This is a genomic window from Microvirga sp. CF3016, from assembly GCF_036314085.1.
In the GTDB taxonomy this organism is placed as follows: Bacteria; Pseudomonadota; Alphaproteobacteria; order Rhizobiales; family Beijerinckiaceae; genus Microvirga.
Genome location: NZ_JAYGGM010000011.1, coordinates 54708 through 111516, shown reverse-complemented (window position 1 = coordinate 111516; position 56809 = coordinate 54708). Strand labels below are relative to the sequence as shown.

51 protein-coding genes (2 of these 51 only partly in view) are annotated in these 56809 nt (G+C 65.3%); 29 read left to right on the top strand and 22 right to left on the bottom strand.

All coding sequences use genetic code 11. The annotated features are described in order from the left end of the window. From VB672_RS17130 to hemP, 6 genes are all read right to left on the bottom strand, one after another. A protein-coding gene (locus tag VB672_RS17130; RefSeq protein ID WP_329785412.1) for an ABC transporter substrate-binding protein crosses the window boundary here: on the bottom strand, positions 1 to 493 show its start. 791 nt of this gene lie to the left of the window's left edge; only the first 493 of its 1284 coding nucleotides appear in the window; it begins with the start codon at positions 491 to 493; its stop codon lies off the left edge, out of view. Between the two features lie 67 nt (positions 494 to 560). Then, the gene (locus VB672_RS17125) at positions 561 to 1568 is read right to left on the bottom strand and encodes a LacI family DNA-binding transcriptional regulator (RefSeq protein WP_329785411.1); all 1008 of its coding nucleotides are present in this window, start codon (positions 1566 to 1568) and stop codon (positions 561 to 563) included. Positions 1569 to 1696: 128 nt separating this feature from the next. Next, a complete protein-coding gene (locus tag VB672_RS17120; RefSeq protein WP_329785410.1) occupies positions 1697 to 2509 on the bottom strand; it encodes a heme ABC transporter ATP-binding protein in 813 nt (270 codons plus the stop codon). Further along, positions 2506 to 3585 (bottom strand): FecCD family ABC transporter permease, encoded by a 1080-nt coding sequence (locus VB672_RS17115; protein WP_329785409.1) that lies wholly within the window; start codon positions 3583 to 3585, stop codon positions 2506 to 2508. Before VB672_RS17115 ends, VB672_RS17120 begins: the two co-directional genes overlap by 4 nt. After that, positions 3582 to 4451: a heme/hemin ABC transporter substrate-binding protein gene (locus tag VB672_RS17110; RefSeq protein WP_329785408.1), complete on the bottom strand. Its 870-nt coding sequence runs from the start codon at positions 4449 to 4451 to the stop codon at positions 3582 to 3584. The genes VB672_RS17115 and VB672_RS17110 overlap by 4 nt, the downstream gene beginning before the upstream one ends. 12 nt (positions 4452 to 4463) lie before the next feature. Beyond that, positions 4464 to 4634, bottom strand: coding sequence for a hemin uptake protein HemP (gene hemP / locus VB672_RS17105; protein ID WP_329785407.1), 171 nt, complete (start codon positions 4632 to 4634; stop codon positions 4464 to 4466). A gap of 398 nt (positions 4635 to 5032) precedes the next feature. On the opposite strand from hemP, the gene VB672_RS17100 reads away from it, so the two are divergent. The 4 genes from VB672_RS17100 to VB672_RS17085 all read left to right on the top strand — a co-directional run bounded on the left by VB672_RS17100 (position 5033) and on the right by VB672_RS17085 (position 7902). Further along, positions 5033 to 5371 carry an antibiotic biosynthesis monooxygenase family protein gene (locus tag VB672_RS17100; protein WP_329785406.1) on the top strand — a complete coding sequence of 113 codons (339 nt, stop codon included), beginning with the start codon at positions 5033 to 5035 and terminating at the stop codon, positions 5369 to 5371. 5 nt (positions 5372 to 5376) lie between these two features. Further along, complete coding sequence (gene hutX, locus VB672_RS17095; RefSeq protein WP_329785405.1) at positions 5377 to 5874, top strand: heme utilization cystosolic carrier protein HutX; 498 nt, start codon at positions 5377 to 5379, stop codon at positions 5872 to 5874. Positions 5875 to 5989: 115 nt separating this feature from the next. Beyond that, positions 5990 to 6745 (top strand): HugZ family pyridoxamine 5'-phosphate oxidase, encoded by a 756-nt coding sequence (locus VB672_RS17090; protein ID WP_329785404.1) that lies wholly within the window; start codon positions 5990 to 5992, stop codon positions 6743 to 6745. A gap of 227 nt (positions 6746 to 6972) precedes the next feature. Beyond that, entirely contained in the window at positions 6973 to 7902 is a 930-nt protein-coding gene (locus VB672_RS17085; RefSeq protein WP_329785403.1) for a YihY/virulence factor BrkB family protein, read from the top strand. Here the strand turns inward: VB672_RS17085 and VB672_RS17080 are convergent. Beyond that, on the bottom strand, positions 7899 to 8063 hold the full coding sequence (locus VB672_RS17080; protein WP_329785402.1) for a hypothetical protein: 165 nt from the start codon (positions 8061 to 8063) through the stop codon (positions 7899 to 7901). The two genes, VB672_RS17085 and VB672_RS17080, sit on opposite strands and share 4 nt — an antisense overlap. 232 nt (positions 8064 to 8295) lie before the next feature. On the opposite strand from VB672_RS17080, the gene VB672_RS17075 reads away from it, so the two are divergent. From VB672_RS17075 to VB672_RS17065, 3 genes are all read left to right on the top strand, one after another. Beyond that, the gene (locus VB672_RS17075; protein WP_329785401.1) at positions 8296 to 8778 is read left to right on the top strand and encodes an Hsp20 family protein; all 483 of its coding nucleotides are present in this window, start codon (positions 8296 to 8298) and stop codon (positions 8776 to 8778) included. Positions 8779 to 8867: 89 nt separating this feature from the next. Beyond that, on the top strand, positions 8868 to 9383 hold the full coding sequence (locus tag VB672_RS17070; protein WP_329785400.1) for an Hsp20/alpha crystallin family protein: 516 nt from the start codon (positions 8868 to 8870) through the stop codon (positions 9381 to 9383). A 61-nt stretch (positions 9384 to 9444) separates the two neighbouring features. Next, positions 9445 to 9834, top strand: coding sequence for a hypothetical protein (locus VB672_RS17065; protein WP_329785399.1), 390 nt, complete (start codon positions 9445 to 9447; stop codon positions 9832 to 9834). Here VB672_RS17065 and VB672_RS17060 read toward each other — a convergent pair. Beyond that, the gene (locus tag VB672_RS17060; RefSeq protein ID WP_329785398.1) at positions 9815 to 10366 is read right to left on the bottom strand and encodes a sigma-70 family RNA polymerase sigma factor; all 552 of its coding nucleotides are present in this window, start codon (positions 10364 to 10366) and stop codon (positions 9815 to 9817) included. The two genes, VB672_RS17065 and VB672_RS17060, sit on opposite strands and share 20 nt — an antisense overlap. A gap of 388 nt (positions 10367 to 10754) precedes the next feature. Here VB672_RS17060 and VB672_RS17055 point away from each other — a divergent pair, with 388 nt between their 5' ends. The 10 genes from VB672_RS17055 (at position 10755) to VB672_RS17010 (ending at position 19789) form a co-directional block, all read left to right on the top strand. Next, positions 10755 to 11159, top strand: a complete 405-nt coding sequence (locus VB672_RS17055) for a response regulator (RefSeq protein ID WP_329785397.1) — start codon at positions 10755 to 10757, stop codon at positions 11157 to 11159. A gap of 105 nt (positions 11160 to 11264) precedes the next feature. Next, complete coding sequence (locus VB672_RS17050) at positions 11265 to 11723, top strand: hypothetical protein (protein WP_329785396.1); 459 nt, start codon at positions 11265 to 11267, stop codon at positions 11721 to 11723. A 221-nt stretch (positions 11724 to 11944) separates the two neighbouring features. Beyond that, the gene (locus VB672_RS17045; protein ID WP_329785395.1) at positions 11945 to 12559 is read left to right on the top strand and encodes a ribonuclease D; all 615 of its coding nucleotides are present in this window, start codon (positions 11945 to 11947) and stop codon (positions 12557 to 12559) included. 117 nt (positions 12560 to 12676) lie between these two features. Next, positions 12677 to 13429 carry an LPS export ABC transporter periplasmic protein LptC gene (gene lptC / locus VB672_RS17040; RefSeq protein ID WP_329785394.1) on the top strand — a complete coding sequence of 251 codons (753 nt, stop codon included), beginning with the start codon at positions 12677 to 12679 and terminating at the stop codon, positions 13427 to 13429. Continuing rightward, entirely contained in the window at positions 13426 to 14061 is a 636-nt protein-coding gene (locus VB672_RS17035) for an LptA/OstA family protein (protein WP_329785393.1), read from the top strand. Before lptC ends, VB672_RS17035 begins: the two co-directional genes overlap by 4 nt. 32 nt (positions 14062 to 14093) lie before the next feature. Next, the gene (gene lptB / locus VB672_RS17030; RefSeq protein WP_442932088.1) at positions 14094 to 14957 is read left to right on the top strand and encodes an LPS export ABC transporter ATP-binding protein; all 864 of its coding nucleotides are present in this window, start codon (positions 14094 to 14096) and stop codon (positions 14955 to 14957) included. 88 nt (positions 14958 to 15045) lie between these two features. Beyond that, entirely contained in the window at positions 15046 to 16470 is a 1425-nt protein-coding gene (gene rpoN, locus VB672_RS17025) for an RNA polymerase factor sigma-54 (protein WP_329785392.1), read from the top strand. A 117-nt stretch (positions 16471 to 16587) separates the two neighbouring features. Next, positions 16588 to 17163 carry a ribosome hibernation-promoting factor, HPF/YfiA family gene (gene hpf / locus VB672_RS17020; protein WP_329785391.1) on the top strand — a complete coding sequence of 192 codons (576 nt, stop codon included), beginning with the start codon at positions 16588 to 16590 and terminating at the stop codon, positions 17161 to 17163. An 84-nt stretch (positions 17164 to 17247) separates the two neighbouring features. Further along, positions 17248 to 17706 carry a PTS IIA-like nitrogen regulatory protein PtsN gene (ptsN, locus tag VB672_RS17015; protein ID WP_329785390.1) on the top strand — a complete coding sequence of 153 codons (459 nt, stop codon included), beginning with the start codon at positions 17248 to 17250 and terminating at the stop codon, positions 17704 to 17706. A gap of 94 nt (positions 17707 to 17800) precedes the next feature. Continuing rightward, a complete protein-coding gene (locus VB672_RS17010) occupies positions 17801 to 19789 on the top strand; it encodes a methyl-accepting chemotaxis protein (RefSeq protein ID WP_329785389.1) in 1989 nt (662 codons plus the stop codon). Positions 19790 to 19813: 24 nt separating this feature from the next. On the opposite strand, the gene VB672_RS17005 is transcribed toward VB672_RS17010, so the two are convergent. The 3 genes from VB672_RS17005 to VB672_RS16995 all read right to left on the bottom strand — a co-directional run bounded on the left by VB672_RS17005 (position 19814) and on the right by VB672_RS16995 (position 22967). Next, on the bottom strand, positions 19814 to 20536 hold the full coding sequence (locus VB672_RS17005; protein ID WP_329785388.1) for an SIMPL domain-containing protein: 723 nt from the start codon (positions 20534 to 20536) through the stop codon (positions 19814 to 19816). 89 nt (positions 20537 to 20625) lie between these two features. After that, the gene (locus tag VB672_RS17000; RefSeq protein WP_329785387.1) at positions 20626 to 21714 is read right to left on the bottom strand and encodes a polyamine ABC transporter substrate-binding protein; all 1089 of its coding nucleotides are present in this window, start codon (positions 21712 to 21714) and stop codon (positions 20626 to 20628) included. 98 nt (positions 21715 to 21812) lie between these two features. Then, on the bottom strand, positions 21813 to 22967 hold the full coding sequence (locus VB672_RS16995) for an aminotransferase (protein ID WP_329785386.1): 1155 nt from the start codon (positions 22965 to 22967) through the stop codon (positions 21813 to 21815). 663 nt (positions 22968 to 23630) lie between these two features. Between VB672_RS16995 and VB672_RS16990 the strand changes: the two genes are divergently transcribed. The 3 genes from VB672_RS16990 (at position 23631) to VB672_RS16980 (ending at position 27484) form a co-directional block, all read left to right on the top strand. Further along, positions 23631 to 24647, top strand: a complete 1017-nt coding sequence (locus VB672_RS16990) for a FecCD family ABC transporter permease (RefSeq protein WP_329785385.1) — start codon at positions 23631 to 23633, stop codon at positions 24645 to 24647. Then, the gene (locus VB672_RS16985) at positions 24644 to 25429 is read left to right on the top strand and encodes an ABC transporter ATP-binding protein (protein WP_329785384.1); all 786 of its coding nucleotides are present in this window, start codon (positions 24644 to 24646) and stop codon (positions 25427 to 25429) included. Before VB672_RS16990 ends, VB672_RS16985 begins: the two co-directional genes overlap by 4 nt. Positions 25430 to 25519: 90 nt before the next feature. Further along, complete coding sequence (locus VB672_RS16980; protein WP_329785383.1) at positions 25520 to 27484, top strand: nucleoside-diphosphate sugar epimerase/dehydratase; 1965 nt, start codon at positions 25520 to 25522, stop codon at positions 27482 to 27484. On the opposite strand, the gene VB672_RS16975 is transcribed toward VB672_RS16980, so the two are convergent. From VB672_RS16975 to VB672_RS16950, 6 genes are all read right to left on the bottom strand, one after another. After that, on the bottom strand, positions 27417 to 28358 hold the full coding sequence (locus tag VB672_RS16975; protein WP_329785382.1) for an NAD-dependent epimerase/dehydratase family protein: 942 nt from the start codon (positions 28356 to 28358) through the stop codon (positions 27417 to 27419). The genes VB672_RS16980 and VB672_RS16975 overlap by 68 nt on opposite strands. Then, positions 28355 to 29383 carry a glycosyl transferase gene (locus VB672_RS16970; protein ID WP_329785381.1) on the bottom strand — a complete coding sequence of 343 codons (1029 nt, stop codon included), beginning with the start codon at positions 29381 to 29383 and terminating at the stop codon, positions 28355 to 28357. The genes VB672_RS16975 and VB672_RS16970 overlap by 4 nt, the downstream gene beginning before the upstream one ends. Positions 29384 to 29408: 25 nt before the next feature. After that, positions 29409 to 30416, bottom strand: a complete 1008-nt coding sequence (locus VB672_RS16965) for an NAD-dependent epimerase (protein ID WP_329785380.1) — start codon at positions 30414 to 30416, stop codon at positions 29409 to 29411. A gap of 176 nt (positions 30417 to 30592) precedes the next feature. Next, positions 30593 to 34024 carry a hypothetical protein gene (locus VB672_RS16960; RefSeq protein WP_329785379.1) on the bottom strand — a complete coding sequence of 1144 codons (3432 nt, stop codon included), beginning with the start codon at positions 34022 to 34024 and terminating at the stop codon, positions 30593 to 30595. A gap of 319 nt (positions 34025 to 34343) precedes the next feature. Beyond that, a complete protein-coding gene (locus VB672_RS16955) occupies positions 34344 to 35255 on the bottom strand; it encodes an MBL fold metallo-hydrolase (RefSeq protein WP_329785378.1) in 912 nt (303 codons plus the stop codon). Between the two features lie 97 nt (positions 35256 to 35352). Beyond that, positions 35353 to 37899, bottom strand: a complete 2547-nt coding sequence (locus VB672_RS16950; RefSeq protein ID WP_329785377.1) for an ABC transporter ATP-binding protein — start codon at positions 37897 to 37899, stop codon at positions 35353 to 35355. A 260-nt stretch (positions 37900 to 38159) separates the two neighbouring features. Between VB672_RS16950 and VB672_RS16945 the strand changes: the two genes are divergently transcribed. Next, positions 38160 to 38714 (top strand): tetratricopeptide repeat protein, encoded by a 555-nt coding sequence (locus VB672_RS16945; protein WP_329785376.1) that lies wholly within the window; start codon positions 38160 to 38162, stop codon positions 38712 to 38714. 92 nt (positions 38715 to 38806) lie between these two features. Here VB672_RS16945 and VB672_RS16940 read toward each other — a convergent pair whose 3' ends face one another. Then, positions 38807 to 39664, bottom strand: coding sequence for a GNAT family N-acetyltransferase (locus VB672_RS16940; RefSeq protein WP_329785375.1), 858 nt, complete (start codon positions 39662 to 39664; stop codon positions 38807 to 38809). Between the two features lie 133 nt (positions 39665 to 39797). Between VB672_RS16940 and VB672_RS16935 the strand changes: the two genes are divergently transcribed. The 3 genes from VB672_RS16935 to VB672_RS16925 all read left to right on the top strand — a co-directional run bounded on the left by VB672_RS16935 (position 39798) and on the right by VB672_RS16925 (position 41464). After that, complete coding sequence (locus VB672_RS16935; protein ID WP_329785374.1) at positions 39798 to 40295, top strand: MmcB family DNA repair protein; 498 nt, start codon at positions 39798 to 39800, stop codon at positions 40293 to 40295. 140 nt (positions 40296 to 40435) lie between these two features. Then, positions 40436 to 40906 carry a methyltransferase family protein gene (locus tag VB672_RS16930; protein ID WP_329785373.1) on the top strand — a complete coding sequence of 157 codons (471 nt, stop codon included), beginning with the start codon at positions 40436 to 40438 and terminating at the stop codon, positions 40904 to 40906. Between the two features lie 15 nt (positions 40907 to 40921). Beyond that, positions 40922 to 41464 (top strand): DUF6790 family protein, encoded by a 543-nt coding sequence (locus tag VB672_RS16925; RefSeq protein ID WP_329785372.1) that lies wholly within the window; start codon positions 40922 to 40924, stop codon positions 41462 to 41464. 39 nt (positions 41465 to 41503) lie between these two features. Here VB672_RS16925 and VB672_RS16920 read toward each other — a convergent pair whose 3' ends face one another. Together VB672_RS16920 and VB672_RS16915 are read right to left on the bottom strand one after the other, a co-directional pair. Further along, a complete protein-coding gene (locus VB672_RS16920; protein WP_009490768.1) occupies positions 41504 to 42061 on the bottom strand; it encodes an ActR/PrrA/RegA family redox response regulator transcription factor in 558 nt (185 codons plus the stop codon). 83 nt (positions 42062 to 42144) lie between these two features. After that, positions 42145 to 43500, bottom strand: a complete 1356-nt coding sequence (locus VB672_RS16915; RefSeq protein WP_329785371.1) for an ActS/PrrB/RegB family redox-sensitive histidine kinase — start codon at positions 43498 to 43500, stop codon at positions 42145 to 42147. A gap of 229 nt (positions 43501 to 43729) precedes the next feature. Between VB672_RS16915 and VB672_RS16910 the strand changes: the two genes are divergently transcribed. From VB672_RS16910 to VB672_RS16895, 4 genes are all read left to right on the top strand, one after another. Then, complete coding sequence (locus VB672_RS16910; RefSeq protein ID WP_329785370.1) at positions 43730 to 44992, top strand: polyhydroxyalkanoate depolymerase; 1263 nt, start codon at positions 43730 to 43732, stop codon at positions 44990 to 44992. 76 nt (positions 44993 to 45068) lie between these two features. Next, entirely contained in the window at positions 45069 to 45812 is a 744-nt protein-coding gene (locus VB672_RS16905; protein ID WP_329785369.1) for a M48 family metallopeptidase, read from the top strand. 452 nt (positions 45813 to 46264) lie between these two features. After that, a complete protein-coding gene (locus tag VB672_RS16900) occupies positions 46265 to 47950 on the top strand; it encodes a methyl-accepting chemotaxis protein (protein ID WP_329785368.1) in 1686 nt (561 codons plus the stop codon). Between the two features lie 73 nt (positions 47951 to 48023). Next, positions 48024 to 49220 carry a multidrug effflux MFS transporter gene (locus tag VB672_RS16895; RefSeq protein ID WP_329785367.1) on the top strand — a complete coding sequence of 399 codons (1197 nt, stop codon included), beginning with the start codon at positions 48024 to 48026 and terminating at the stop codon, positions 49218 to 49220. 125 nt (positions 49221 to 49345) lie between these two features. On the opposite strand, the gene VB672_RS16890 is transcribed toward VB672_RS16895, so the two are convergent. Further along, complete coding sequence (locus VB672_RS16890) at positions 49346 to 53341, bottom strand: Ig-like domain-containing protein (protein ID WP_329785366.1); 3996 nt, start codon at positions 53339 to 53341, stop codon at positions 49346 to 49348. 224 nt (positions 53342 to 53565) lie between these two features. Next, the gene (locus VB672_RS16885) at positions 53566 to 55686 is read right to left on the bottom strand and encodes a transglycosylase domain-containing protein (protein ID WP_329785365.1); all 2121 of its coding nucleotides are present in this window, start codon (positions 55684 to 55686) and stop codon (positions 53566 to 53568) included. 149 nt (positions 55687 to 55835) lie between these two features. On the opposite strand from VB672_RS16885, the gene VB672_RS16880 reads away from it, so the two are divergent. Then, on the top strand, positions 55836 to 56809 hold the 5' portion of the coding sequence (locus tag VB672_RS16880; RefSeq protein WP_329785364.1) for a cation:proton antiporter. It continues 280 nt past the right edge of the window; the window shows 974 of its 1254 coding nt (coding positions 1-974); it begins with the start codon at positions 55836 to 55838; the stop codon falls past the right edge of the window.

Below are 56809 nucleotides of genomic sequence, written 5' to 3'. Positions count from 1 at the left end.
GCTGCGCATAGGTCAGGCTGTTCACGTCAGCGCCGGCCGGCAGGTACTGCAGGGCCTGCTTGTTGGCGACCATCACGTAGGTGGCCTGCATCCACGGGATGTATTGCTGCTGGCCCGTGCCGAGCTTGCCGAGATCCATCAGGCTCGCCGGAATGCCGCGATCGGTGAGCTTCGCGGCGACATCGTCGACGGGCTGGAGATCGGCCGGCACATGTGGCTGCAACTCGCCGTGCAGCGCGCCGACCACGCTCGCCGTGCGCTTGCCGGCCTGTGTCTCCGCCTTCATGCGCACCGCGAACGCGGGCGGCTCATCCACCACATAGGTGGTCTTGCCGGACAAGCCCTTCAGCAGAACCTCGCGGACTTTCGTCGCTTCCTCGATGGGACGAAGCTGGGTCGAGTAAAAGATCGTTTCCTGCGCCTGAGCGACGGTCAGCCCTCCGAACAGGGCGGCCGCGGCGGCAATGGCGCGAAGCGATACCGGATGCGTCATGTCCTTCCTCCATCGGTCCCTTCTTGGTGCCGCTCGACCCGGGGCCGGAAGGTCGAGGGCATCAGACTCAGTTCGCCGGTCCGTGGGTGGCCCTCGGAACCTGCCGAACCGGCAGAATGGTCTGCAGCTCGCGGGCCTCGCGCCCACCGAGCCGCGCGATCAGCATCTCGGCCAGTTGCCGGCCCACATCGGGCGCGGCGATCTCCATGCTCGAGAGCGGCGGATCCGTGAATGCGGCCGAGGGCAGATTGTCGTGCCCGATCACGGCAATCTCGCGCCCGGCGGTGAAGCCGCGCTCCTTGAGGGCGCTTAGGGCGCCGATCGCCATGCTGTCGGTGGCGCAGAGAAGGGCCGTGGGCGGCGCGCTCTGCTGCAGCAGCCACTGCGCGGCCTCGTAGCCGCCGGCTTCCGTCGGCGGGGCGGTGTATTCGAGCCGGTCTGAGGAGCCGACCTCGTCGAGAGCCGCCAGCCAACCCTTGCGGCGCAGATGGGCGAAGGTCAGATCCTGCGGGGCCGCGATATGGGCGATCCGCCGATGGCCGGCGGCCGCAAGCTGGCGGGCGGCGTCCTGGAAACCGGCTTCGCCGTCGCCGTCGATGAAGGCATGCTCGTCGCAGCGGGCCGTGCGGCCATGAGTGACGAAGGGGATGCCGCGCTCTTTCAGAAAGGCCACCCGTTCGTCCTCGAGCCTCGTGCGCACCACGATCACCGCATCGGCGCGCCTCCCGTCCAGAAGCCGCCGGTAGGTGTCCATCTCGCCCGAGCGCCCGGCCGTCGGCAGCAGCATCAGGTCGAGACCTTCCTCGGCGAGCCGCTGGCCGCAGGCTGACAGCATGTTGAGAAAAATGGGAGGTCCGAACCGGCCTGGCTCCGTCGGCAGGGTCACGGCCACCGCTTCGGCCTTGCGCCGCCGCAGGCTGCGGGCGGCCGGGTTCGGCCGGTAGTTCATGGCCCGGGCAGCCGCTTGGACGCGCTCGCGGGTGGCCGGCGCCACGTCGGAATAGCCGTCGAGCGCTCGCGATACCGTCGTGATCGACAGGCCGAGCGATTGCGCGAGAAGCTTCAGGTTCGACACAGGGGCTCTGCTCTCCTTGTGCCTTTAAGTAGATCTCCAAAACGTTTTGGGAAGTCAACGAGCGGTGACTAGATCATTGGTATAATGTTCGGATCAGCCACGTTCGCAGAACGGGTCGCTCTCGGAGCTTATCCTGCCCCAGCGGCACGTGAACGATCCGGCGCAAGCATCCAAGGGCTCGGCGGAAGAGCAGGGGGAATCAGGTCCACGCCGAAGACCCCGGCGAGCAGGGCGGGGGTCAGCACCGCCTCCGGGCGTCCCCGTGCAACGACCAAGCCTCCCTGCATGAGGACGAGATCGTCGGCCATGCCGGCAGCCAGCTGCAGGTCGTGCAGCACGGCCACGACCGCGAGCCCATCCCGTGCAAGGCTCTTCGCCGTCTCCAGCAGGGCGAGCTGATGCTTGAGGTCGAGGCTGGCGATAGGTTCGTCGAGAAACAGCACTTGGCGGGTTTCGACCGTCCGGCCCGCTTGTAGCTGCGCCAGCACGCGGGCGAAGTGAACCCGCTGCCGCTCACCGCCCGAGAGGGTCTGGTAGTTGCGGCGCGCAAGATGCGCCACATCGGCAAGGGCAAGGGCGTCGAGGGCGATGCGCTGCCGGTCGCTGCGCGACAAGCCGCGGCCGATCCCCTCGGCGCCGAGGCTGGCGACCTCGAAGACCGTGAAGGGAAAGCTGAGATCGGAGGCCTGCGGCATCACGGCCCGGCTGTGCGCGAGGCGCCAGGGCGGAATCGAGCGCAGAAGCTCGCCGTGAAGGCGAACTTCGCCCGCCGCCGGAGTGAGCTCGCCGGACAGGAGGCGCAGGAGCGTCGACTTGCCGGCGCCGTTGGGACCGATGACGATGGTAAAGGAGCCGCCGGCGATGGACAGATCGACGGCATCGACCAGCAGGCGTCCGCCGCCACGATAGGAGATGCCCTTCGCGTCGAGAAGCGCACTCACAGGGCGAGGCCTCCTTGGCGCCGGAGCAGGAGCCAGAGGAAGAACGGCGCGCCGATGGCGGCCGTGAGAATGCCGATTGGCAGTTCCGCCGGTGCTGCGATCGTGCGCGCCACGGTGTCGGCAGAAACGAGCAACGCAGCGCCGAGCAGAGCGGATGCCGGCAGCAGAACCTTGTGGTTGGCGCCAGCTATAAGGCGCAGCACATGCGGCACCACGATCCCGACAAATCCGATCATGCCGGCCGCGGCGACAGATGCGCCGACAGCCACCGCCACGAGCAGGATCGCGGCGGCCTTCACCCGCTGCACAGGGATGCCGAGATGAAAGGCTTCCGCCTCGCCGAGGGACAGAGCGTTCAGTCCACGCGCAAGAAAGGGCATCGTCAGGAGCGTGGGCAGGACGAACGGGGTGATGGCGACCACCTTCGTCCAGGTCGCGCCACTCAACGAGCCGAGCGTCCAGAACGTCAGGTCGCGCAGTTGTCGATCATCGCTGAGATACGAGAACAGGCCCATACCCGCGCCCGCAAGGGCATCGAAGGCCACGCCTGCCAGCAGCATGGTGGCAATCGATGTGCGTCCGCCGCGGGTGGCGATGAGATACAGGCCGAACATGGTGATCAGGCCGCCGGCAAAGGCGCCGACAGGCAGAGCACTGAAAGGCATCGCGCCGATAGAGGGCGCGAGCAGCCTGTCGCCGAGAACGATCGTTGCGGCTGCCGCGAGAGCGGCACCGGCCGAGACACCGATGAGACCGGGATCCGCCAGCGGGTTGCGAAACAATCCCTGCATCAATGCGCCTGACGAAGCGAGCGCCGCGCCGATCAGGAGCCCGAGCAGCAGGCGGGGCAGGCGGACCTGCAGGATGATGAGCGCGTCGCCTCCGGTCGTGACGTGGCCGGTCAACGCGTCTGCAATGACGGCGAAGACGCGTGACGCCGGCACGCCCGTCGCACCGAGGCCCAAGCCGAGAATGCTCACCAGAACGAGCAGCACCGCGAGCGCCGCGAACAGAATCATTCTGCGATCGGTGATGGCTGAACGACGGTCGTCCTGCTCCAGGGCCAGCACCGTCATGGTTTGGCTGCGATGACCTGATCGGGATGGAGCGCCGCCATCAGGTCGCGCGCCGCAGCAGGCGTGCGCGGACCGAAGCCCAGCAGATAGAGCGAATCCATGACGATGAGGCGACGCTGTGCAGCGGCCGGCGTCGCCGCGAAGGCAGGATAGGTGAAGGGATCCGATGCCGCACCGCCAGGGCCGTGGTTCATCATCACGATGGCTTCCGGCGCCGCCGCGATCAAGCCCTCGTCCGACAGGGGCTTCCAGCCGGTGAGGGACGACGCAACATTGGTCGCGCCGGCAAGCGCGAACATGGCATCGGCGGTCGTTCCCTGCCCACCGACCAGCGGCCGCCCGTTCTGCAGCGAGAGCACGAAGAGCGCCTTGGCCGGACGGGTCACCCGCGCCTTCGCCTCGGCCAATCGCGCGAAGCCCCTCTCGATCTCGGCCAAGAGAGCGGCTCCCTTCTCGGCTGCATTCACGGCCTTGGCGACGACCTCGACCCGCTTCGCGATGCCGGCCGGGCTCGGCTCGTCCGTGACGCGGACGATCGGAACACCGGCCTGCTCGATCAGGCGCAGGGCATCGGGCGGGCCCGCACCCTCCGAGGCGATGACAAGCGTCGGATTGAGGGACAGGATGCCCTCGGCTCCGAGCTGGCGGACATAGCCGACATTCTTCTTCGTCTTCAGCGCCTCCTCGGGATAGAGGCTCGTCGAATCCACCCCGACGATCTCATCGGCGCGGCCGAGACGATAGAGGATCTCGGTCGCCGCCCCGCCGACGCTGACGATGCGGGGCGCGGTCTCGGCGCGAAGCCGGGATGCCGTCAGAAGAATGGGCGGTGCCAGGAGCAGCGTGCGGCGTGACAGGAAGGGCATGAATGCGGCTCTCTATTTGGTGAGGATCAGCTTGCCGTTGGCCGTGATCCGCAGGCGGTAGCGCTCGCCCCGGTGAACCAGGATCACTTCACGCCCGCTCCCGACGAGGCTCGCGACGTCGATCTCCTTCGCGAGCGGCGGCCGGATGTTTTTGGCGTCCGGGGATGAAGACGGCTCGTGCACGGATGTCTCCAGTTTTTACTTCTTCTAAATTGCCGAATATTCGTCCGCGCTCAGTATTCGTAGTTTAGAATTATGTAAAACTACGCATATCAGAGTTCATGTTGACGCAGTTACTTGATTTGGCTATCGGATGTAAACCCTCCGATACGCAAAGAGGGTGAGATAGCCAGCCAGCGCAACCGCGATTTCTGCGCAAGCCAGCCAGTCCTCAAGAATTCCCATCTCAAGGACCGGGATTGTCGGGATGTCGACCTGCCCGCGCGAAGGGTCTCGCGCATCCGCCTTGTCCATCACCCTTCAGGTGGTTGCGCAGCCGGAACATGGCCGCTTCGGCGCTGGCCCGGACGGATCATGACATTCGCGCGCCTGATCCCGATCCGATACGGAGACTGTTTTCAATGTTCATCGCCATGAACCGCTTCAAAGTCCTGAAGGACACAACGCAAGAATTCGAGCAGCGCTGGCTGACCCGGGAGAGCTATCTGCACGAGCTCGACGGCTTCGTCGAATTCCACATGCTGCGCGGGCCTGAGCGCGAGGACCATGTGCTGTATTCCTCGTACACGCTTTGGATCTCGAAGGCGCATTTCGAAGCGTGGACGCGCTCCGAGCAGTTCCGCATCTCCCACATCCGCGCCAGCAGCGGCTCGGACAGGCCGATGACCCTCGCCCACCCCGAATTCGAGGGCTTCGAGATCATCCAGACCATCGGACGCATGCCCACGGCGGCGGAGTGAGCACGATGGCATCGGTGGAAGACCTGATCCGGCAGGATCTCGCGGCAAAACCGGACGGGATTCTCGAGACGGTCGCGGAAGAGCGCGGCGTTCCCATGCAGACTGTGTTGGATTGTCTAGATCCCAGGAATGCGCAGCGCGTTATGGGCACGCACTTCGAAGAGATCTGGCAGGACCTGACCGGCTGGGGCGAGATCACCTTCGTGGTCCATACCCGCGACGGCGTCTTTGAGTGCAAGGGCAGCATCCCGCCCGGCACGCTGGGCCGCGGCTATTTCAACATTCACGGCGACAGCCCCATCGGCGGCCATCTCAGGATGGATCGCTGCCGGTTCGTCTATTTCATCGACCGGCCGTTCTTCGGCAAGCGCTCCTGCTCGGTGCAGTTCGTCAACGAGGAGGGTGGCGTGATGTTCAAGATCTTCGTCGGCCGCAACGAGGACCGCAGCCTGAAAGAGGACCAGCTCGTCCGGTTCGAGGCGCTTCGCGAACGCTATCTCTAACGCATCGATTGCCATGCCCGCTCAGGAGCTGGACACCTGATCCAAATGCAGTGTTCACTTTTGGTTCCGATGCTCTAGGGTATCTAATCTTGATAGCGAAAGCGGAGGATGCGAGATGGCCAAAGATCCGACTTTGCCCGTCGACGACGAAGCGCGCGCCCTGGCGAAGAAGCTGATGCGCACCGCCCGCTCCGGTGCGCTCGCCACAAACGATGCGGAGAACGGCATGCCGTTTGCAAGCCTCGTCCAGGTGGGAACCGATCTCGACGGCTCTCCCGTCATCCTCACCTCGCAGCTGTCCGTGCACACGAGGCTGATGGAAGCCGATCCGCGCTGCTCCTTGCTCCTGTCCACCATCGGCAAGGGCGATCCCCTGGCGCACCCACGCCTGACCCTGCAGGCGACGGCGGAACGGCTCGACCGGGAGACGGACGAGGCGCAAAGCATCCGTCGCCGTTACCTGCTGCAGCATCCCAAAGCCGAGCTCTATGTGGACTTCCCGGATTTCAGCTTTTGGCGCCTCAGAATTGCATCCGGCAGCCTCAACGGGGGCTTCGGCCGGGCCTATCGCATGATGGCGGAGGATCTCCTCACCGACATGTCCGATTTCTTCGATTTCTACGACTTTGAGGCCGAAGCCGTCGAGCACATGAATGCGGAGCACGCCGACGCGGTCGCACTTTATGCCGCCCAGCTCTGCGGGGCTCGCGAGGGCGCCTGGCACCTGATCGGGATCGACCCCGAAGGCATCCAGATGGCCCTCGGCGACGAGATCCTGCGCCTGTCCTTCCCGAGAACCCTGACCGGACCGCACGAGGTCCGCCCCATGCTCATCCGCCTGGCAAACGAGGCCCGAAGCCGCATCTCCTAGAGCATCGGACCCAAAAGTGGATTTGCACTTTTAGGATTGATCCGGTGCTCCCTCCTATAAGCAGCGCATCGTTCATCGCGGAAAACCGGGTCCACTTTTCCGCACGATGCGCTAGAGCCGATCGATAAGCGCCTGGGTGGGACACCATGGGTCTTGCCATGCATCGCTCCTGACCGCATCAAGAGACCGGATCGCGCAATCTCGTACGCACGGTCTGCCGATCCACCATGCCCAAGCTGATGATGCGACCAGCCCTCCTCCCGGCCCGCGCCCGATCCGTCTTCGCCGCCATGGCCGACGCGGGATCAAGTTTTGCGCGCAACGACGGCCTGGCCATGGCGAGCCATGTGGCCCTCTCGCTGGTCGTCGCCCTGTTTCCGTTCCTGATCTGTGTCGCGGCTCTCGCGGCCTTCCTCGGGGCCGGACGCATCTCGACGCATATCGTCCACCTGCTCTTCGATTTCTGGCCCGAAGGGGTCGCCGGTCCCCTGGCCAGGGAGGCCGACAAGGTGTTGATCCCACGACGGAACGTGCTGACGGTCAGTATCGTCCTGACGCTTCTCGTCGCCACCAACGGCGTCGAGAGCCTTCGGGTCGCCCTGCGCAGGGCCTATGGGGTCGAGCGGTTCCGGCCGTGGTGGCAGGCGCGGCTCATCGGCATCGGCTTCATCCTGCTCGGCGCAGGGGCGCTCGTCGCCTCCTCGGTGCTGGTCGTCCTGTGGCCGTCGATCTGGCGCTGGGCCGTATCCTACATGCCGGATCTCAAAGGCCTTGGCCCGACCTATAACGTGGTGCGCTACGGGCTGGCCTCCATCGTCCTGGTGGCTGGCCTTGCCGCCACCCATCTGTGGCTGCCCGACACCCGCCCGCGCTCCCGGGACGTGGTGCCTGGCATCGCCGCGACCCTGGTCCTGTGGCTTGCGGGCGCAAGTCTCTACGGCGAGCTTCTCGCCACCATGACCCATTTGGAATCGACCTATGCGGGTCTGGCGGGCATCCTGACGGCTTTGATCTTCCTGCAGATCTCCGCGGCGATCTTCATCTTCGGGGCCGAGCTCAACGCCGCCCTGCGCCGGCGGGGGCAGGCCGATGGTCCGGTGAATGAATCCTGTCCCGCCTCGGCAGACGGCGAGCTGGCTTCTGTGCCCCAGATCTAGGAACTCACGCCCTCGTCCCGCTTACGCTCGCAATCGCGCTTCGGGGTCTGCTGCGGCGCCTGCTGTTGCTGGGCGATGACCGTATCGCTCAGCGGGATACCAATCGCATGGGACGGAACGGCGAAGGCTGTCATGACGGCAAGGGAGAGGATGCGCAGCATGGTCTGTCTTTCCTTGGTCGAAGCGCCACGATGCTAAGGGGAAGCAGGCCGGATGGCCAGCCTGTTTCAGGTGCATCTCATTTGAGGCCAAAGAGGTGTCGGACCCCTCTTGAAATCCGGAAAAAGCGTTCCTAACATCAATATTGCCGAGGCCTTTCAAAGGCTTGGCATTGCGGGCGCCGGCGGGTGTCCGGCGCTCTCACGTCCATGTTGCTCAATGGAGGATATGGTGATGAGATCAGCTTTCGACTTCTCCCCCCTGTACCGCTCGACGGTCGGCTTCGACCGCCTGTTCGACATGCTCGATCAATCCGCCCAGGTCGAGCCCATGACCAACTGGCCGCCCTACAACATCGAGAAGGTGGGCGAAGACCAGTATGTCATCACGATGGCCATCGCGGGCTTCTCTCCCGATGAGATCGAGCTCACCCAGAAGGAAAGCCAGCTTCTCGTAACCGGCCAGAAGAAGGGCTCGGAAGAGGGCAAGCAATATCTGCATCGCGGCATCGCCACGCGGGCCTTCAAGCAGACCTTCAACCTCGCCGACCATGTGAAGGTCACGGGTGCGGGCCTCGAGAATGGCCTGCTGACGGTCGAGCTCAAGCGCGAAGTGCCCGAAGCCCTCAAACCGCGCCGGATCGAGATCAATGCTGGCACCGGGGCGACGAATTTGGGCCGGCAGCCGCAGCAGATCGAGCACGGCAAGGCCGCCTGAGACGGCGGCGCGAAACCCTTGCGCCATAGGCAGCGTCGATGGAGAACCGGCGCTGCCCCTGAACGCCCGAGTGAAAGGAGGATGACACCATGAACATGCGCGATCTCATTCCGTGGGGTCGCAATCAGCAGACGACCCCGAGCCGCTATCGCGAAGAGGGCGATCCCTTCATGACCCTGCATCGCGAGATGAACCGGCTCTTCGACGACGTCTTCCGCGGCTTCGACATGGCTCCGTTTGGCCCTGTCGGCCGGATGGCCCGTTGGCCGCACGTGGAAGTCGTCGAAAGCGACAAGGATGTTCGCATCTCGGCAGAGCTGCCCGGCCTTGAGGACAAGGATGTGGAAGTCCTCATGGGCGACGGCGTCCTCACCATTCGCGGTGAGAAGAAATCCGAGATCGAGGACAAGGAGCGTGCCTTCAGCGAGCGCCTCTACGGCAGCTTCGAGCGCCGCATCCCGCTCGCCTGGGAGGTCGAGGACGACAAGATCGACGCCAGCTTCAAGAACGGCGTTCTCACCGTGACCCTGCCGAAATCGGCGGAGAGCAGCCCGCAAGTGAAACGCATCGCGATCAACCGCGCGAGCGAGGATACCAAGCACTGATCAGGCATCAGGGCACCCGGATGCCGGGTGCCCACAGCCGCTCATCGTAGGAAGGGATCGAATGAAGCAACAGACCGCAATCGACAGCCGCACCGGAACTTGCCAGACGCCGACAGCCATGCCCGTCATGGCCCCGCCGCCGGGCATAGCGCTCTCCTATACGGAGGCCTTGGTCGATCCTGGGGGCGTGTTCCGGAATCCTGCCGATGTCGTCGAGCATCCCTGGTTCACACGCGAGGAGAAGCGGACGGTTCTGTTGTCATGGGCGCGAGACGAGCTCGTCCTCGAACACATGGCGAACCGGAGCCTGCCCGAGCTGAAGCCGAGATCGCGGATCGATGCGGTAATCGAGGCTCTCGCGCAATTCGACCTGAACGCGGCAGCCGAGTATCGCGCCGCGGTCAGCGCAATCGGAGCGCATGAGTTACGTCCTAAGGCGAGGCGTGCATGAACAGGGCGGCCTTGACCAGACTGTCGGGGCCGAGATCGTCCTCGGCATCGAAGTTCAGCATCTCCGCCAGTCGATTGCGGGCGCGATTGATCCGGCTCTTGATGGTCCCGATGTTGGTGCCGCAGATCCGGGCCGCATCCTCATAGGACAAGCCTTCCGCGCCAACGAGCAGGAGCGCCTCGCGCTGGTCGACGGGGAGCTTGCTCAAGGCCTTGAGCATATCGGTGAAATCGAGCCGGGCTCCCTGTTCGGGCATGACCGCGACCTTCTCGGCCCACGACCCTTCCGGATCCTCGACCTCGCGCTTGCGCCGGCGGGTTTGGGTGAGAAAATCGTTGCGCAGAATCGTGAACAGCCAAGCCTGCATGCTGGTGCCGGGCTGGAATTTGTCGAAATTGCTCAGGCCCTTGAGCAGGGTGCTCTGCACGAGATCGTCTGCCCGGTCGACGCTGCCGGAGAGGGAGATGGCGAAAGCCCGCAGATGAGGAACGGCATTGAGCATCTGCTGCTTGAGGGAGTTTTCGACTGACACTCTTCCAACTCCTCGGGTTCGGACCCGTAAGCAAACCCTCCCTGGCAGCCTGCCGCATTAACCTATGCGAAGCGTGTCGCAATTCTGTGACTGCGGCCTTCGAGCTTGGCCGTAAAGTCTGACCGGGAGCAAGAGAGCATCGTCCGACCCGTCGGTCCTCACGAAAATGTGCGCATAAGGTGCCGTTCGGGACTGTCGCCGGAACAAGCTTGTCTTTAGGTCAAGGCTTCTGCAGCCAAGATTCACATGCATCAATGAAGCAGACCGTCGATCAGCTTAAGAGATCGTCGGGATACGGGATGCGTATTCGGCCCGCCATCGTCTCGCTTCGCCGCTTGCGCATTCATCGGGGCCTGCTCTCGTCCCATCGAACAGGACAATGGACGCCATGATTCAAACTCGCTGCATGATCGTGGAAGATCAGGCGCTGATCGGCATGTCGTTGGAGGCCTTCCTCGAGGATGCGGGATTCGAGGTGGCCGGCGTTTTCATGAGCAACGTCCAGGCCCTGAAATGGCTCGAGAGCGACGCGCCGGACATCGCCATCCTGGATGTCATGATCAAGGACGGCACCTCGCTGGAGATCGCTCGGGTCCTGAAGAACCGGGGCGTGCCCTTCGCGATCTATTCCGGCCTGCCTCCGAAGGCCGATTACCCAGCGGAATTGCAGGACGTGCCCTGGCTCGAAAAGCCCGTCAGCCGGGAAACTCTCCTGGGGGTCCTCGGTCGGCTGACCGACCCCGGACACGATGGGATCATCATGCCTTCGAGCCTGCCCTCAACACCCGAATAGAAGCGGATTCCAGTTTCTCTTACCCGCGGGCCGTCAAAGACAAAAGCGGAACATCAAGGCTTGGCATTTCGTTATCATGCAAAGTTCCGATTGTCGGAGGACGCCATGGGCGTGTTCAAGACTTTGATGGCTGCCGGATTTGCCCTTGCCGGCGCCATCACGCTTCAAACGGCTCCGGCCGAAGCTCAGCGGGGCTGGGGTCGTTATCAGGGCGATTACTATGCGCCGCATGGCTTGCGCCAACGCTATTACGCGCCGCGCTATTACGGCGGTGCTCGCTACTATGGGCGCCGTGGCTACTACGGCTACGGACCCCGTCGGTATTACGGTTACGGCTACCCTTATGGCTATTACCGGCGTCCCAACTATGGTGGCGCCGTTGCGGCCGGTGTGATCGGCGGCCTCGCTCTCGGGGCCATCGCGAGCGCGGCGGCCAACCCCTATTACGGGCCGGGCTATTACAGGCCGGCCTACTACGCTCCTCCGCGCTGCGTCTTCGAGCGTCGCCGGGTCGTCAACCCCTATGGCCGGGTGGTCGTGCGCCGGATCCGGACCTGCTATTGAGCCCCTCAACGATCGATCCAGACAGGAGCCCCGCCCACCGCGGGGCTTTTGTCATCCGGTGAAGCCGCTGCCGAGACAGGCTAGCGCATCGTGCGGCCTTTCGGGTCTGTGCTCAACGATGCGTTCTTCAAAGAATGAAGCATCGGCATTGATCCCAAAAGTGCATTCCACTTTTGAGTCCGATGCTCTAGAGCCTTAGCCAGCGCATTTTTGGATCTGCCATGACAGTACGCTTCCATCGCGGCGATCTGCCCGCCAGCTACAAGCCCGGTCCGGCGATCGCCATCGATACCGAGACGCTCGGTCTCAATCCGCATCGCGACCGGCTGTGCGTGGTGCAGATCTCGACCGGGGACGGCACGGCGGATGTGGTGCAGATCCTCAAGGACGGGCCCTTGCCGGAGAATCTGATCCGCGTGCTCTCCGATGAGAGCGTGCTCAAGATCTTCCACTATGCCCGCTTCGATCTTGCCGTCATCTTCCACACCTTCGGCGTCATGCCGCGCCCGATCTACTGCACCAAGGTCGCCTCGCGCCTGGTGCGGACCTATACCGACCGCCATGGCCTTAAGGAATTGGTGCGCGAGCAGCTCGGGGTGGAACTGTCGAAGCAGCAGCAATCCTCCGACTGGGGTGCGGAGACTCTGACCACGGCCCAGCTCGACTATGCCGCCTCCGACGTGCTGCATCTGCATGCCCTCAAGGACAAGCTCGACCGCCTGCTGGAGCGGGAGAACCGGCTCGGCATCGCCCACCAATGCTTCAGCTTCCTGCCGACCCGGGCTCAGCTCGACCTTCTCGGCTGGCCGGACACGGATATTTTCGCCCATTCTTGACGCACACTTAAACTTTCCCCCATAAAACCCATATCCGTCATAACATCGCCATGTCCCTCCGGCATGGCGCCGTGCCGATGGCCAAACGGCAATGGGCCGACGGAAGGGGTTGATACAGTGGCGGGACTTCAGGGCACCACGATTCGGGACGGCCCGGCCTTGAGGCCGGCTGTGCGCTCGCGCGCCTTCAACAAGGCCCGCCGCCATTCCCGCTGGGTCCGGTTCGCCAAGATTGCCATCCCTGTCGGCTCCCTGCTGGGCATGGCAGGCGTCGGCCTCGTGGCCTATTACAACCCCTTTCAGCAGATCGAGAACCTGAGCTTCGGCTCCATCGGGGTGAGCGGGACCAACGTCACCATGGAGAGCCCGAAGCTGAGCGGGTTCAAGAACGACAACCGTCCCTATGAGGTGACGGCCAGCGCCGCTACCCAGGATGTGCGCAAGCCAGACCTCGTCCAGCTCAAGGATCTCAAGGCGCGTATCGTGACCGACGAACGCGGCAGCGTCGCCAGGCTCCAGGCCGATTCCGGCACCCTCGACACCAAGAAGGAGCAGATGCGGCTGCGTGACAACATCGTGGTCACCACGGATTCCGGGCACGAGGTCAAGCTCCGGACCGCCTTCGTGCGGTTCAAGGCCGGCTCGGTGGTCTCCAACGATCCGGTCTCCGTATCCTTCGGGAGCGGCACCATCGACGCGGAGGGGCTCGACGTCTCCGACAACGGCAAGGTCATGAGCTTCAAGGGCCGCGTTCGCACCGTCATCCAGCCCTCCTCAGGGTCGACCCCATCCACCCCGGAAGCTGCCGGCACGGGCTCCACGGCTCCTTTGCGGGCTCCTGCACCCCAACAGACAAGTATCCGTCCATGATGAGTTTCTCACGCGCCGCCCTGGCCATCGTGCTTCTCGCACCGGCTCCGATCGATGCGGCCTTTGCCCAGGCCAGCAAGGAGCGCGCCGTCGGCTTCGGCAATTTCGGCTCCAGCAAGGAACCGATCAAGATCGACGCCAATAAGCTCGACGTCTTCGACAAGGAGGGTCGGGCGGTCTTTTCCGGCGATGTGGTCGCGGTTCAGGGCGAGAGCACCATGAAGTGCACCACCATGACCGTGTTCTACGAGCAGCGGGACCAGAACGGCGGGCAGGCGGCAGCGCCGCCGCAGACCGCCGACGACAGCGCCATCAAGCAGATTGACTGCAAGGGCCCGGTCACGATCGTGTCACGCACCCAGGTCGCCACCGGCGACAACGCCACCTTCAACCGGGGCACCAACAAGATCATGCTGACCGGCAACGCGACCCTGAGCGACGGGCCGAACGTCACCAAGGGCGAGCGCGTGCTCTATGACATCAATACCGGTGTGGCGAACATCGAGGGTGGCCGCGTGAGGGCGCTCTTCGTTCCTGGGCAAGGCGGGCCTGCGCCGACCGGCGCCGGCGGCGGAGCGGCTGCTCCGGGCGCGGCCAAGCCGAAGCCTCAGCAGAGGCCGGCCACGAACTGAGGCGGGAGATTCTTCTCCCGCTTTCCCTTTTCATGATCGACGATGAGCCTGTGAAACCGCTTTTCAACCGTTCTCAAACCGGTCCCTCCGATGTGAGCCTCCTGGAACCCCATGCGATGGGATCGAGCCCCCATGTCATTCACCGTTCCGAGAGAGAGGCCGTGTTCGGCGGCCCCGGGATCCTGGCCGTCAAGGGGTTGCAGAAGAGCTACCGCGGCCGCACCGTGGTGCAGGATGCGGGCCTGAACGTCCGCGCGGGCGAGGCCGTCGGCCTGCTCGGTCCCAACGGCGCGGGCAAGACCACCATCTTCTACATGATCACTGGTCTCGTGAGCGCCGATCGCGGCGTCATCAGCCTGGACGGGCACGACGTGACGCGGCTGCCCATGTATCGCCGCGCCCGTCTCGGCATCGGCTATCTCCCGCAGGAGGCCTCGATTTTCCGCGGCCTCAACGTGGAGGACAACATCCGCGCCGTGCTCGAGATCGTCGAGCCGAGCCGCAAGGAGCGCGAGCGCAAGCTCGATGCGCTCCTCGACGAGTTCAACATCACGCGCCTGCGCAAGTCGCCGTCCATCGCGCTCTCGGGCGGCGAGCGGCGGCGCTGCGAGATCGCCCGCGCGCTGGCGGGCGAGCCGACCTTCATGCTCCTCGACGAGCCCTTCGCGGGCATCGATCCTATCGCCGTGGGCGACATCCAGAACCTCGTGCGGCACCTGACCCGGCGCGGGATCGGCGTGCTCATCACCGACCACAACGTCCGCGAGACCCTCGGCCTCATCGACCGTGCCTATATCATCCATTCCGGTCGCGTTCTGACCGAGGGCACGCCCGACGCCATCGTGTCGAACGAGGAAGTGCGCCGGCTGTATCTCGGCGAGGATTTCCGTCTCTAAATTCATTCACCTTTGACCAGAGGGGAACGCAGGCGTTAAAAATGGCAGGCATGCAAGAAGCATGCCTGCGGTCTCTCCGAGGGCGTTCATGAATGCGATGCAGCGGCTGGAGCTGCGCCAGGGCCAATCCCTGACGATGACTCCCCAGCTCGTTCAATCCATCAAGCTGCTGCAACTCTCCCATGCGGAGCTTGCCGCCTATGTGGAGGCGGAGCTCGAGCGCAATCCCCTGCTGCAGGAGGGCGAGGCTCCTGCCGACGCGCCCGTGCCGAGCCTTGCCGATTTCCTGCGCGCGAAGCAGAAGGCCGAAGCGGCTGGACCGCGGATAGTCCCCGGCCCGCCGCCGACACGCGGGGAGGCGGTGCCGGCCTCGTCCGGGCAGGCGACAAGCGCAGGCCACGGCGAGCTCAAGCCCGAAATGGGGGACCTGCTCGCCCAGGCGACGAGCCTGACCGAGCATCTGCAGGCGCAGCTCGATCTCGCCACCTCCGATCCGAAGCTTCGCGTGATCGGCGAGCATCTGATTCACAATCTCGACGAGGCCGGCTATGTCACCGAGGATCTGGCCGAGTTGGCGGCCCGGCTTCGGGTCGCGCCCGAGGAAGCCGAGGCGGCCTTGGAGTTGATCCAGAGCTTCGAGCCCTCAGGCGTCGGCGCCCGCGACCTCGCCGAATGCCTCGGCATTCAGCTGCGGGAGCGTGACCGGCTCGACCCGGCCATGCAGACCCTGCTCGCCCATCTCCATCTTGTCGCCCGCCGGGATTTCGCGGCCTTGAGAAAGGTCTGCGGGGTCGACGAGGAGGATCTCGCCGACATGCTGGCCGAGATCCGCCGCCTGGAGCCCAAGCCAGGACTTGCCTTCACGCCTGCCCCCATCGATGTGCTCGTGCCCGACGTACTGGTGCGGACCGCCCCGGACGGCAGCTTTCACGTCGAACTCAACCCGGACACTCTGCCCCGCATCCTGCTCAACCGGACCTATTATGCGGAAGTCGCCAAGGTGGTGCGCAAGGACGAGGACAGGAACTTCCTCTCCGACTGCCTGCAGACCGCAAGTTGGTTGACCCGCAGCCTGGACCAGCGCGCCAAGACGATCCTGAAAGTGGCTGCCGAGATCGTCCGTCAGCAGGAGGAGTTCTTCCGACAGGGCGTCGCCGCCTTGCGCCCCATGACGCTCAAGAGCGTTGCCGAAGCGATCGGCATGCACGAATCCACCATCTCACGGGTCGTTGCGAACAAAGCGGTCGGCACTGAGCGCGGCACCCATCCCATGAAGTTCTTCTTCAGCGCCGCCACCGGGGAGGGCGAGCATTCGGCCAAGGCCGTCCGGCACCGAATCAGGCAGCTGATCGCGGCCGAGAGCCCTGCCGATGTGCTCTCGGATGAGGCAATTGCCCAGAAATTGAAAGCCGACGGGATTCAGGTCGCCCGGCGCACGGTCGCAAAGTATCGGGAGGCTCTGCGAATTCCCTCTTCGGCGGATCGGCGCCGACGGCACAGGCCAAAGGCCTGATCTGTCGGAGCCGTGCCATTTCAAGACTTGCATTGGCCCCCATTCGGATCATCATCGCCTTCAAGCGTCACCTTGAAGGATCGCGGCGAAGAAACGGCGCAAGAGGAGGAGGTCACGATGACATTGAGGGTGTCGGGGAAGAATCTCGATATCGGCGAAGCCCTTCGATCCCAGGTCCAGAATCGGATGGCCGGTGCGCTGTCGAAATACTTTGACGGCGGCTATTCGGGTCATGTGACCGTCACCCGCGACGGTGCCGGCTATCGGACGGATTGCGTGCTTCACCTGACTTCGGGCATGACCCTGGAAGCCTCGGGGGCCGCTCAGGATGCCTATGCCAGCTTCGATCAGACGGCGGGACGGATCGAGAATCGCCTGCGCCGCTACAAGCAGCGGCTGAAGGACCGTTCCGGCTCCGGCAACGGCCGCGCAGCCGGCCTCGAGATGGTCTACTCCGTCCTGGAGGCTCCCAGCGACGAGGCGGTCGAGGAAGAGGCCTATCATCCGATGGTGATTGCCGAGACCACCAAGCCCCTCCACAAGCTCTCCGTCAGCGACGCTGTGATGCAGCTCGATCTCACCGGAGCGCCCGCTCTCGTGTTCATCCATGCTAGCACCGGCCGCGTGAACGTCGTATACCGCCGCGGCGACGGAGCGATCGGTTGGGTCGATCCGCCGCTCGCACAGCCTTGACGGGGAGTTACCTCTTCTTGGCCCGGTTCTTGCGTGGAACGGTGAGAGGCCTTCCAGGCTTCACATCATAATGCAGCGTGATCGATGCCTTTGCTGGATTTTCTAGACCCTCGGGCCGTTCTGCCCGCCCTGCGCGTCAGCGGCAAGAAGCAGGCCCTTCAGGAACTGGCCTTCCAGGCGGCCCGCCTCACGGGTCTCCCCGACAGCGCCATCTACGAGGCCCTCCTGCAGCGCGAGCGCCTTGGCTCGACCGGGATCGGCGAGGGCATCGCCATTCCCCATGGCAAGCTGCCGAGCCTGACCCGCATCTTCGGCCTCATCGCCCGGCTCGACAAACCGGTCGATTTCGAGGCCCTCGACGGCCAGCCGGTGGATGTGCTCTTCCTGCTTCTCGCACCCGAGGGAGCCGGGGCCGATCACCTGAAGGCCCTGGCCCGTGTGGCCCGGGTGCTGCGCGAGCCCGGGTTGATCGAGCGGGTTCGTGCCACGCGGGACGCCACGGCGCTGTATGCCATCATGACCGAACTGCCTAAGGCCGCCTGACGCCCTCCAGAACGGACTTCTGACCTAACGTAAAGCTCTCTTTAACACGTCTGCCCCAATCTTGCCGCAAAGTCCTAAAGGGGATTCGGGGGTTATGTCGTCTCTTGCTCGTGTGAGGCGGCCGTCGGTGCGGGTGCGGGTCGCCACGTTAAGTGGCGTCATGGTGCTCGGCTTTGCGGTCATCGGTGCGGTATTTCAGACCGGCCGCAATGAGGTCGAAGAGGCGCTGTCGGCGCAGCAGACCTATTCCGCTCTGGCCGAGAAGGCCAACCAGTTCCGGGGCCGGGCGGATGGCCTGAAGGTGACCGCCGGGGAATGGACGGCCAGCCGCCTCGGCCATCATGGCCAGGCCTTCCTCGATCAGCACAAGGCCTTGGCGGCCCAGCTTGACGAGATGAGCACTGCCACCGGGGCTGGCCTGATCGCGCCCGAGGTCGCGGCCCTGAAGCAGCACGCGGCGGCCCTGATCAGCCAGGGCAATGCGCTCAACAAGCTTTATGCCGCCGTGGGCAGCAAGCCGGATGAAGGCGCGCAGGGGCGCCTTCTCAAGGCGGAGGCGAACCTTGAAAAGCTCGTGCGCCCCCTGACGGGCAGCGGCGAGACCATCGCCTGGCGCCTCTGGGCGGCCATGCTCGGCATGTTCAATCAGGAGGCCCGCGCCCGCATCCTGCTCGAGGAGAGCATTCTGGGCGCCTTCGAGGTCGAGCAGGGTCGGTTCACCCGCGCTTTGGCCCAGCTCTCCGGCGATCCCAAGGACAAGGTGGTGATCGAATCCGCGAGCGTCTCGTTCCAGGAGGCGTTCCATGCCTGGAGCGAACTGGAGCAGCAGGTCTCCGGCCAGGGCGAGAAGCTGATGGGGCAGTTCGATCTGCTCGTCCCCGTTCTCGATCAGCTGCTCGCCAAGGTGCGCGCCGAGGCGCACAAGACGGAGGCGCAGCTGACCGCCTCGCAGCAGCGCACCTTCACCCTGATCCTCTGGGCCATGGGCGCCACGCTGCTGGTCGGCCTCGTCCTCAACGTCCTCGTCGGACGTTCGATCTCCCTGCCTCTGACCCGCCTCCAGCAGGCCATGCGGCGTCTGGCGGACGGCGATGCGGCAAGCGACATACCGTTCACCGCCAACACTGACGAGATCGGCGCCATGGCCCGCACGGTGCTGGTCTTCCGCGACAACGCCCGCGAGCGCGAGCGGCTGACGCAGGAGCGCGAGGGCATGGCGGCCGTGGACGCCCAACGCGCCCATGCGATCTCCAGCGCGATCATGGCCTTCGACGCCTCGGTCGAGCAGATCCTCGCGGAAGTTCGGCAGGTCACGGGCGATCTCGCCAGGGCCTCCGGGCAGCTGGAGGGATCGGCCAATCACGTCACCGAACAGGCCCAGATCGCGGGCGCCGCTTCCAACCGCACGGCGCACAACATGTCCGCCGTGGCGAGCGCCGCGGAGGAGCTCGACGCGTCCCTCGCCGAGGTGGCCGCCCAGACGAATGCCTCGGCCCAGGCCTCCGAGCGCGCCGTGGCGGAGGCGCGCGGTGCGTCCAGCAGCATGTCGATCCTCTCGACCGCGACCTCCCAGATCGGCGAGGTGGCGAACCTCATCCGCTCCATCGCCGCCCAGACCAACCTCCTGGCGCTCAACGCCACCATAGAGGCGGCCCGCGCCGGCGAGGCCGGAAAGGGCTTCGCCGTCGTGGCCTCCGAGGTGAAGGATCTAGCGGGCCAGACCGCCAAGGCGACCGAGGAGATCGCCCGGCAGATCGAGGCCGTGCAGGCGGCCTCGCGCGAGACCCTGGTGGCGCTCGGCACCGTGCAGGCCTCCGTCGAGGATCTCGCGGGTGTCGTCTCGACGGTCGCCGGAACGGTGAGCCAGCAGACCGCGGCGGTGTCCGAGATTGCCCGCTCCGTGGCCCAGGTGTCCACGGAGGCGCAGGCCGGCACCTCCGCCATCGAGACGACGCAGGGCGTCGCCTCCCAGTCCCTCGACGCCGCCCGCAACGTGGCGGACCTCTCGGTGGCCCTGGAGCGGCAGGCCCAGCGCCTCGGCGCCGAGATCGGCCAGTTCCTCCAGAGCGTCAGAGCGGCCTAGAAAGCCGGGAAGGCCGAGAAGACGTCAGGGCTTCTCGGCCATCTCCCAGACGAGCTGGACGTTCGCCGTGTAGCGGATCGTCGCCGGCGGCACGATCGGAACCGACTCGGCGCCTTTCGCCATGGCCATCGACATGCGCATGTCGGGCTGCGGCTCGAACGGCTGGGCCGAGCCGTCCCGGATTTCCAGGAGGCGGCCCAGGGACACGCCGGCGGCGGCGGCATAGATCTCCGCCTGGCGGCGGGCATCGCGCACGGCGGCCTCGCGGGCCCTGTCGCCGCCCTCCTCCTGCTTGTCGAGGCCGAAGGTGACCGCCTGGAAGGTCATGTCGCCGCTGGCCAGGATCTCGCCGGCGAGACGCCCGACCCCGTCGAGGTCGCGGGTGGTGATCTGCAGCTGATGGTTGGCGGAGAATTTCGGAGTCTTCATCTCCTTGCCGTCCGGGCCGACCTGCTGCGGCGTCTGGAAGACCTGGAAATTCGCGGTCCGGATATCCTCGCGCTTGACGCCGAGGCCCTGGATACGGGCCAGCACCCGCTCGGTGGCCGTGTTGTTGGCGGCGGTAGCCTGCGCCACCGTCTCGGCTTGTGTCGCCACGGTCACATGGACCCGGGCGAAGTCCGGCTTCAGCTCCGCCTCGCCCGTTCCCATCACGCTGATCGTCGACTGGCGCGGCGTGGGGGCTTGAGCGAGCGCCGGAGCGGCGAGGCTCAGGGCGAGAAGAGCAGCAACGGCAAGGCGCATCATGAAACGTCCTTCTTCAAACGAAAAAGCCCCGCCCATAGGCGGAGCTTAGCGAGCACACACAACATGCGCACATGAACCTGAGCGGCGCATTAACGGCCGGTCTTCACCCGGGTCCAGAGCCGGGTGACGGTGCGCTGGGAGCGCTCGTCATAGGCCGTGTTGGTGAAGAGGCGCTTCATGGTGGCCTCGTCCGGATAGATGCCGGGATTGTCGAGGATCGCCTTGTCGATGTGCTGCTTGGCCGCGAGATTGCCGGAGGCGTAGGACACGAAATTCGTGTTCATGCCGGCGATCTCGGGACGCAGCATGAAGTTGATGAACTCATGTGCCTCCGCGACGTTCTTGGAATCCGCCGGGATCACGAAGCTGTCGAACCACATCAGCGCGCCTTCCCGTGGGATGACGTAGCCGACCTCGACGCCGTTCTTGGCTTCCTCGGCGCGGTTCTTGGCCTGGATCATGTCGCCCGAATAGCCCACCGCCACGCAGATATCGCCGTTGGCGAGCGCGTTGATGTATTCGGAGGAGTGGAACTTCTGGACGTTGCCGCGGATGCGGAACAGGGCGTCGCCCGCCTTGTTCAGGTCCTCGACGCGCTTCGAATCCGGATTGAGGCCGAGATAAGCCATCACGCCGGGGAAGAGATCCTCGGGTGAGTCAAGCATGTAGATTCCGCAGGCCTTCAGCTTGGAGGAGATCTCCGGCTTCATCACCAGGTCCCAGGTGTTGAGCGGCATGTCAGGCCCAAGGATCTCCTTCACCTTCTTCACGTTGATGCCGATCCCGGTGGTGCCCCACATGTAGTTGACGGCATATTGGTTGCCGGGATCGAATACGGCCAGACGTTGCGTCACGTCCGGCCATTGGTTGGCGAGGTTCGGCAGCTTCGTCTTGTCGAGCTTCTGGAACACCTTGGCGCCGATCAGGCGCTGCACGAAGGGGCCCGAGGGCACGACGATGTCGTAGCCGGACTTGCCGGCCAGAAGCTTGGTCTCGACGATCTCGTTGTTGTCGTAGGTATCGTAGACCACCTTGATGCCGGTCTGCTTCGTGAACTCGTCCAGCGCCTTCGGGTCCACGTAATCGGACCAGTTGTAGACGTTGACCACGCGCTCCTGGGCGGCGGCGGCGGTGACAAGACCAAGGGTCAGAGCAACCGAGGCGAGAAGACGGAACATCAGGGGTGGGCCTCCTGGGATGAGAGTGGCAACGGGGGCAGGCTAGGAAATTCCGAGCGAAGAAACAATGTCCAAGTTGTTGCCAAGCCAGAAGGATTTCAGGCCGCTCCCTTGATCGCCTTCGCCAGCCGCTCCAGCCCGGCATCAAGGGTGGAATCCTTCTTGGCGAAGCAGAAGCGCACCACGGTCTTCACCGCCCCTTCCGCGTAGAAGGCCGAGACCGGGATCGCCGCGACGCCGTGCTCCAGGACGAGCCGGCGGCAGAAGGCGACGTCGTCGGTCTCGCCCAGGGCCGAGATGTCGATGTTGACGAAATAGGTGCCCTGGCTCGGGATCACGTCGAAGCCGAGGGTCTTCAGGCCCGCCGTGAAGCGGTCGCGGCTGCGGGCGAAATTTTCGCGCATGCCCTCGAAGTAGCCATCGTCCTTGGCGAGCCCGTAGGCCACCGCGGCCTGCAGGTTCGGGGCCGTCGTGAAGGCGAGGAACTGGTGCGATTTCGCCAGCACCTTCATGATGTGGGGCGCGGCGCAGACGAAGCCCACCTTCCAGCCGGTGAGGCTGAAGATCTTGCCCGCCGAGCCGATCTTGACCGAACGCTCGCGCATGCCCTCCAGCGCCAGCACCGGCTGATGCTTTCTGCCGTCGAAGACCACGTGCTCCCACACCTCGTCCGAGATCGCGATGGCGTCGAACCGGCGGCAGAACGCGGCGAGCAGGTTCACGTCCTCGGTCGAGAACACGGTGGCGGTCGGGTTGAGCGGGTTGTTGAACACCACCGCCTTGGTCTTGGGCGAGAAGGCCTTCGCCAGCGCCTCTTCGGTCAGGCGGAAATGGGGCGGCTGCAGGGTGACGAATTTCGGCACGCCGCCGGCGAGCCGCACGAGCGGTAGATAGGCGTCGTACATGGGCTCGAACAGCACCACCTCGTCGCCCGGCTCCACGATGCCGAGGATCGCGCCCGCGAGCGCCTCCGTAGCGCCCGAGGTCACCATCACCTCGGTAGTCGCATCGAGGTCGACCCCCTGCCAGTGCTTGTAATGGGCCGCGATTGCCGTGCGCAGTTCCGGGATGCCCATCATGGAGGGATACTGGTTGTAGCCGTTGAGCACCGCATCCGCCGCCGCCCGCCGCACGTCCTCGGGACCGGGATCGTCCGGGAAGCCCTGGCCGAGATTGATCGCGCCGGTCTCCCGGGCAAGGCTCGACATGACTTCGAACACGGTGGTGGGCAGGTTGGCGAACAATCGGTTCATGCCGCTCTCTCGCTTGGGAATGTCGTGGCGTCGAGGTGCTTCGTACCACGGAGCGCGGGACAATCGAACCGGCATTCCTTTCAAAATGGCCAGCACCTTCAGGCCCAGGGCCGGTGAGCCCTGAGCCGGAAGGACGATCGAGGGTGGCGCGAGAGGCGGCCCGGCTCGATGATGATGGTGGGAGATGGAAGAGCCGGACGGCGCCTCGCGCACGGTTCTTTTCAGGCGGACCAGCTGGGACGACACCCAAGGTCGGCCTCCTGCGCTCCCAGGCGTGCGAGGCCTGCCGCGGGACCGTGCCGGCTCCCGTCACTGCGAACGCCTCGCGAGCGCGCCCCTCGCAGGAACCGATCTGCACAAGGGTATAGCTCAGATGCAACCCTGTGTCAAGAACAAAGTGAGAACATAACATCACGAGCCTTGACCATACCCTCCCACGTCATCACCGGGCTTGTCCCGGTGATCCCAATCCGAGAGGCGCCGTGCTCCCCAGCATCGGGATGCCCGGGACAGGCCGGGCCATGACGTCAGAGGGTGTGACCAGCAGCAGGGACATTCCCGGGCGGACGAGGGTGGGGCCGCGACGATCCCCACGGATGTTTGTCATCGTCGCATTTCATGCTCTATCGAAGGACGCAACGAAGCCGCCATCCGGTCCCTCGCATGTCCTTCGCCCGGTCGCTCCTCATCACGCCTCTCATCCCCGGCCTGATCGCTCTCATGGCGGCCTTGAGCCTCGCCTCGCTGGTCGTCGGCCCGGCGCCGATCACGGTGCCCGCGGCGCTGACGGCGCTCGTGTCGGACGAGGGGGCGGCCAGCATCGTGGTGCGGGAGATCCGCTTGCCGCGCACGCTGCTGGCCCTGCTGATCGGCTGGATCTTCGGTCTTTCGGGCGCGGGGCTGCAGGGCCTGCTGCGTAACCCGCTGGCCGATACGGCGGTGTTCGGCGCCCCGCAGGCGGCGGCCTTCGGGGCGGTGCTCGTGATCTATTCCGGGCTGATCGGCACCCTGTCCTGGGCTCTGCCCTTGGCGGCGATTGCGGGAGCCCTCCTGTCCATCGCCCTGGTGGTGGCGGTCGCGGGACGGGGCGCCACCATCGTGGTGCTCGTTCTCGCGGGACTTGCCGTCGGGTCTCTCGCGGGGGCAGGCACGTCGCTCGCCATCAGCCTCTCGCCCAATCCCTTCGCCGTGACGGAGATCGTGTTCTGGCTGCTGGGCTCCTTCGAGGACCGGTCCGTTGTCCATGTGTGGCTCGCCGCCCCCTTCATCCTCCTGGCCTCGGCCCTGATCCTGCGGGCGGCCCCGGGCCTGCGGGCGCTCGCGCTCGGGGAGGACACGGCCCGGAGTCTCGGGATCCATGTGGCGCGCCTGCGCGGCCTGATCGTGGCCGGCGCCGCCATCGGCACGGGAGCCTCGGTGGCGGTCGCCGGCTCCATCGGCTTCGTCGGCCTCGTGGCGCCCCATCTCGTGCGCCCCTTCGTGGGCTACGACCCGGCCCGCACCCTCGTCCCGGCAGGGCTTGCCGGCGCGGCCCTGCTGCTTGCCGCCGACATCGCCGTGCGCCTGATTCCTTCCGCGGCAGAGGTGAAGATCGGCGTGCTCACGGCCCTGCTCGGCGTTCCGTTCTTTCTTTGGGTGATCGCCCGGCGCAAGGCGGAGCTGGTGGAGACGCCCGCATGAGGCGTCTCGAAGCGCACTCGCTGACCGTGGATCTCGGCGCCCGCCGCGCCCTCGTGCGGATCGACCTGGTGCCGCAGCCGGGGCGCCTCACGGTGATCGTCGGTCCCAACGGGGCCGGCAAGACGACCCTGCTGCGCGCTCTCGCCGGGCTGATGGAGCCATCCCAGGGCGACGTCACCCTGGACGGGACGTCTCTCGCCCGGATGCGGGCTTCCGAACGGGCCAGGGCGATTGCCTATCTACCCCAGGGCGGTTCGGTGGCCTGGCCTCTGCCGGTGGCGAGCGTCGTCGCGCTCGGCCGCCTGCCTCACGGAGAGCAGCCCGACGGCCTGACCGAAGCGGGCCGGGAGGCGGTCGCCTCGGCGCTTCAGGCGGTCGGCCTGAAGGACTTCGCGCACAGGCCCGCCACGGCCCTGTCCGGCGGCGAACGCGCCCGCGTGCTCCTGGCCCGCGCCCTCGCGACGCAGGCGCCGATGCTGCTGGTCGACGAGCCCGTCGCCGCGCTCGATCCGCGCCATCAGCTCGTCGTCCTCGAAATCCTGAAAGCCCGCGCGCGGAGTGGCGCAACGGTGGTCGCCATCATGCACGACCTGACCCTCGCGGCCCGCTTCGCCGATGACATCGTGCTGCTCCATCAGGGGAAAATCGAAGCCGTCGGTCCGCCGGACACGGTTCTGACCGAGGCGCGGCTCGCCGCAACCTTCGGCATCCGGGCACGGCTTCTGCAGCATTCGGGCACTCTCCTGGTGGCGGCGGAAAGCCCGTTGCCAGGCATCGGATAAGGGCGTTTGCGCGCAGGTCCCCTGTGATGGTCTTACATTGACAAAGCCATAAGCCCGGCGGATACCCCTGAGCTGGGGTATGGCAGGGCTATGAATCGGCAGGGTCTCAAGAAAGCGCTTATCATCGTACATGATCTCGTGATGACGGGTGTCGCCGTCCTCGCGACCTTCTACGTGCGCTTCGAAGGTCCGTTCCTGTCCGACCGGCTGGTCCATCTGCCGCTCTTCCTGCCCCCCTTCATCGCCTTTGCCGGCGTGGTCTACTGGTTCTCGCAGCTCTATCGCGCCAAGTGGCGCTTCGCGTCCCTGCCGGATCTCTTCAACATCTTCCGGGCCGCGACCATCCTGGCCGTCGCCCTGCTGGTGGTCGACTACGTTCTCGTCTCGCCGCAGTTCCGAGGCACCTTCTTCTTCGGCAAGATCACGATCGCCCTCTACTGGCTGATCCAGATGTTCCTGCTGGGCGGCCCGCGGCTCGCCTTCCGCTATCTCAAATACGCCCGCTCGCGCCATACCCTCGGGCGCGATGCCAGCACGCCGACCCTGCTGCTCGGGCGCGGCAGCGACGTCGAGGTGGTCCTGCGGGCCATCGAGGCCGGAACGGTCAAGAAGACGCAGCCGAAGGGCATTCTCTCCTACCGGGCCGACGATCTCGGGCAGTCCATGCGCGGCGTGCCGGTGCTGGGCACCTTCGCCGATCTCGACCAGGTCATCCAGGATTTCCACGAGCGGGGCACGCCCATCCGCCGCCTGCTGGCGACGCCGAGCGCCCTGATGCCGGAGGCCAACCCCGACATGCTCCTCGCCCGCGCCCGCCGCCTCGGCCTGCCGCTGGTGCGGGTCACGAGCCTGGGGGAAGGCATGCGCGATGCCGAGCTCGCGCCCCTGGAGATCGAGGATCTGCTCCTGCGCCCGACCGTGCAGATCGACCGCAAGCGGCTCGAAACCTTCATCCGCGGCAAGCGCGTGCTCGTCACCGGCGGCGGCGGCTCCATCGGGTCGGAGATCTGCACCCGCGTCGTCGCCTTCGGGGCGAGCGACCTCCTGATTCTCGAGAGCTCCGAGCCGTCCCTGCATCACATTCTGGAAAACCCGACGCTCCTGTCGAGCGACACCAACGTGGACGGCGTCATCGCCGACGTGCGCGACCGGGACAGGGTGCGCGAGGTGATGAACGAGTTCAGGCCCGAGGTGGTCTTCCACGCGGCCGCCCTCAAGCACGTTCCCTATCTCGAGAAGAATTGGACGGAAGGGATCAAGACCAACGTCTTCGGTTCGGTGAACGTGGCCGATGCGGCCGTGGAGGCGGGCGCCGACACCATCGTGATGATCTCCACCGACAAGGCCATCGACCCGGTCTCCATGCTCGGCGCCACCAAGCGCTTCGCCGAGATGTACGGGCAGGCGCTGGATGCCGAGTTCATGGGCCGCAACGGCGCCACCCGCATCATCGCCGTGCGCTTCGGCAACGTGCTGGGCTCGGTCGGCTCCGTGGTGCCGAAGTTCAAGGCGCAGATCGCCCGCGGCGGGCCGATCACCGTCACCCATCCCGACATGGTGCGCTACTTCATGACCACCCGCGAGGCGGCGGACCTGGTGCTCACCTCGGCCTCCCACGCGGAGGAGAGCCGCGCCCTGACGGAACGCACCAACGGGGACGAGCGCGCCTCGGTCTACGTGCTCAAGATGGGCCAGCCGGTGCGCATCTACGAGCTGGCCGAGCGCATGATCCGGCTCGCCGGCTACGAGCCGGGCGAGGATATCGAGATCGCCGTCACCGGCACGCGCCCGGGCGAGCGGCTGCACGAGATCCTCTTCGCCCGCGAGGAGCCGCGTACCGAAATCGGCATCGACGGCGTCATGGCGGCCAAGCCCATCTTCGCCGACCGCGCCCGGGTCGATCAGTGGCTGCAGATGCTCGACCGCGCCCTCGCGAACGGCGACCGCGCCCTGGCCGAGCACGTGTTCGAGGAAGCCATTCCCGAGTTCAAGCGCCGGAAGCCCGCGCCCCCGCCTGCCGTGCCAGCTCCGCAAGCCCGTCTCGCGTCGAACTGACCGGTTGCCAGCCCAGAAGTCGCAACGCCTCGGGGCTCGCGACCAGGGACCCCGCCAGGCGCTCATAGGCCTCGCCCCGGCCGGCCAGGGCGGCGGCTCCCTTGAGGAGGAAGGACGGCACGGGCACGAGCCCCGGTGCGCGGCCCAGACCCTTGCGCAAGGCCGTGACCATCTCAGGGATCGTGACCGGCTCCGGATCGGCCACGATGAAGGGACGCTTCAAGGGTCCCTGTGCGCTGAGGACCGTATCCACGGCGGCCGCGAGGTTGTCGAGGGACAGGAGCGAGCGCTTGGCGCTCAGGCCGCCGAGCGGCAGGGGCCAGGGCGATTGCGCGAGGGTCAGGAGGGCCGCCATGTTGCCCTTCACGCCGGGCCCGTAGACCAGCACGGGCCGAAGGGCCGCCCAGTCGAGCCCGAGGGCGGAGAGGCCCCGCTCGGCCTCGAGCTTCGAGCGGCCGTAGGGATCGGTCGGCTGCGGCTCCCGGGCTTCGGTCACGACGTCCTCGGCCACGGGGCCGGTCTGGGCGCGGATCGACGACAGGAACACGAAGCGCTTCACCCCGGCCCGCTCGGCGGCTTGCGCGAGCCTGACGGTCGCCTCCGTGTTGATGGTCCGGTAATCGTCCTCCGGCCGCCCCGACATGGCATGCGCCAGACCGGCCGAATGGATCACCATGTCCACGTCGCGCAACGCCGCCGCCATGTTGTGCGGGGAGGCGATGTCGCCGATGACCGCGCTCGACGCGCCGGCCGGCACCTCGGACGGGCGGCGCAGCAGCACCCGGACCCGGTAGCCGCGCTTGGGCAGCTCGTTCAGGAGATGCCGCCCGATGAAACCCGTGGCGCCGGTCAGGGCAATCAGGGGTGCATTCATCGGGAAACCTCCGGCTTGGGCTTTGAGAAACGCCTGAGAACCAGGCCGACGAGAACGGCGCCTGCGACGAGCGCCGCGATCTGCACCGCGCCCGAGGGCCAGACAAGGGTCATAGCGGCGAGGCCGGCGAGGACAAGGTTGAGCCCGAACACATGGGCGCCGACCTGAAGGACCGAGAAGCCGTTGTCGGTGGCCTTCTGGTAGAAATGGCTGCGATGCGCCTCCCAGACCTTTTCACCGCGGGCGAGGCGACGCAGCAGCGTGATCGTGGCATCCATCAGGTAATAGAGCGGCAGCAGGATCGCCGCGGCGAGCGCACCGGTGCCCGCGAGTTCAAGCAGCATCCAGCCGACGAGAAGACCGATCGGCAACGAGCCCACATCGCCGAGGAAGAGCCGGGCGACGGGCTTGTTGAAGGGGGCAAAGCCGAGAAGGGCGCCGCAGAGAGCCGTCGCGGTCCAGATGGCACCAGCACCCAAACTGTGATCGGACGAGATGTTCAGGTCCGCGATCAGAACGACGGGAAAGAAGGCCGTGATCGGCACCATCTCGGCCACCGTGATCCAATCGATCCCGTCCATGAAGTTCACGAGGTTCACGAACCAGACGCCGCCGAAGATGAGAATTGCTTGTTCGACGCTCTGCGGAATCCAACTCGGAAAAATCCGGATTCCGCTCGTTATGACGACAACGGCAACAACCACGATCTGCAGGAGAAGGCGCATATGGGCCGGCAAGGGGCGAATGTCGTCGACCGCTCCTATCAAGGCGAGCGTGATGGCTGCCGCAGCAACCGTCAGAAAGTTTGCCAGGGGCAGACCTGCCGCGATCATGGCAGCAGACGCCAAAGCCAGGGCAGCGGCGACGACCGCTATCCCTCCTCCTTGCGGCGTCGGAATCTTGTGGCTCGACCGCGCGTTCGGGCGTGCCAGGGCATAGCGGATGAGAAGCGGCTTCAGAACGAGGATGAGGAGAGCGGACAGAAGCGCCGCGCCAACGAGAACGGGAAGCAGAACAAGAGCCATGACGCACCAGAGCGGGCCGATCGCTTTAGGCCCTGTGGTATGCTCGATACCATTCGACGAAGCGTTTCACACCCTCCTTGAGCGACGTCGACGGCGCGAAGCCCACGTCGCGGCGCAGGTCCGTCACGTCGGCGCGGGTCTCCAGCACGTCGCCGGGCGGCAGCGGCACGTCAACGCGTCTCGCCTTCTTGCCCAGCGCCTCTTCGATCAGGGCGATGAGGTCGTTCACTTCTTCGGGCGCGTCGTTGCCGATGTTGTAGACCCGGTGCGGCGCGGGGCTGATGGCCGGATCGGGATGCTCCGCATCCCAGGCGGGATCGGGCGCGGGCGCCCTTTCCACCAGCCGCACGATGCCCTCCACGATGTCGTCCACGTAGGTGAAGTCGCGCCAGACTTTTCCGGCATTCGCCACCTGGATCTCGCGGCCCTCCGCGATGGCATGGGTGAATTTGTAGACCGCCATGTCGGGGCGGCCCCAGGGCCCGTAGACGGTGAAGAAGCGCAGGCCCGTCGCCGGCAGGCCGAACAGGGACGCGTAGGAATGCGCCATCATCTCGTTCGCCTTCTTGGTGGCGGCATAGAGGCTGATTGGGTGGTCGGTCGTGTCGTGCTCGGAGAAGGGCAGCTTGCGGTTGGCGCCGTAGACCGAGCTCGATGAGGCATAGACGAGGTGTTGGATCCCGCCATGCCGGCAGGCTTCCAGCATGTTCATGAACCCCATCAGGTTCGAGGCCGCATAGGGCTGGGGATCGACGAAGCGCACCCCCGGCTGGGCCGCGAGGTGGATCACCTTTTCGAAGCCGTGATGCTGAAACAGATCGCGGGTCGCCTGCGCGTCGGACAGGTCCAGGCGCTCGCCCAGAAAGGTGTTGTGCGGCGTCAGGTTCCCGAAGCGGGCCTCCTTCAGGCTCACGTCGTAATAGGGCGTGAAGCTGTCGACGCCGACCACCTGATGGCCGTCGGCCAGAAGCCGCTGCACCACGTGAAAGCCGATGAAGCCGGCCGCACCAGTGACGAGGATGGGAGCTGACATGAAAGCGCCTGCCTGATGGATGGGCAGGCACCTTAGCGCATCGCACGGAAAAATGGACCCGGTTTTCCGGACGATGCGCCGTCAGAGGGATTGCCGCTCGAATAGTCCCAAGAGTGCAACCCGGCCTCGGGGCGGATGCTCCAGATCAGGTTTCAGCCGTACCCTGCCCCCGCCTGTCACATGACGAAGAAATCCGTGTGGGAGAGGGCAAGGTCCTTCTTGAGCCGGGCAAAGACCACGGCGGCCTTGGCGCCGGAGCCGTCCGCATCGTAGCTGAGCACCCCGGTGGCCCGGTCGTAGATCACATAATCGTCCGCATCCCGCGCCCGGGAGCCGACCACGAAGAACCCACTCTTGAGCGCGCTCGGCTCGACTCTGGTGCCCGTACCGAGCCGGGTAAAGATCGCATCGTCGAGCCAAAGGCTGTCGTTCGCGACGTTGAAGTCCTTGATCGTATCGACATTGTCCCGTCCGAGTCTGGTGTCGAATACGAACACGTCGCGCCCTGCATTGCCATAGAGCGTGTCGCTGCCGGCGCCGCCATTGACCGTGTCGTTCCCGATACCACCAGTGACGGTATCGCGACCCGCGTCGCCATGGACCGAATCGTGGCCCGAACCGCCATTGACCGTGTCGTGCCCCGAGCCGCCGCTGACCGTGTCGCTGCCGGCGCTGCCCGACATGAGGTCGTTGCCCGATCCGCCGGAAACCCTGTCGTCGTCTTTGTACCCGTAGAGCGTGTCGTTGCCGGAGCCTCCCCGGACCCAATCGTTGCCGGTGCCGCCGAAGATGTAATCCCTGCCTGTGCCGCCATCGACCGTGTCGCGGCCGTTGCCGCCGTGGACCCAATCGTTGCCCGCCATCGTCTCCAGCACGTTGTCGCCGGCGCTGCCCCGCATTGCGTTGCCGAGGGCGTTGCCCTGCGCATGGGCATTGCCGCCGGTCAGGGTGACGTTCTCGATATTGTCCGGCAGGATCACCGTGCCCGAGCCGCCATAGATCGCCTGATCGATGCCGGTGGTTCCAAGGGCCGCGGTGAGCTGCGACGGATCCGTAAGCGTGATGTCCACACCGCCACCCACGTTGGGCGTCACCACCGGGCCAGGATTGGAGGGAGGCGCGGCATTTTCGATGACGATGGCATGCCGGCCGGCAATGGAACCCGCGCCGCCGGGCACGGGCAGCGTCAGGATCGCGTCGTCCTGAGCGGCGTTCCGGATCGTTGCGCCATTGAGGACGAGAGCAGCCGTCGAATGGTAGTCCAAATCCGCGCTGACATCGCCTTCCTGCACCGTGTAGGCGAAGGTCAGAATGGCGCTGCCGGATCCCGAGACATAGGTTGCCTGACGGTCCACGGCCCCCGTCTCCAGCAGGAGAGTCGGCGTGCCTGGGCCCGTGTTCACGGTCACCGCCTGATCGAAGCTGACGGTCACGAAGAGCGTATCGCCCGCCTTGTAGCGGCCGTCCAGGTTCGTGACGTTCACGGCTGTGATCTTCGGCTCCAGGCTGCCGACCTGGATGGCAACGATGTCGCTGTCGCTCTGCGCTCCTCCGGAGCCGGACGAGCCCAGATCGCTCGTGTCGATCTGGATGCTCGCTGGACCGTAATAGCCGGCATGGGGCGTGAAGATCATGCCGGCCAGAGCATTGTTGATATCCGTGAGGCTCCCCTGAAACCTCATCGTCGCGTCGGCAGCCCCGTCGCCGGCGAGGAAGGTCAATCCCGTGGTGCCCCCCAGCGTCAGAAGGCCCTGGGCAGCCGTCAGGGTCACGTCCAGCGTTCCGCTGCCCACATCCGAATCCGAGATCGTGATGCCGTTGCCGTTGGAGCCGCTGAAGATCAGGCTTGCATCCTGAGCCATGGCCTGAGCGGCGGGTACATGATGAACCGGTGCATCGTTGGTGCTGGTGACGATGACGTTCTTGGTGGTGGAATTGCTGCTGGCTTCTCCATCGTCGGCAGTGAAGCTCACGACGCGCGTGCCATCGGTCGGGGTCTCCGACGTATTGAGATAAGTGACGCTGCGCAACGCAGCCTGCCATTGGGAGACCGTTGCCGTCGCGCCGGCCGAAGTGAGCGTGAGCACGCCGGTAGAGCTATTATAGCTCCCCACAATGTTGCCGAAGCTGGCCGCATTGTTGTTCACGAAAGCCAGGCTATCCTGACCTGACACAAAGTTTCCGACGATGCTCACCGTGGCGCTGGCAAGGGTGGCGCTGTCGCTGTCCGACAGGGCCAGTCCGGCATCGACGACCACGGGCGCAGAGGCAGAATTGTTGCCATCAGCGAAGGGGGTTGCCCCGCCGCTGGTGCTCGCCACGGGGGCATCGTTCACGGCCGTGACCGTGATGGTGGCGGTATCCGTTGCGGCTGAAAACGGCGTGCTGCCGCCCGCCATGGTGGCGTCCACCTTGGTGCCGTGCTGCCCGGACGTAGCGCCTGTCTGGTCCCAGGCCCGGTAGGAGAAGCTCGCCACGGTGCCGTTGATTCCGTCCGGCACGAAGCGGACACGATCGGCCGGGCGCAGCAGCAGAGCGCTGCCGACCGAGACGTCACCGATATTGTCCCAGGATGCTCCACCGTCCGTGCTGTACTGCCAAGTGCCGTTGCCTGATGCCAAACTTGTGACGGCGATGCCTCTCAAAGCATTGGCATCGACATCGGACACGCTCGAGCCGAGGAGGCTCGAGACCGCCTGCCCGACCCAGTTGACATCCGTGTCGGTCAGTGGGTTCAGCGTGGGAGCCCTCGGGACCAGGACCGGTGCGTCGTTCGCGAGGGAGTATTGTTCGCCAGCGGAATAGCCGGAGCCGATCGGATTGGAGGCGACGTCCCTGATTCCGGTGCCCGTGCTCCTGAGATCGAGACGCAGCGTGCCGTAACCCGTCAGATTGCTCACGGTGACCGTATAGGTGGTGCCGGAACCTGAAACGGAAGAAATCACGCCGTCCGCCGTTCCGGTGGCGGTGAGGAGGAAATCGCTCGCATCGACGCCGATCACGGACTCGCTGAACTGCACCGTGTAGCTGACGGAGCTGCCATTGGCGGCTTCGGCGCCGGTTCGGGTGATGGAGCTCACCGTGGGGGCGACGGCGTCAGGAGGTGGCGTATCCGTATCGACCACGAGATTGTCGATCCAGAAGGAGGAGGTCGGATTGGTGAATTCCGGCTTGATTTTGTAATCGTAGATCACGATGGGCGACGTCGTGAACGGGTACGCGGGATCCCAGTCGACATGGGTCCATTGCTCTCCGTTCTCGAAGCGATTGGGGGAGAAATCACTGTCCCCGATCGTTGTGCCTGCGATGGAGTTCGAGATGCCCAGCGACGCTGGGTAAACGTCTTGAACCGCTGGCGTTCCGTCATACCGCACATCGGCTGAAAGGGCTTTGATCAGATTGCCGTTGACGGCCGTAACCTCGATCTTGAACTCTTGGTCGCCGTAGGCAGGATCTTCGGAGAACGTCAGGCGGCCGTTCGCGACGCCGAAGCTCCAAGCGCCCGGGGCGGTCACCTTGAAACGCAGACCGTCGATCACGAGAATGCCGTCACTGGTGTCCCCGTCCGTGATCGTCGACGGATCGAATGCAACCGTTCGCCAAGCCATGAATGCCCCCAGCCTTGTTTTAGGAGAGCATCCCTATCAGGCGAATTACATAACGGAAAGGAAATTAACCATAGTCATTAGTGATAGTTATATTATCAAAGAACGTATAGTTTTTAGCAGTTCCAGACAAACCAAAGCATCCATGGACCCCACGATAATCCTTGTGATTGTTATGCTTAGCAGGTTGTTCGGCGGCAAAGAATTGTTGGGTTGTCTCTGAGATACCGAACTTGATGCAATGGCTCCGGCGTCGTCGCGCCGCATGTCGCGATCTCAAGGAACCATCAGGTCCTGTCCGCGGATCTTGGAAAAAGGAGCATCAGCCCCGGCCGGCCTGCGCCAGGGCAGGCTCTGCACAAGTCGTGTCGAGGTCGTCTTCCACGGGCTCGAAGATGAAGGACTGGCGTTCGCGGGCCATGAAGGCGGTGGGCATGACGGCCTGCATCTCGGCTTCGGCGGCTTTCAAGAAACCGTCATCGTGGCCGGGATAGAGATGGAAGATCGCCAGGGATTTCACGCCGGCGCTTTGCGCAAGCTCGATGCCCTTCTGCCAGGTGGAATGACCCCAGCCGCGACAATAGGAATATTCGGCATCGGAGAACATGCCGTCGAAGATCATCAGGTCCGCGTCGCGCACGAAATGCTTGAGGCCCGGATCGGGCCAGATGTCGCTGTGCTCCACGTCGCTGATATAGCAGACGTTGCGGCCCCGGTGGCTGATGCGGAAGCCCGTGGCGCCGCCGGGATGGTTGAGGAGATGCGTCTCGATCCGCACGCCGTCGTCCAGGATGAGGGGCTCGCCCGCCTTGAAGCCGTGGTGTTCGAAGCGGGCCGGGAGCTGGCCCAGGCGCACCGGAAACAGAGGCGGGGCGAAGAGGCGGCTCAAGGGCTCCATGGCGCTCTCGCCCTCCAGATTGCCGCAATAGGTGCGGATCACCCGCTCCTTGGCGAGAAGGGCAGGCTTGAAGAAGGGAAGGCCGCTGATGTGATCGAGATGAAGATGGCTGAGGAGAATGTCGATTTTGTCGGGGGCGGCGGGGCCGAGCTCGCTGCCGAGGGCGGACAGGCCGGTGCCCGCATCGAGAATGAATAGGCGCTCGCCGCAGCGGACCTCGATGCAGGGTGTATGCGAACCGAACTCGACGAATTGAGGTCCGGAGGCGCAGGTGGAGCCGCGAATGCCCCAGAACCGGACCCGCAACGCGTCAGAGGATGCAACACGCCTTATCATTTCAGGATCATGGCCAATCGAAAACCCTGCTTATGTGCGCTGGCGCACATCAATAAGCTGCCCACGAGCGGGTCGGCAGGTCAAGGTAAATATTGTATCACGCACTCAGCGCCTCCGGGATTCCGGCGCGGCGGTCGATCACCGGCTCGCCCCGCTCGAAATGGATAACCGCGTCGAAGGGCGGTTGATCCATGGCCGGCGAGATTGACGGCGTCACGAGGATCAGCCCGCGTCCCACGAGCGCGCGGCGCAAGGAAGCCACGAGCCGGTCGGCGGCAGGTCCCGGCAGCCCGTCGAGCGCCCGCTGCACCACCAGGATGCTCGGCCGGCGCACGAGGCCGCGCACCAGGTCGACAGCCGCTACCTCGCTCAAGGTGAGATCGTCGCCCTGCGGATCGACGGGCGTGTCGAGCCCGATGCGCGAGACCTCGCCGTCGAGGCCCCTCTGCGTCAGGACGCGACGCGTCACCTCCTGCACTGACGCGAGAGCGCCGGCCTGATCGGCCGCGATGCGTCCGAAGAGCAGGTTGTCCTGGATGCTGGCCGCGGCGCAGAAGCGCTCCTCGTCGTAGAACTCGATCGAGGGCTTCAGGCTCACCGGCAGCATGCGGGCGAAATCGGCGCGGGCGACGAGGATCTGATCTTCCAGGCCGGCTTCGAGCAACCCTAAGCGATGCCGGCTCTCGTTGTAGCGCAGGGCGAGGCCGATCAGGCGTTCTCGGTCCCGCGAGGTCTGATCGCTGCGACGCTGCTCGTTCTTCCGGTCGACGAGATCCTGGAAGTAAGGCCGGTCCGCCGCCGAGAAGAACGAGAAGCGCTCGAAGAGCGGGGAGCCGTCCGGGATGTCGGAGAAGATCTCGATCATGCTGGTTGCGATCGACAATCCCATCCGGGCCAGAGGCTTGGTGAGCTCGTTGGCTTCCAGGATCGCGCGGACGAAAGGATGGCTCGCCAGGCGATCCTCCTGGAAGGAATCGCCGATGGGCTTTCCGAACAGCAGGTTCTCGCCGACGGTCGCATAGCGGTTGTAGCGGGCGGCGCTGAAGGGATCGACGAAGCGGTCGAGCTGCTCGGCGGCGAGCGCCGCCTGCACGGCGCGGCGGGCTTCCACGATGGCGGCGGCGAATTTCGGCTCCCGTGCCGGATCGATGATCCCGGACAGGCCGCGGGCATGGGTCAGCCGGTCGAGGCCCGCGACCGCGATGGCTTCCGACAGGCGGTGGTCGAGTTCGCCCGCCGGCGCGGAGGCGCCGTAGAGCAGGTTGTCCTTCAGGCTGCCCTCGATGAGGACCGTGTTGCCGGCAAAGGCGATGCGCCGGCTTCGTTCCACCGGATCGGCGGCGGAGAGATCGATGCCGCCGTAGGTCATGCGTCCCAGCGAGGGAGGGATCTGGCCGCTCATGAGGGCCGCGAGCAGCCGCGGGCCCGCATCCCCGTCGCCGACCAGGGCCACATGGGACGGGAAGGCGAGGTTCAGGTTGACGGAGACGACCCGCGCCCCGCTCGCCGGGTCGTAGGCCGAGACGCCCTGGGCCAGGAGCGCCCCACTTTCGGGCAGGCCGGCCTTGCCTTTCAGGGCCGCGCGCAGCTTCAACGGCACCAGACCCTTGCCCAGATCGATGAGCAGCGCCCGCGCCCGTAAGGCCAATCGGTGCCACTGGACCACCTCCCGGATGCCGTAGGCGGCGAGCGCCGCCGCCAGAACGCAGGCCGCGACCGTTCCGGCCGTCACCGGACGCTCCTGGGCGAACCAGGCGCCCGCGGCCAGGACCGACAGGGGAGCGATCATGAGCACGGCCGCGGAGCCCGCCTCCGCGAGGGCCAAGCGGTACTCCCGCTTCATCACCGGCCGGTGGCTCGTGACCAGGGCCTCGCGCACCCGGTTCCGCTCGTAGGGGGCGGTGCCGTGGGCCCGCAGGGCGGGAATGCGGTGCTCCAGGTCCGCGAACACGCCCTCGGCCTCGTCGCCCTCCCGGTGCCGGGCGGCCGTGGCGTCGAACCGCAGGAGGGAGCGGCGGGCGCTCACGATGGCGCCCAGGCCCAGGACCAGCGCCAGGGCAGCGCCGAGGTGCCAGTCCATGACGAAGACATAGGCGCAGGCAAGCCCGATCATGCCGGCCAGCTTCACCGGCATGAGGAGGCTCGATCCCAACACGCCGCTCTCGCGGGCGAGACCTCGGCCCGCCAGGGCGGTCACCATGGCGATCTCGTCGTGCGAGGCCGAGGGCACCTTCAGGATCACGTCGAGGGCGGCCGACTGGGTTTTCGTCAGCATCCTGAGGCCGATGCCGACCACCAGCCACTCGAGTCCGATCAGGATGAGGCCGAGGAGAAGCGGGATGAGCAGGATCCCGACGACCGACGCCAGGGCGAAGGCCTCGGGCCCCAGCAGGACGCCCGGGAACAGGACGATGGGCTCGGGCCAGAGACCGGCCGGCGGGCTGAGGGCGACCCGCAGAAACGGCGCCGGCGCAGGCCAGCCGCCGGCTCCTCCGGTCGCCCGGTCGACGACGAGGCGTACCAGATCGAAGCCGATCAGGATCAGAAGGCCAGCCAGGGCCAGAAGGCTCAATCCGACGAGATGGCGAACAGGAGATGTTTTCCACGCCAGGCGCAGCGGGTCGCGCTCTACGACAACTCCCAAGGACAACTCCAACAATCGATAGGTTCAGTGACGTTACCAGAGCCTAGAGCATTTTTGGGCAAATGGGATCAGCTTGGCCGTTAAAATGTGCGCTCGGGCACGAGCGGGCGCAATCTCCGCCTATCGGGAAGATCCCCTCGCAGGCCTGCGAACCGCTCGAACTCCGCCCAACGGCCCCTCGCCGTGCCGCGCTTCCACGCTATGTCATCCCCCTTGCCGCGCTGCCTTGCTGCTTTCACGGAGGATCGGTGAGCCTGACCATGACGTCTCCTCTGCCGCTCGATCCGGTTTTCCAAGTCGTCCTCGAGGCTCCGACCCGTGCGCCGAGCCCGGATCTGCCGCGCCGCCTGACCGGTCTCTTCCGGGAACTGGCCCTGGCGGAGCCGAGCCGTCCGGTGGAGGACATCGAGGATCAGATCTGGGCCCTGTGGGGATCCCACGAAGACCGCCTGGCCGAGGAGACCATGGCGGCGGCCGTGGAGGCCATGGGCTCGGGATCGATCAAGACCGCCAGGCCCCTGCTCGATCACCTGGTCGCCAAGTACCCCGGCTGGGCGGAGGCCTGGAACAAGCGGGCGACGCTCGCCTCCATCGAGAAGCGCGATGCGGACAGCCTGCTCGACATCGCCCAGACCCTGCAGCTCGAGCCGCGCCATTTCGGCGCCATCGCCGGCTTCGGCAACATCTGCCTGCGCAACGGCCATCTCAACGAGGCCCGCGCGGCATTTCAGATCGCGCTCGCCATCAATCCGCACATGGACGATCTGCGCGACATGCTGGAGAACCTGTCGCCGCATCATCTCATGCTGCATTAGCACGTCGTCCGAAGCATTCGCCCCGTCATCACCGGCCTTGTGCCGGTGATGACGGGGAGGGGCGATCATTCCGCCCGGAGGAACCCGATCCTCTATCCCAGCTCGAAGGTCGAGATTCCGTAGATTTGCCTCAGAGGCAGATCCGGCCTCTCGCCGCGATACATCCGGGCCGTTTCGAACACAGGCGACAGCCTGTGGCGTGTGGCGAGCCGAACGGCCGCCTCGTTCGGCTCGGGCAGATCCAGGAACACCGCTTCGCCTTTCGCCCCCGAGGCGAGCGCCCGGAACAGGAGATCGGCCTCGCGCTCACCGTCGGCAAAGAGAGGCCCGATCTTGAAACCGCTCCGGCAGGCTCGGATGACGCCGTAGCCCTTGATGATCCCGTCTTCCACGAAGGCGATGGCGCTGCGTGCGTCGGGGTTGAGCCAGCAGCGCAGGAACGTTTCGCGCGGCGCAGGAAAGAACGGCCGGTCGTAGGCGAGAACGGCGTCGGTGATCGCAGGAGTGATCCGCTGCAGGCCTTCCTGGCCCGGCGCTTCGACCTGCGGAATGCCGCCGAAGCGCACGTTGCGGTGCGCCAGCGTGAAGCCGGAACGTCGATAGTTGTCCTGCTGGGCCACGACGCCGTCGAGACCCACGGTGCGGTCCCCGAAGGAACCCATGCCGGCCTGCCACAGGCGATAGCCGAAACCCCGCCCACGCCGGTCCGTCCGGACGATGTAGAGGCCGAGAAAGCCGAAGGTGTCGCCGTAGCGGACCACCGACATGGAGGCGACCGGCTCGTCGCCGAGCCAGCCCATGAGGAATCCGGCCGGATCGGCCGCATGGAAACATTCCGCATCCTTGAGCCCGGGATTCCAGCCCTCGGCGGCGGCCCAGCCGATCACCAGGTCCAGGTCCTGGCGCGTCATGACGCGGATCGTCCAATCGTCCGGGTTTTCGCGTGTCATGTCCGGCCTCGCGACTCGTGTGAGAGAACCTGCCGCCGTCAGTCTACCGGAGAAGCGCAGAGCCGTTGAGGCCTGTCGCAAGCGCGACAAAGGAGCCGTTGCGGGCCGGCCGCGAGGGGGTACCCTAGGCGCCATGTCCGATTCGCCCGCCCTCCTGTCCCGTCCCATCGTCCTGCCCGCCGACGGCCGGCAATCGCTCGTTGCCGCCGGCGTCCAGCGCGGGGTGCGCCGCCTGTTCTCGCAACTCGGCCACGTGAGCCTACCTGAGTTCACCCTCGCCAACGGCCGGCGCGCCGATCTCATCGCGCTCGCGCCCGACGGCGCGCTCACGATCATCGAGATCAAGTCAAGCGTGGCCGATTTCCGGGCCGACCGGAAATGGCCCGATTACGAGGATTTCTGCGACCGGTTCTATTTCGCCGTCCCGGAAACCGTACCCTTCGACATCCTGCCGGAAGATCGCGGACTGATCATTGCCGACAGCTTTGGGGCGGCGATCGTGCGGGAGGCCTCGCATCATCCGCTCGCCGGTGCGCGCCGCAAGGCCGTGACCCTGCGCTTTGCCCATTCAGCCGCTTCGCTGCTGCATGCCCTGGCCGATCCGGACCGGATCGCCGACGGACGTCTCTGACGCCTTCGTGGTGATCGAGACCCGTCATTTCCTCTTGTGTCCCCATCGTGCGGGCCGCGGGACATGATGGGCCGGGCTTTGAAGACAGTTTTGCGGTAATCTGCACGCGTCTCGGACAACGTCACGGGATTTGCGGTCCTATGGCTGACACGGCAGATACAGCTCAAGTCCTCATCCGGCCGCCGCTGGCATGGGGGCTTGCCGTCCTGGCCGGACTTTCGCTCCACTGGCTCGTGCCCTTGCCGTTCCTTCCTGCCACTGTGCCTGCAGCCTGGCTCGGCACAGCGGTGTTCGTCCTCGCGCTGGCACTGGTCGTCTGGGCCATCGTGACGATGAGCAGGGCCGGTTCGAACGTCCCGACCAACCGGCCGACCACCACCATCGTCGAGAACGGGCCGTACCGCTTCACGCGCAACCCCATCTATCTGGGAATGTTCCTGGGCCTGATCGGCTTGGGTATCGCATTCGACAACCTCTGGCTGCTGATCATGCTGGTGCTCTTCGTGATCGTCATCCGCTACGGCGTCGTGGCCCGCGAGGAGGCCTATCTCGACCGCAAGTTCGGCGATAGCTACCGTGTCTACCATTCGCGGGTACGGCGCTGGCTGTAACATTGGGGGACGATCGTGGAACAGGCCATACGGTTTCTGCTCAGCAACTTCACCCTGACGCTCTTTGTCGGCGGGCTCGTCGCATCGCTTGTCGCCCTGCTGCGACTCCCGCGCCCCTGGAACCATGCCACGATCGCCGAAGCGCTCCTGTCCTGGTTCCTGTTCTTCTCGCTCGGGGTGAGCTTCCTCTACAATTTCGTCATGCACGTCTTCTTCTCGGAGATGGCGGCCGCGTTCATCGGCTGGCAGGCCAGCCCGTTCCAGAAGGAAGTGGGCTTTGCCAGCCTCGGGTTCTCCGTCGTTGGGTTCATGGCGTTCAGAGGCGGCGCTGGGATGCGCTTGGCCGCCCTCGTCGGACCCGCCTGCTTCCTCTGGGGGGCGGCGGCCGGCCACGTGCAGCAGATGGTGGAGGCGCACAACTTCGCGCCGGGCAATGCGGGCGTGATCTTCTACACGGATCTCCTGCTGCCGGCCTTCGGGCTTGTCTTATTGTGGATGCGGTACCGCGCGGATCCCCGTGCCGTCACGGACGTGCGGGCGAGCGTCTATTCCCGCTGAGCCGTCACGCCTCATGTCCGGTACCGGAGGGTCGAGAGATCAGCGCGGGGCGCGCTTGGCGAGAATGCGCTGCAGGGTTCGGCGGTGCATGTTGAGGCGGCGCGCGGTTTCCGAGACGTTGCGGCCGCAAAGCTCGTAGACGCGCTGGATGTGCTCCCAGCGCACCCGGTCCGCCGACATGGGATTTTCCGGCGGAAGCGCCCGTTCGCCCGGCTGGGCCATGAGGGCGGCGTGGATCTCGTCCGCATCGGCGGGCTTCGCCAGGTAGTCGAAGGCGCCCATCTTCACCGCCGTGACGGCGGTGGCGATGTTGCCGTAGCCGGTGAGGATGACGCCACGAGCATCCGGGCGGCGGCTCTTCAGGCGCTCGATCACGTCGAGCCCGTTGCCGTCGCCGAGGCGCATGTCGATCACGGCGAAAGCCGGCGGTTCGCTTTCGATCGCCGCGAGGCCGTCCGTCACACTTTCGGCCACGCGAACCTGATAGCCGCGCCCTTCCATCGCGCGGGCGAGTCGGGTCGAGAACGGCCGGTCGTCGTCGACGATCAAGAGGCTCTTGTCAGCGCGATCCTCGAACGCGGCAGGCGCATCGGCCATCAGAACATCTCCTTGCATCTTAAGGCTTTAACCCCCTCACGAGCGAGCCTGTCCGGCTCCTCTCTCATATGGGAATTCTTGCTCTAACCTTTGAGGGACAGCTTGGATTCTCCCTGCGGCGAAATTGCCGCACCTCGTTCAAACGCATGACGGGGCCAAACGATCCGTGCGATGGCCCCGGAGGCCGGCGGAGCGGCGTTCGTCAGGGTCAGTTCGGCTCCCGAGCGCTCGATCAGCGTCTTGGCGATGAACAGGCCCAATCCCAATCCTCCGCCTTCCTCGCTGTCCTCCGTGCGCTCGGCGGCGCTGCGGGTGGTCACGTAGGGCTCGCCGACCCTGAGCAGGATATCGGGAGCGTAGCCGGGGCCGTCATCCCGGATCTCGATGAAAACCTCGTGAGGAGACCAGCAGGCCTCGATTGTCACGCGGCTTTCGGCGAAGTCCGTGGCGTTGTCGAGGATGTTGGACAGGCCGTAGACGACGCCCGGGTTGCGCCGTCCCATGGGCTCCGGGCCCTCGCCTCTCGTCTCGACCTGCACGTCGAAGCCGACGGCGCGCTGCGGCTCGACGATCTCCTCCACCAGGTGGCTCAACGAGATGGTCTCCAGGAATTCCGATTCCTCCTCCTGCCCCATGGAGGTGAGCTTGGTCAGGATCGTGCGGCAACGTTCCACCTGCTCCTGCAGGAGCCTCAGATCCTCCCCGACGGGACCGTCCTTGGGCATGGAATGGCTCAGCTCCTTCGTCACCAGGGCGATGGTCGCAAGCGGCGTGCCGAGCTCATGGGCCGCCGCCGCGGCGAGGCCGTCGAGCTGGGACAGGTGCTGCTCGCGGGCGAGCACCAGCTCGGTCGCGGCGAGCGCCTGGGCGAGCTGCCGGGCCTCCTCGGCCACGCGCCAGGCATAGATGCCGGTGAAGGCCGTGCCGAGCACGATCGCGGTCCAGATCCCGGTCACGTACAGGAAGGGAAGGGTGAAGCTCTGTCCGGGAAACCACGGCAGGGGCCTGTGGGCGAGGACCAGGAGCGTCGCGCAGCCGATGGCGAGAAGGCCAAGCCCTAAGGTCCGCTCCGGGGTCAGGGCCGTGGCCGAGATCAGCACGGGCGCCAGGAACAGCATGGCGAAGGGGTTTTCCAGCCCGCCGGTCAGGTAGAGAAGCCCTGCCAATTGCAGGATGTCGAAGGCGAGGAGCGCCGTGGCGATGTTGTCGCTGAGCCGGTGGCTTGCCGGGTACTGGATGCGCAGGAGCAGGTTGACCCAGACCGAGGCGCTGATGACCAGGAAGCAGAGGGCGAAGGGGAGGGGAAAGCCGAGCCCGAATCGCACGCCGGCGACGGCCGTCGCCTGACCGGCAATGGCGAGCCAGCGCAGGCGGACGAGCGTGTCGAGGCGCAGGTGCCGGGCGTGATGGGTCAGGCTCTTCTGGTCGATCTTGGACATCTCCGAACAGAATAGGGTGGCGTCATCGTTCGCCAAGCAGAGAGCGTCTGCCTATTTTCCTATCATCGACTTCGGCGATGCTCTGGAACCAAAGTATGTAGTTCGTTTTCGCAGGGGAAGAGCTAGGCTGTTGCAATAATCTGAAGGAACTTTAATCTTAAAATTACGGTTGAGGATAAAGCCTACCGCAAGATGCGAGAACAGGCGCCCGGCCTTTGGGGACAGTTAGATGAATTTTTCCTATGTTTGGTACGATACCGCGCATTGGCTCCTGAGTCCGGCCCGCGCAGCCTCCGATTTCACGAAGCATTTTTTCGACAATCCCGACAATCCCCTCACGAACACGCCTTATGGCCGGACCGTGTCGGCGGCCTGCGAATTGTTCGAGCGCACCACCCGGCGCTACGGCAAGCCTGCCTTCAACCTGCCCACCACCGTGATCGGCAACGAGGAGGTGGCGGTCACCGAGGCGATCGTCTGGGAGCGTCCCTTCTGCCGCGTCATCTCCTTCGAGCGCGACCATGCCCGCGCCGAGGACCAGCCGAAGCTCCTGATCGTGGCGCCCATGTCGGGCCATTACGCCACGCTGTTGCGCGGCACGGTCGAGACCTTCCTGCCGACCCATCAGGTCATGATCACCGATTGGACCGATGCCCGCATGGTGCCCCTGGCGGAGGGCCGATTCGATCTCGACGACTATATCGACTATCTCAAGGCCATGTTCCGGGACTTGGGTCCGGGCTTGAGCGTGATGGCCGTGTGCCAACCGGCCGTTCCCGTGGTTGCGGCGGTCGCCCGTCTCGAGGCTGAGAACGATCCCTTCATCCCTCGCTCCATGATCCTCATGGGCGGACCCATCGACACCCGCCGCTCGCCCACCGCCGTGAACCGGCTGGCCGAGGAGCGCGGCATCGATTGGTTCCGGCAGCACTGCATCACCAAGGTGCCCCCGTCCCATCCGGGCTTCTGGCGCGACGTCTATCCGGGCTTCCTGCAGCTCTCCGGCTTCATGGCCATGAACATCGACCGGCATCTCACGGCCCATTACGAAATGTTCAACCATCTCGTGGAAGGCGACGGCGATTCGGCCGAGAAGCACCGGGACTTCTACGACGAGTATCTCGCCGTCATGGACCTGACCGCCGAGTTCTACCTGCAGACGGTCGAGACGGTGTTCGTGAACCACGAACTGCCCAAGGGCGAGATGATGCACCGGGATCAGCCGGTGGATCTCATGGCCATCCGGCGCTGCGCCATCATGGCCGTCGAGGGCGAGCGGGACGACATCTCGGGCGTGGGCCAGACCCTGGCGGCCTTGGACTTGACCCCCAATCTGCCCTCCGACAAGAAGCTCTATCACCTGCAGGCCGGGGTCGGTCACTATGGCGTCTTCAACGGTTCTCGCTTCAGGGCTCAGATCGCTCCTCGAATCGTTGAATTCATTGAGAATCACAGCCGAGAGCCAGCTCGGAAGAAGCCGTCAAGGGCCTGAGTCTGTTCTTGATACGTTCTTAGGAGCGGCAAACGGCTGCGCTGACAGAATCAGCCCGACAGGGCAGATTGCGGATATGAAATCCGCCCTGTTCCGCCGCGTTCCTGCGGACCCGCCTCATCTCAAAGTCTTCCATGAGGGCCAGACCTTCAAGGTGGCCCTCAAACGCCGTCCCACGGCCAAGCGGATCACGCTGCGCGTCTCCAACGCGACCGGCGAGGTCGTGCTGAGCATCCCCGAGCGCACCGATGTGGGGCTGGCCCAGAAATTCGCCGACAGCCACAGCCACTGGATCGCCACCCGGCTCGCCAAGGTGCCGGAGCGCGTGCCCTTCGAGCCGGGCGCCCTCGTGCCCTTTCGCGGCGTCCCTCACCGGATCGTCCATTGGTCCTCGGTCCGGGGCGTGACCCAGGCGACCAGGGGTGGCGCAGGCGAGCCCATCATCGCGGTTGCCGGCGAAGCGGCCCATGTGGCCAGGCGGGTGCGGGATTTCCTCGAAGCCGAGGCGAAACGTGACTTCGCCCTGGCCGTGAAGAAGCATACGGCCCAGCTCGGCGTGCCGGTCAAGCGCATCACCGTGCGCGATACCAAGAGCCGCTGGGGCTCCTGCTCGGCCAACGGGGCGCTCAGCTTCTCCTGGCGGCTGATCATGGCCCCGCCCTTCGTGCTCGATTATCTCGCGGCCCACGAGGTGGCGCACCTGCGCGAGCTCAACCATTCCAACCGGTTCTGGAAGCTCACCTACCAGCTCTGCCCGCGCACGGACGAGGCGGAAGCCTGGTTGAAGACCTACGGCAGCGCCCTGCACCGGATCGGGTGAGTGGCTGTTGCGCCATATCGTCTCTGCCGATCGTCAGCCGGGCAAGGGCCGCTGATAGCCCCTCCACGTCATCACCGGCCTTGTGCCGGTGATCCCGATACGAGAGACGCCGTACTTTCCCAGTCGAGATGGCCGGGACAAGCCCGGCCATGACGTGGAAAGTGTCATCCCCGGCGGCTGCAGGCTGGAAGCCGATACACGTCCACACTCAACATTATGGATTCCCTCCCTCCGCTTAGGCCGGGAGAAACACTGGAACCTGCGATCCCCCGATCGCCTGAGGGCGTCCGGGATGACTCGTAGCCAATCCTTTTGTTTCCATTGGACAATTTATCGGTTTTTTAACCAGCACCCCGCAGACATGCCGTTAGGGCAATAGACCTGACGTTTGTCGATCCGGCCGCTTCCTTAAGAGCCGGACACGACGAAGGGTCTGCAGGGGCAAGATTCCGATGGCACTGAAAGACTTCTCGATTCCGCAAAAGGTGATTGCGGTTGTTTCCCTCATGGGGCTCGTCGCCGCCATGATCGCCGTGGTGGGCTGGCGCGAGACGTCCAAGCTCAAAGGTGAGATGGAGATCGTCGGCCTGCGTGAGGAGGCCGCGCGCGAGGCCATGGACCTGCGCGTCGACATCATCGCCATCAGCCGGATGACCTACCAGGTCGCCCAGCAGCCGGGCAAGGCGTCCGATTTCAGCACGGAAGCCGAGCGCCGCACCAAAGAGATGCTCGACCGGTTCAAGACGCTCGAATCGGTGGCGGATTCCCAGGAGAAGACCCTGCTCGACCAGATGCGGGCAGCCCTGAACGGCTATTTCGACGTCATCCGCGCCATGATCAAAGTGGCGGCCTCCGACAAGGGGGCCGACCGGACGATCATGAATGCCGAGGTCGAGAAGGGGCTGGCCTCCCAGCGCGCGGTCACCGACACGGTGAAGGCCTACAGCACCTATACGGCGAAGAAGCTCGCCGATATGCGCGCGGCTGCCGAGGAGGGCGCGAATGCTGCAATCCGGCTCCAGATCGGCGTGGCCGCCATCGGCATCGTCCTCGGGGTGCTGATCAGCCTCCTGATGACGAAGGTCAGCATCGTGTCGCCCCTGCGCAACCTGACCTCGGTCATGCGTCGGCTGGCCGATGGCGACCTCGCGGTCGAGCTGCCGGCCGGCAATCGCAGCCGCGACATCGGCCAGATGATCGAGACCGTGCAGGTGTTCAAGGATCGCATGGTCCGCAACAAGGCGCTCGAGGTGGAAGCGGTCCAGGCCCGCGAGGCCTCCGAGGTCCAGCGCAAGCGCATGATGACCGAGCTGGCCGAAACCTTCGACGGCGCCATCGGCGAGATCATCGAGTCGGTCTCGACGGCGGCCGGCCGGATGCAGGTCACCGCGGAGCAGCTGACGAATTCCGCCCAAGCGACGTCCTCGCGCTCCACGGCCGTTGCGGCGGCTGCCGAACAGACCTCGGCCAACGTGCTGGCCATGTCGAGCGCCACCGAAGAGCTCGGCGCCTCCGTGAGCGAGATCAGCCGCCAGGTCGAGCAATCGGCCGTCATGTCGCGCGAAGCCGTGCAAGCCGCGACCTTGACGACCGAGATCGTCTCGCAGCTGAGCGCCGCCGCCGACCGGGTCGGTGCGGTCATCGACATGATCTCGGCTATCGCGGGCCAGACCAACCTGCTGGCGCTGAATGCCACCATCGAGGCAGCCCGCGCCGGTGAGGCCGGCCGCGGCTTCGCCGTGGTGGCCACCGAGGTGAAGTCGCTTGCCGACCAGACCTCGAAGGCCACCGCCGACATCTCGAGCCAGATCGCCGCGATCCAGACCTCGACCTCGCAGGCCGTGGAGGCGATCAACGGCATCACCCAGCGCATCCAGGCCATGAGCGACGTGTCCGGCAGCATCGCCATCGCGGTGGACCAGCAGGGCGCCGCCACACGGGAGATCGTCGCTTCCGTCAACCAGGCCTCCGCCGGAACGGGCGAGGTGACGGCCAACATCAACAAGGTGGCCCAGGTGGCCGAGGAGACGGAGATGGCGGCCCATCAGGTGCTGACGTCCTCCTCGGCCCTCGTGGGCCAGGCCGAGCATCTGCGCAACCAGGTCAACGCCTTCCTGACGACGGTCCGCGCCGCTTAAGGCGCTTTAAAACAGATGACAGGCACGGCGTTTCGGCTTAACCGGGCGTGCCTGTCATCGTTGAAACCGTTTCATGCTCAAACCCGACACGCTGGCCCTCACCGTCGTCCTGGCGCTGCTCACCGCACTGGGACCTCTCTCGACGGACATGTACCTGCCCTCGCTTCCCGCGATCGCGGGAGGGCTCAAGGCGACGACGGGACAGACGCAGCTCACCCTGTCGGCTTTCCTCCTCGGCTTTGCCGCCGGGCAGTTCTTCTATGGCCCCGTGTCCGACCGGATCGGCCGCAAGCCCGTGCTGCTCTTCGGGCTCGGGCTCTTCACTCTCGCGAGTCTGATCTGCGCGCTCTCGCCCAACATCGAGACCCTGATCGGCGCGCGCTTCCTGCAGGCTCTCGGCGCCTCCGGGCCCATCGTGCTGGGACGTGCCATCGTGCGCGATTTCTACGAGGGACCGCGCGCGGGCCGTGAATTGTCGCGCATGGGCACGATCATGGGCGTGGTGCCGGCGGCCGCTCCCGTTCTCGGCGGCATCATCGAGCGCTTCACCGGATGGCGCGTGACCTTCGGCGTGATGATCCTGTTCGGTCTGGCGCTCGCCGCCACGATAGCCCTGCGCATGCCGGAAAGCATCCGCCGGAAATCGGATGTGCCGATCTCGTTCGCCGCGATCCTGCGCGGCTTCAGGCTCCTGCTGGGACATGCCGGCTACCGGACCTATGTCGGCCTCTCCATGCTCACCTATGGCGGCCTCTTCGCCTTCATCTCCGGCTCGTCCTTCGTGCTGCAGAAGATCTACGGTCTCGACGAGTTGTCCTTCGCCTTTTCCTTCACCTTCGTGGTGGCGGGATTCATGACCGGCACCACTCTGGCGCAACATTTCGTCGGCCGTTACGGGCTCGACGGCACCATCAGGCTCGGGGTGACATGCCTCGCGCTCGGTGGCGCCGCCATGCTGGTCCTGGTGCTGGCCGGCGTCCCGTCGTCCTTGAGCATCAGCGCCCCCATGGCGATCTACGGCGTGGGCGTCGGTCTCACCATGCCGCAATCCATGGCCTCGGCCCTGATGCCGTTCCCGGATCGGGCCGGCGCAGCCTCGTCCCTGCTTGGCATCTGTCAAATGACCTTCGCGGCCATCGTGGGCATTCTTCTGGGACGCAATCTCGACGCCTCCGCGATCCCGTTGCCCGCCACTATCGCCACCACGGGCGTGCTGGCGCTTGGCCTGTTCCTGGTCACCGGACGGGCGCGGCGGAGCGAGCCCGTCTGACGGCCTCTTCGAGGAAGCGCTCCACCAACATTCCGTCCGCGGCATGCATGTCATGCCTTCAAAGCTGCCAGGGCGGCTCTCGTCGAAGAGCCACCCTGGAAAACACCTATGCGGGAGGAGGTCGATCAGACGATGAAGAAGCTGGCATAGGTCAAAGCCGGCTTGGTGCCTGAATTCGTGAAAGTGGCAATGTGAAATTGCGTACTTCCGCCTGTTCCATCGGCATCGTAGTAGAGCTTGCCTGAGGCCTGATCGTAGATGATCCGATCTTCCCGATCCAACGCTGTGGCGCCGAGGACGAAGGCGCTCGCCTTCAGCCTGCCGAGATCGGAGGCCTTGAAGCCCGAGAAGGTGTTCTGGGACAGGTGAATGCGGTCATACTCGGTGGTCTTGAAGTCCTGGATCATGTCCGGGCCGGCCGTGGTGGGAGTGCTGCGATCGAACAGGAAGATGTCGGAGCCTTTGCCCCCGGTCAGGAGGTCCGTGCCTGCGCCGCCGCTCAGGGTATCGTTTCCATTGCCGCCGGAAAGCGTGTCCTTGCCGCTGCCGCCGCGGATCAAGTCGGATCGATCCGTTCCAAGCACGTTCTCGGGGCTCAGGTCCTGAATCCTGATCGTGAAGTCCTTCACCGTCTTCACTGTGCCATCGGTGGCTTCGACCGTGATCCTGAAGGAGGTGAGCTGTTCGTAATCGATCTTCGCATTGTCCTTCACGCGCAGCTGGTTGTTGACCAGCTCGACGCGTCCTCCGCCATCGTTGAGCAAGTTGTAGGTGAACGCGCTCTGGTCCGCGCCGGTTGTGGACAGAGTACCGATGGCTTGGCCGACGGCACTATGTTCGAGGATCGTGGCCTTGGAAAGCTGGAGGCCGACTGGGCCGCCGACGTTCTTTACGGTGATCGAGACGCTGTTGGAAACCCTGCCGCCATAACCGTCGGATGCATAGATCGCATAGTTGAAGGTCGTGTCGCCGTTCACCTGGATCAGGGACGGGTCCCTGACCTGGATGGTGCCGTTCACGATTTCGAAGCGGCCGTCGGCGCTGACGCGTCCGTTCGTGCCCGCGAGCGGGTTCGTGAAGGTGTATGCGATCGGATCGCCGTCGGCGTCCGTGGAGGAGAGCGTGCCGGCAATCGTGTGGACGGCGGCCGTCTCGGAAATCGCGCCGCCGACGAGGACGGGCGCCGTCGGGCCATGGTTCACGTCTGCCACATGGATTTCGATCGTGCTTGAGGCGGTGCCGCCGTGTCCGTCCGAGGCCGTGACCGTGTAGGTGAAGGTCTGATCGCCGTCCACCTGAATAAGCGACGGATCGTTGACCACGATGGTGCCGTCGACGATCTTGAAGCGGCCGTCGGCACTGATCAGACCTGAAGAATTGGCTTGGGCCCAATCGAAGGTCATCGTGAGCGGATCGCCGTCGGGATCCGTCGTCGTCAGCGCCCCGACAACCATTTCGGAGTTGATCTTGTCGGTGATGGTGCCTCCAGAGAGGACCGGCTCCGATGGCGCACGATTGACATGTCCGACCGCGACTGACGTAACGGTAGCAATGTCCGAAGCGGATGCTGGAGCGCCGCTTGCATCCGTCACCGTGATCGAGAACGTCGTCGCTTCGGTGGAACCCGCCTCCGCATCCGGCCTGTCCGTGGGATTGAACATGAGCGAGGCGAGGGCCGCCCGCGCCGCTTGGAGAGTCCCGACGAAGGTGAAGACACCGGTCTCGGCATCGTAGGTGCCACCTTGCGCGGGCACGAGAATTCCCTTGGCCGGGTCGTCGACTTGAATCGTTACGGTCAGCGTGTCGCCCGCGTTCGGTTCGTTGATGGCGACATAGACGAACGGCTTGACGAGATCCGTGTTCTCCGTGTCGTAGGTGGTGAACGTCTGATGGATGTAGGAAATTGACGGCGCGCGGTTCGCCGTGACGCTCGTCACCGAGACGTTCGTGTTGGGAGCAGCCGCCACGCCCTCCACGTCGGTGAGGGTGATGGTAAAGGCCGTGGTCAGGGCATTGCCGGTCGCGTCATTCGGCCGGTCGAAGGGATCGTAGACGAGGGCGCGCAGGGCGGTCTGCACCTGCTCGGCCGTTCCGGTAACCGTATAGCGCCGCAACTGAGGATCGTAGGTGCCGATGCCGAGATTGGTCAGCGCGCCGTAGCCGTTGTTCAAAGTGACGGTTGCGGTGACGCTGGCGCTGTCGGTGTCTGTGATCGTGATGGACGTGAAGGGGCTCGCGACCTCATTGTCGGCAATCGAGAGGTTCAGGGGCGTGGCGAGCCCGCCGATCTGGGGCGCCGTGTTGGTGCCCGCGATGCTGCCTTCGCCGACGAGTTCGACGACCTCGATGTTGGCGAGCTTGGTGCCGTCGTAATTGCGGACGGAGATGATGACCGTGTCCCTTCCACCGGTCGTGCCGCTCAGCTCGATCGCAACATCGCCGATATCGCGGATGTAATAGACGTCGTTGCCGGCTCCACCGGTCATGGTGTCGCTGCCGGCGGCGCCGTCGAGTGTGTCGTTCCCGTCGCCGCTGGTCAGCTTGTTGTCGGCCGTGTTGCCGATCAGGGTTCCGGCGCTTGAGGCCGTAAGGACCAGATTCTCGATATCGGCCTGGAGCGTGTAGCTGGAAAGATAAGTTTGAAGGGTGTCGTTGCCGCCGGCATCGACGATCACGTCGTTTCTATCGCCGGTCACGTAATGATCGTCACCAAGACCACCAGCGAGCGTATCGAGATAGCCATCGCTCCCGGTGAGAGTATCGTTGCCGTCGCCGCCTGCAAGGGAATCGCTTCCGCCGAAGCCGATGATGTGGTCACTGCCGCCACCTCCGACGATCGTGTTGTTCAAAGCGCTTCCCATGATCGTATCGTTGCCGGCGGTGCCGACGAACTTGCCCACGTTCCCGAACAACCTGTCCGTCGAAGAGCGCACACCGTTGGAATACTCGTCGACCCAGCGGTCACCCAGATTGGCCTTGACGGCCGCCGTCGGGCCGATCAGGTCTTCATAGGTGAGAACGGTGCTTGCATTCACCTTGATTGTGGTCGTGGTCGAGCGAACGGATGTGCCGGTCCAGATGCCGCCGTGGACCGTATCCGCACCCAAGCTCGCGTCGATATAGGTCGTTCCGCCCGTGTAGAGGACGTCGTTGCCGAAGCCGCCGTCGATCGTGGAGGCGAATGTCCCGCCGCGAATGGTGTCGTTGCCCTCGCCGCCGATGAGATGAGTCACCCCCGACAGGGTGTCCTCGCCCTGGCCGCTGGCACGGCCGGCCGTCAGGTCGGCATTGATGGCATCGGTGCCGAGATAGAGAACGGTGCCGTTGACGAGCCTGTCGTTGCCTGCTCCGCCGATCAGCGTATCGCGGTTGCCGCCGCCGGTCAGCGTATCGTCGCCCCCGTTGCCGTGCATGATCCAGTCCTGCACGGAATCGGCCGCGTAGATCACGTCGCCGGATGCCGATCCGTAGACCTCCTCGATGTTCAGGAGAGTATCGAGATTGCCCCATGTATCCGTGCCGGTGAGCGACGCATAGGTCGTGGCGCCATGGGTCCAGGCCGTGTCGCTCAGGTTGAGGACGATCCCTGCACCGCCGGTCTCTTCCTGGTAGGAGACGACGTCCCAGTCGAGACCTCCGTCGAGGGTATCGTTTCCGGCTCCACCAATGAGCGAGTCGTTGTCGACGTCGCCGTGAAGCGCGTCGGCGGTCGTCCCGCCCCAGAGGGTATCGTAGCCCTCGGCGCCGTTGATCGTGACGGACGTGGTGGCGTCCGGGCTGCCGAGCTCGTTGTCGCCGGCATCGCCCTGAATGACCGAAGCGGCTGCGGAAACGGCTGATGCGGCGGGACCGGTCATGCGAGCGGCCGCGGCTTCGGTCGAGGAGGAGTTGGATGTGGTTGATGAAGTGGGAAAGCTGAGCTCCAGGCGCGGCGCCGTTCCCGGTATCCGGAAAGGATCCTCACCCGGCTTCATCGCGGGCTGCGGAGACGGCTCATCCGATGCCTCTCCCGCCGGGGGAATCAGCGGCTGCATGGCCTCGACAAGCCCGGCGTCAGGCACCGTAAGATCAGGCAGAATTCCGCTGCGGCTCTGTCCAGGCTTGCGGTTGGATATGGTCATGATCGTTCCCCTCGTTCGATGCTGCCGTGAAACCGCATGCAGGATGCGGATCGCGGTCCATGTGAGGATAGATCATATCTAAACCATCCGGTGCGGTAGCTCCTTGGACAAAGAGGTCGACTATGTGAAAAGACATTATATCATTGCAAAAAAGCCCGCATGCTCAACCTGCACGAGGCTGAGATCCTTCTTCCGCAACTCCTCGGTGCAGCAGGCAGTTAGCCTCACAGCCCGAACAGCTTCTCGAAGAAGTTTTTCTCGCGGCTGGCACGACGCTGGGGGGCGGCCTGAGGCTGGATCCAGCCGTTCTCGCCCGCATTGGCGTAGCGCGGGTCCTGTCCCGCACCGGCCACCGGCACGTCCGATGGGGCGCGGAAACGCTCGCTGCCGGGCAACGCGACGGGCTGCTGGTCCTTCAGGGCGATCTTCATGAAGTTGTGCCAGACCTCCGTCGGCAGGTTGCCGCCGGTGACGCGCTTGGTGAGCGTGCCGTCGTCGTTGCCGAGCCAAACGCCGGCCACGAGATTGCCGGAAAACCCCACGAACCAGGCATCCTTGTAATCGTCGGTGGTTCCGGTCTTGCCGGCGAGAGACCAGCCGGGGACCTGCGCCTTCTGGGCGGTGCCGACCACGAAGGTGTTGTGCATCATCTCGTTCATCGACGCGACGACGTTCGCGTCGATGACCCGGCCCAGGCCGCCGGAATTCGGGCGCTTGTAGATCAGCTTGCCGTCCGTGGTCTTCACCTGGGTGATCACGTAAGGCACGACGCCGATGCCGCCATTGGCGAAGGGTGCGTAGGCGCTCACCAGCTCGAGCGGCGTGACCTCCGAGGTGCCGAGTGCGAGCGAGCCGTTGGCCTGCAGCGGGGAGGAGATGCCGAGCCGCTGCGCCGTCTGGACCACGGCTTTCGGCCCGACCTCCATGTTGAGCTTGACCGCGATGGTGTTGAGCGAGAGCGCCAGCGCGTCCCGCAAGGTGATCGGCCCGCGGTACTTGCGGTCGTAGTTCTTGGGCGCCCAACCGCCGAAATTGACAGGTCCGTCCTCGAGGACCATGTCGGGCGTATAGCCCCGCTCCACGGCGGCGAGGTAGACGAAGGGCTTGAAGGACGAGCCCGGCTGGCGACGGGCCGTGGTCGCCCGGTTGAACTGGCTCGTCTCGTAGTTGCGTCCGCCCACCAGGGCCTTGACGGCGCCGTCCGGCTTCAGGGCCACGAAGGCGCCTTGGCTCACGTTGAATTTCTGCCCCTTGGCATTGAGTTCGTCCACGAGCACGCGCTCGGCGGCCGCCTGCATCGTGGGCTCGATGGTGGTCGAGACCACGATGTCGGACTCGACGTTGCCGACGAAATCGTCGAGCACGTCCATCACGTAGTCGGCTGCGTAATTGGCCGAGCCCGCCCCGTTCGGGCGCACCGGCTCGGCCGGGGTGCCAAGCGCCGTCTTGGTCATGCCCGGCGTGATGAAGCCGAGTTCGTTCATGGCCGCGATCACCAGCTCGGCCCGGGCCTGCGCCCGCTCGGGATTGCGGTTGGGGGCCAGACGCGAGGGCGACTGCACGAGGCCTGCCAGCACGGCCGCCTCTGAGAGCGACACGCTGCGCGCGGACTTGCCGTAATAGCGCTGGGCGGCGGCCTCGACCCCGTAGGCGCCGGCGCCGAAATAGACCCGGTTGAGGTAGAGTTCGAGGATCTGGTCCTTCGAGTAGTTGCGCTCGAGCCAGAGCGCCAGGATCGCTTCCTGGATCTTGCGCGAGGCGGTGCGCTCCTGGGTCAGGAAGAGGTTCTTGGCAAGCTGCTGTGTCAGGGTCGAGCCGCCCTGCAGGCCGCCGCTGCGGCTCAGGTTGCGGTAGATCGCGCGGCTGATGCCGACGGGATCGATGCCGAAATGGTCATAGAAACGCCGGTCCTCGATGGCCACGAAAGCCTTGGGCAGATAGGGCGGCAGCTCCTTGAGCGTGACCGTGCGTCCGCCGGTCTCGCCGCGATTGGCGAGGAGCGACCCGTCGCTGGCCATGATGGCGATGTTGGGCGGGCGCTTCGGCACGGTGAGCTGGTCGATGGGCGGCAGCTGCGACGCGTAGTAGGCCACCACGCCACCGACCCCGATGACGCCCCAGAGGCAGAGCACGAGCCCGGCATAGACAAGCTTGCTGAAGAGGGAGCGGCCGCTCTTGCGCTTGAGCTTCCGGGGCCGCGAGGGCTTGTCGTTGTTCCGAGAAGCTCGCCTGCGCGCCATCGTCCCCCCAGCCCGGTCCTCGGGCGAAAGGCGAAAGTCCAGCTCCCCCGCCTCGTCAGCGGGCGCATCGAAGACCGGCTCCCGCCGGTCACGTCCGTTCGCCACCTCTAAAAACCCCGCATCGACATGGCCGCTCTATCGTCCGGCCTTTCATGCTCTGGAGCACCCTAATTGTGGCGGTTTAAGGGGCGGTTAACGGGGGTTAACCCCTGCCGTTACGGAACTGCCGGAGTCCGGGCGGCGTTCGCTGGCTTATGAACGCTTACATCGTCGTGCTGGCGGGCTTTGGGGTGGTGGTGCTGCTGACCGCCTGGCTTCCCATGGTTCTCAAGGAGCTGCCCCTCTCCCTTCCGATCTTCTGCGTGGCCCTCGGTGCGCTGATCTTCGCCTTCCCCGATCTCCCGGGCGTCGTGCCGCATCCCAACGAGGAGCTCGGCATCGTCGAGCGCCTGAGTGAGTTCGTGGTCATCATCTCGCTCATGGGCGCGGGCCTCAAGATCGACCGCCCGTTCGGATGGACGCGCTGGCGGCTCACTTGGCGGCTGCTCGGCATCGCCATGCCCCTGACGATCCTCGGCCTCGCGTGGCTCGGGCAGCATCTGCTGGGCCTGAGCTTGGCTGCGGCCCTGCTGCTCGCGGCAGCACTGGCTCCTACCGATCCGGTCCTGGCGAGCGACGTGCAGGTTGGGCCGCCGATGGATCGGGAGGAGGACGAGGTCCGCTTCACCCTCACGTCGGAAGCAGGCCTCAACGATGGCCTCGCCTTCCCTTTCGTGCTCCTCGCCGTTGCCCTCGCGCAGGACGGAGGCCTGACGAATCTTGCGGAGTGGTTCGCCTATGCGGTGGTGTGGAAGATCGCGGCCGGCGTCGGCATGGGCTACCTGGTCGGGCAGGCGTTGGGCTGGCTCACTTTTCATCTGCCGAATCGCGCCAAGCTGTCGCGCACCGGCGCCGGCTTCGTGGCGCTCGGCATCACCTGCGTGGCCTATGGCCTGACCGAAATCGTGAGAGGCTACGGCTTCCTCGCGGTCTTCGTGGCGGCTTTGGCCCTGCGCGCCACCGAGCCGGAGCACGACTATCACCAGAAGCTGCACGATTTCGCCGAGGAGCTCGAGCGCCTCATGATGATGGTGCTCCTCGTCCTGTTCGGCGGCGCAATGACCGGAGGCGGTCTTTTCGATGCGCTCACGTGGCAGGCGGCTGCCTTCGCTCTTCTCGCCCTGTTCGT

Bases quoted from the DNA above. Each gene is read 5' to 3' on its own strand.
- VB672_RS16985 (WP_329785384.1), top strand. From the start codon at position 24,644: ATGAGGCGTCTCGAAGCGCACTCGCTGACCGTGGATCTCGGCGCCCGC.
- ptsN (WP_329785390.1), top strand. From the start codon at position 17,248: ATGCCTTTGCTGGATTTTCTAGACCCTCGGGCCGTTCTGCCCGCCCTG.
- VB672_RS16975 (WP_329785382.1), bottom strand. From the start codon at position 28,358: ATGAATGCACCCCTGATTGCCCTGACCGGCGCCACGGGTTTCATCGGG.
- VB672_RS16980 (WP_329785383.1), top strand. From the start codon at position 25,520: ATGAATCGGCAGGGTCTCAAGAAAGCGCTTATCATCGTACATGATCTC.
- VB672_RS17045 (WP_329785395.1), top strand. From the start codon at position 11,945: ATGACAGTACGCTTCCATCGCGGCGATCTGCCCGCCAGCTACAAGCCC.
- VB672_RS17055 (WP_329785397.1), top strand. From the start codon at position 10,755: ATGATTCAAACTCGCTGCATGATCGTGGAAGATCAGGCGCTGATCGGC.
- VB672_RS16955 (WP_329785378.1), bottom strand. From the start codon at position 35,255: ATGATAAGGCGTGTTGCATCCTCTGACGCGTTGCGGGTCCGGTTCTGG.
- VB672_RS17050 (WP_329785396.1), top strand. From the start codon at position 11,265: ATGGGCGTGTTCAAGACTTTGATGGCTGCCGGATTTGCCCTTGCCGGC.
- VB672_RS16895 (WP_329785367.1), top strand. From the start codon at position 48,024: ATGCTCAAACCCGACACGCTGGCCCTCACCGTCGTCCTGGCGCTGCTC.
- VB672_RS17000 (WP_329785387.1), bottom strand. From the start codon at position 21,714: ATGTTCCGTCTTCTCGCCTCGGTTGCTCTGACCCTTGGTCTTGTCACC.
- VB672_RS16965 (WP_329785380.1), bottom strand. From the start codon at position 30,416: ATGTCAGCTCCCATCCTCGTCACTGGTGCGGCCGGCTTCATCGGCTTT.
- VB672_RS17110 (WP_329785408.1), bottom strand. From the start codon at position 4,451: ATGCCCTTCCTGTCACGCCGCACGCTGCTCCTGGCACCGCCCATTCTT.
- VB672_RS16995 (WP_329785386.1), bottom strand. From the start codon at position 22,967: ATGAACCGATTGTTCGCCAACCTGCCCACCACCGTGTTCGAAGTCATG.
- lptB (WP_442932088.1), top strand. From the start codon at position 14,094: ATGATCGACGATGAGCCTGTGAAACCGCTTTTCAACCGTTCTCAAACC.
- VB672_RS17070 (WP_329785400.1), top strand. From the start codon at position 8,868: ATGAACATGCGCGATCTCATTCCGTGGGGTCGCAATCAGCAGACGACC.
- VB672_RS17075 (WP_329785401.1), top strand. From the start codon at position 8,296: ATGAGATCAGCTTTCGACTTCTCCCCCCTGTACCGCTCGACGGTCGGC.
- VB672_RS16960 (WP_329785379.1), bottom strand. From the start codon at position 34,024: ATGGCTTGGCGAACGGTTGCATTCGATCCGTCGACGATCACGGACGGG.
- VB672_RS16915 (WP_329785371.1), bottom strand. From the start codon at position 43,500: ATGTCCAAGATCGACCAGAAGAGCCTGACCCATCACGCCCGGCACCTG.
- VB672_RS16935 (WP_329785374.1), top strand. From the start codon at position 39,798: ATGTCCGATTCGCCCGCCCTCCTGTCCCGTCCCATCGTCCTGCCCGCC.
- hutX (WP_329785405.1), top strand. From the start codon at position 5,377: ATGGCATCGGTGGAAGACCTGATCCGGCAGGATCTCGCGGCAAAACCG.
- VB672_RS17035 (WP_329785393.1), top strand. From the start codon at position 13,426: ATGATGAGTTTCTCACGCGCCGCCCTGGCCATCGTGCTTCTCGCACCG.
- VB672_RS16890 (WP_329785366.1), bottom strand. From the start codon at position 53,341: ATGACCATATCCAACCGCAAGCCTGGACAGAGCCGCAGCGGAATTCTG.
- VB672_RS17090 (WP_329785404.1), top strand. From the start codon at position 5,990: ATGGCCAAAGATCCGACTTTGCCCGTCGACGACGAAGCGCGCGCCCTG.
- VB672_RS17085 (WP_329785403.1), top strand. From the start codon at position 6,973: ATGCCCAAGCTGATGATGCGACCAGCCCTCCTCCCGGCCCGCGCCCGA.
- VB672_RS17100 (WP_329785406.1), top strand. From the start codon at position 5,033: ATGTTCATCGCCATGAACCGCTTCAAAGTCCTGAAGGACACAACGCAA.
- VB672_RS16930 (WP_329785373.1), top strand. From the start codon at position 40,436: ATGGCTGACACGGCAGATACAGCTCAAGTCCTCATCCGGCCGCCGCTG.
- VB672_RS17065 (WP_329785399.1), top strand. From the start codon at position 9,445: ATGAAGCAACAGACCGCAATCGACAGCCGCACCGGAACTTGCCAGACG.
- VB672_RS17080 (WP_329785402.1), bottom strand. From the start codon at position 8,063: ATGCTGCGCATCCTCTCCCTTGCCGTCATGACAGCCTTCGCCGTTCCG.
- VB672_RS16900 (WP_329785368.1), top strand. From the start codon at position 46,265: ATGGCACTGAAAGACTTCTCGATTCCGCAAAAGGTGATTGCGGTTGTT.
- VB672_RS16990 (WP_329785385.1), top strand. From the start codon at position 23,631: ATGTCCTTCGCCCGGTCGCTCCTCATCACGCCTCTCATCCCCGGCCTG.
- VB672_RS16920 (WP_009490768.1), bottom strand. From the start codon at position 42,061: ATGGCCGATGCGCCTGCCGCGTTCGAGGATCGCGCTGACAAGAGCCTC.
- VB672_RS17005 (WP_329785388.1), bottom strand. From the start codon at position 20,536: ATGATGCGCCTTGCCGTTGCTGCTCTTCTCGCCCTGAGCCTCGCCGCT.
- VB672_RS16940 (WP_329785375.1), bottom strand. From the start codon at position 39,664: ATGACACGCGAAAACCCGGACGATTGGACGATCCGCGTCATGACGCGC.
- VB672_RS17115 (WP_329785409.1), bottom strand. From the start codon at position 3,585: ATGACGGTGCTGGCCCTGGAGCAGGACGACCGTCGTTCAGCCATCACC.
- VB672_RS17010 (WP_329785389.1), top strand. From the start codon at position 17,801: ATGTCGTCTCTTGCTCGTGTGAGGCGGCCGTCGGTGCGGGTGCGGGTC.
- VB672_RS16910 (WP_329785370.1), top strand. From the start codon at position 43,730: ATGAATTTTTCCTATGTTTGGTACGATACCGCGCATTGGCTCCTGAGT.
- rpoN (WP_329785392.1), top strand. From the start codon at position 15,046: ATGAATGCGATGCAGCGGCTGGAGCTGCGCCAGGGCCAATCCCTGACG.
- hpf (WP_329785391.1), top strand. From the start codon at position 16,588: ATGACATTGAGGGTGTCGGGGAAGAATCTCGATATCGGCGAAGCCCTT.
- VB672_RS16905 (WP_329785369.1), top strand. From the start codon at position 45,069: ATGAAATCCGCCCTGTTCCGCCGCGTTCCTGCGGACCCGCCTCATCTC.
- VB672_RS16945 (WP_329785376.1), top strand. From the start codon at position 38,160: ATGACGTCTCCTCTGCCGCTCGATCCGGTTTTCCAAGTCGTCCTCGAG.
- VB672_RS16970 (WP_329785381.1), bottom strand. From the start codon at position 29,383: ATGGCTCTTGTTCTGCTTCCCGTTCTCGTTGGCGCGGCGCTTCTGTCC.